Below are 43896 nucleotides of genomic sequence, written 5' to 3'. Positions count from 1 at the left end.
CCGGCTCCGTCTCGTACCGGGACAAGCAGATCCTCGTCGGTGGCAAGCCCGCGCTCGTACTCGCCGGAGAGATCCACTACTTCCGGCTGAAGAAGGCGGACTGGCAGTCCAGGCTCGACAGGGCCAAGGCGGCGGGCCTCAACACCATCGCCTCGTACATCCCCTGGATGTGGCACGAGCTGCCCGACGGCACGATCGACGTCACCGGCCGTACCCGCCCCGAACGCGACCTCGGCGCCTTCATCGACCTCTGCCACCGCAACGGCTTCCTCTTCATAGCCCGCCCCGGCCCCTTCACCATGGCCGAGCTGAAGGGCGAGGGCGTCCCCGAGCGGGTGCGGAAGGACCACCCCGAGATCGTCTCCACCGGCTGGAACGACGCTCCCGCCACCACGCCCACCGTCGACTACCTCGCGCCCGCGTTCCTCAAGGAGATGCGCCACTGGTACGCGGCGGTCATGCCGGTACTCGCGGAGCGGCTGCACGGCAGCGGCGGCCCCGTCGTCTCCGTACAGCTCGACAACGAGATCGGGATGCTGGCCTGGGTCAGCAACTCACCCGACCTCACCGATCACTTGACGGCCGACTTCGACGGCTGGCTGCGCGAGGAGTACGGGGACGCGCTCGCCGGACGCTACCCCTTCACGGGCGAGGACCTGGCCGGGCGGCGCAAGGCGATCCGTCACCCGAAGGACGCGTACGGCGCGGCCCTGATGCACGACCTGGGCCGCTTCATGCGGGGCCGCTTCGCGAGGTACGTCGCCGAACTCCGGTCGGCCGCAGAGGAGTACGGGATCACCGGCGTCCCGTTCGTGATCAACATCCACGGCACCTCCGACAGCCGCGCCGAGCCGTTCCCCATCGGCATCAGCCAACTGATGGAAACCTATGGGGGAGTCGAGGGGACGATTTCGGGTGCGGACTTCTACCTCGGCGATCTGACCCTGCGTAATGTCACCGACCTGTATCTCATCAATGCCTTCATGGACGCGGTCAACGACAAGGACCAGCCGGTCACGGCGCTTGAGTTCGACGCCGGGCACGCCGACTACGGGCAGAACATGGACAGCCAGACCAGCCCCTCGGGTGTCGATCTCAAGACCCGTCTGTGTGTCGCGCAGGGCGCGAAGATGCTCAACTACTACCTGTTCGCGGGCGGGTTCAATCCGAAACTCGACAAGCCCACGGGTGACGGGAACGACCGGATCGGCATCACCGGCGAGCGGCACGGCTTCGCCGCACCGGTCGATCCCGAGGGCCGGCCGGGAGTCAGCTACGCGTCGACGCGGCAGACGGTGCGCGCGATGGGCGGTCTCGCCGATGTCCTCGCGCCGATGCGTACGACCTACGACGACATGGCGCTCGGTTTCGTGCCCGACCACTATCTGACCGAGTACCACCCGCCGGAACTCGCCTCTGTACAGAGCGTGCTGGACGAAGCGGTGAACACGCGCGGTGCGGGCCCGCGCGGCTCCCTGGCCCGCGCGATGCTGCTCGGCGGCTTCCGCTACCGGGGTGTGAACCTCCAGGCGGGCGATCTGGACCCGAAGGCCGTACCCGTATTCGCGCTGGCCACGGGCGAGCACCTGGGGGCCGAACTCCAGCGGCGCCTGGTCCGCTACGTCGAGGCGGGCGGCAAACTGCTGCTGTCCGGGAGGCTGCCGGTCAAGGACATGGCCGACAAGCCCTGCACCGTGCTCGCCGACGCGCTGGGCCTCAAGGCCGGGAAGACGCTCACCGACGCGAACCGTTTCTGGCTGTCGGTGACCGCCCACGACTGGGCGGCGCCGCTTCCCGAAGTGCGGCTGTCACGCGCCCAGTTGTGCGAGCCCTCCCGGGGAAGGACGGTGCTGCGCGAACTGTCCACGGGCAAGGGCTGCGGCTTCGACATTCCCCTCGGGCGGGGGCGGGCCGTCGTGATCACCACCGACTACCAGTGCGACCTCACCTTCTGGGAACGCGCCTTCCGCGCCCTGGACGCCGCCCCCGCTCTCCGGCACAGCGCGACCGCACCGGGTGTCTTTCTCCTGACGACGGCGGACGGCGAGCGCGGACGGCTGCTGCACGCCTTCAACGTCTCCTCCGGCTACGACGAGGACTTCACGGTCACGGAGAACGGCAAGCCCCTCTTCGGCGGCGAGAAGCTGCACCTGCCCGGTCGTACGGCGGCGATCCTGCCGCTCGGGCTGGACGTCGGCGGCCTGCGCATCGCGTACGCGACGGCGGAACTCACCGGCGCCTCCGACGGCCGGGTGACGTTCCGCGCGCTCGGCGCTCCCGGCGGGGAATCGGTGGTCGCGGTGGAGGGCGCGGCGCGCTGCGAGGGCGCCCGTGTCTCCACCGAGGGCGGCCGGTCCGTACTGCGCGTACGCCGGGCCGAGTTCACCGTGCGCCGCGCCTGACGCACCGCGTGGCGTACGAGCCCGGTCACCGGCCCCGGACCGCGCCGTCGCCTGTCGTGGGAGGCTGTGACCGGCCCCCCCCGCAGGCGGCGGCCCGTCCCAGCACCCCGCCCCGACCGAAGGAAGCCCCCGTGGCCGAGCACTTCCTGGACTCCGAGCCCGGCACGGTGAGCAACGTCTTCTCGCGCGAGCTCCCTCCGGTGCTCACCGTCGACCCCGGGGACACCCTCACCGTCCACACGCTCGACTGCGCGGGCCACCTGGAGCGCCGGCGTACGGCGGACGAGAACGTACCGCGCATGTTCGGCGAGCGGCGCGGCCACTGTCTGGTGGGGCCGATCGCCGTACGCGGCGCCGAGCCGGGCATGGCACTGTCCGTGACGCTGGAGTCCCTGCGCCCCGACGACTGGGGCTTCACCGCGGCGGCGACGTCCGACACCCCGCTCGCCCGCCGGCTCGGCATGACCGACGAGGACGGCGAGTGGCTGCTGTGGGACCTCGACGCGGACAAGGGCACCGGGACCGACCAGTACGGTCACACGGTCTCCCTGGCGCCCTTCCTCGGCGTCATCGGCACACCTCCGGACGAACCGGGCGAGCACTCCACGACGCCGCCCCGCACCCTCGGCGGCGGCAACATCGACTGCCGCGAACTGGTCGCCGGATCCACCCTGTTCCTCCCCGTCACCGTGCCGGACGCGCTGCTCGGCATTGGTGACGGCCACGCCGCACAGGGCGACGGCGAGGTCTCCGGCACAGCGATCGAATGCGGCATGACGACCCGCCTCACCATCGGCCTCCAGCCGTCCCCGCCGCTCCCCACGCCGCACGCGCACACCCCGGCGGGCCGGATCACCTTCGGCTTCGACGCGGACCTCAACGAGGCGTCGGCGCAGGCGCTCGACGCGATGCTGACATGGATGACGTCGCTGTACGGAGTGAAGCGGGCGACGGCGCTCGCGCTGGCGAGCACGACGGTCGATCTGCGGGTGACCCAGGTGGCCAACCAGACGTGGGGAGTGCACGCGCTGCTGCCGCACGACGCGATCCGCTGAACCCCACGCGCCCGCGCCCCTGTCCGCACCGGGCGTGGGCGGCGACCATGCGGCCGGCCGCGGCCGCCGGTCTCCGCGCCGTCGCGCTCACGCCGCCGCGGCGAAATACTCTTCCAGCACCGGCGCCAGCACGTGCGGCGCCACCTCGTGCACCTGGCCCGTCAGGGTGCGGTGCCGCCCGCGCGGCAGCGCGTCGGCCACCGCCCGCGCCGCCACCCGCATCGGCGGCGGACTCGCGCCCCCGTCCACGACCATCACCCGCGCCGTGATCCGCGCGAGCCGTTCCGTGGGCACCGGACCCGGGCCCATCACGGCGTTGTCGTACGCGAGGGTGTGGGCCAGCGTCGTCATGCTCTGCCACATCGCCGCCCGGCGCATCTCCGCCAGCACGTCGGGGGGCACCCCGACCACCGACAGGAACAGTTCCACGGCCTTGTCCCGCTGTCCCCGCGACAGCAGGTCGTCGAGCCGTGCCGTGTAGGCCGCGTTCTCCGTGACATCGGCCGGACCGGCGTCGTACGGAGGCTCGTACACGGCGAGTTGGGTGATCGGCAGCCCCGTGGCAGCCGCCTCCAGCGCCAGGGCGGCGCCCGAGGACATGCCGTACAGGGAGGCGCTGCCGCCCACCTCCGTAAGGAGGGCGGCGATGTCCTCCACCTCGCGATCCACCGCGTACGGCGCCGTGTCGCCGCTGCGGCCGCGCCCCCGCCGGTCATAGGTGATCACGCTGAAGCGGGGTGCGAGGAGCGCCGCCAGCGGTGCTTCCGCCTCCGCCGTACTGAACGCCCCTCCCACCATGATCACCGGAGGCCCGTCGCCGCCCGTACGCCGGTACGCGATGAGGGTGCCGTCACCCGACTTCGCCCTGCCCACTTGTTCCATACGCTTATGGACCGGTGGGCTCACCGGAACTCATCGGCGGTGAGTGGTATTTGGAGGAGTTCTTTTTCCGGGCCGTCCGTGGCCCGTCCGACGGCCCGTCCGACCGCCCGTCCGACGGTCTCCTCCGGGCATCGCTCCGGGGCGGCCCGCTCAGCTCGCGACGAGCTCTGTCTCGTAGAAGCAGAAGTGGTCCTTGATCCCGGCGACTTCGTCCTTCGGCTCGGGATACGCCCAGACCAGGTCGGGCGCGTCGGGCAGCGACCAGTAGGAGGCGTCGCCCTTGAACGGGCAGTGGGTCGTGGTGTCCGACGGCTTCAACAGCTCCGTACGCACGTCCTCCGGCGGCAGGTAGTAACGGACGGGCAGCCCGGTCTCGCGCAGCAGAAGCGGCCGGCTGCTCTCCGCGACGACCTGTCCGCCGCGTACGACCCGTACGTGCTCCGTGCCCTGTTCGACAGTGATGGTGTGGCCCTTGGCCATGGCGATCGGCTCCTTCGGTGAACTCGGTCCCACTTCTTCCGCGGTCCCTTCTACCGTCAGCAACGGCCGACCACGCCCTCTTCCCGAAGAGGTCACCCGGATACCGTGGAGCCATGAACATCTGTGTCTTCCTCTCCGCCGCCGAGCTCGACGAGTGCTACACCCGCCCCGCCCGCGAGTTCGCCGAGCTCCTCGGCAAGGGTGGCCACACGCTCGTCTGGGGTGGTTCGGACGTCGGGCTGATGAAGGTCGTCGCCGACGGGGTGGAGGAGGCGGGCGGGCGTCTCGTGGGGGTCTCCGTCGGCTTCCTGGGCGCCACGGTGCGGGCGCGGGCCGACGAGATGGTGATCGCCGGGGACCTCGCCGAGCGCAAGGCGCTGCTGCTCGCCAAGTCCGACGCCGTCGTGATCATGGTCGGCGGTACGGGCACGCTGGACGAGGCGACCGAGATCCTCGAACTGAAGAAGCACGGACTGCACGACAAGCCCGTGGTGCTGCTCAACACGGCGGGCTTCTACGACGGCCTCAAGGAGCAGTTCAGCCGGATGGACAGGGAGGGCTTCCTCCCCCTGCCCCTCACCGACCTGGTCTTCTTCGCGGAGGACGCCGTGGGCGCCCTCGCCTATCTGGAGGAGTCCGCCGGGGTGCGCTGACCCGCCGCCGGTGACCCCGGCGGGACGGCGGCGGGACCGTACGGCCGTGCCACGGGGTGATGCGAACATGACCCCATGGCTACCCATCTGATCACCGGCGCGGGCTCCGGCATCGGCGCCGCTGTCGCGCGCCGACTGCACGAGCGCGGCGACGACCTGCTGCTCTTCGCCCGCGACGCCGGCCGCGGCAAGGAACTCGCCGCGGCCTACCCCGGCGCCCGTACGCTCGTCGGCGACCTCGCGACCCCCGACCGGCTCTCCTGGGCGCTGTCCCACCAGACGCTCCCCGACCGGCTGGACTCGCTCCTGCACATCGCGGGGATCGTCGACCTCGGCCCCGTCGGCGAGCTGACCCCCAAGGCGTGGACCGGCCAGCTGAACGTGAATCTCGTCGCGCCCGCGGAACTGACCCGCCTCTTCCTGCCCCAACTGCGCGCCGCACAAGGCCAGGTGATCTTCGTCAACTCGGGCGCCGGTCTGACCGCCCACGCCGAGTGGGGCGCGTACGCCGCCTCCAAGCACGGCCTGAAGGCGCTCGCCGACGCCCTCCGTCAGGAGGAGCGGCCGAACGGCCTGCGCGTCGCCTCGGTCTATCCGGGCCGTACGGCCACCCCCATGCAGATCAAGGTGCACGGGCAGGAGGGCAAGGAGTACGACGCCGCCCTCTGGATGGACCCCGAGTCGGTCGCGACGACGATCCTCACCGCCCTGGACCTGCCGCGCGACGCGGAGATCAACGACCTGACGGTACGGCCGGGACGATGACCGGGACCATGAGTGACAGCGGGACCGGCACCCCGGCGAAGCCCCTGTGGGGCGCCGCCACCGGCGTCGGGTCGATGCCGGGCGATGACGCGCGCGAGACGGCCAAGGGCGTCGCCGGCACCTTCGAGGACTTTCCGCACCTCCCCGAACTGCCCGCGCGCGGCCCCGGCGCCGACATGATCGGGCGGACCGCCGGGATGCTCGTCGAGGTCTTCGCCCGCGTGGAGCCCAGCGGCTGGCGGATCGGCGACCGCCCCGGCCGCGACACCCGGCGGTCCTGGTCCTGGCTGGGCGAGGACCTGGACGCCCTCGAAGAGTTCACCCAGGGGTACGAGGGCCCGCTCAAGATCCAGGTGACCGGCCCGTGGACGCTCGCAGCCGCGCTGGAGCTGCGCAACGGCGAGTCGGCGCTCAGCGACCCCGGAGCCTGCCGCGACCTGACCGGATCCCTGGTGGAGGGAGTGACGGCGCACCTCGCGGACGTACGGCGCAGGGTGCCCGGCGCCACGCCGGTGCTCCAGCTCGACGAACCGTCCCTCACCGCCGTACTGCGCGGGCAGATCAGGACGGCCAGCGGATACCGCACCCACCGGGCGGTGGACCGGCAGGTCGTCGAGGACGCGCTGCGCCAGGTGATGCGGGCGAACGACGGACCCGCGGTGGTCCACTCCTGCGCCCCGGACGTGCCGTTCGCGCTACTGCGCCGTGCGGAGGCGGCGGCCGTGTCGTTCGACTTCTCGCTGCTCACCGAGCGTGACGAGGACACGATCGGCGAGGCGGTGGAGGGCGGCGTGAAACTCTTCGCCGGGGTCGTGCCGGGCACGGACACCCCGTTGTCGGACCCGGGAGGTAGCGTCATGGGTATCAGAACGCTGTGGCGCAGGCTGGGGCTGGATCCGGGGATTCTGGCGGAGTCCGTGGTGATCACTCCGGCCTGCGGGCTCGCGGGTGCTTCGCCCGCGTATGCCCGTGCCGCGATGGCGCACTGTGTCAGGGCGGCGCGATCCCTCGCGGACAACCCTGAGTGACATCGAGAGATATGGGTCGCGCGGATCGCGGTGCTCGCGGTGACGCGGTGAAACGGGAGGACGAAACGGTGGCTGGCGAACAGCAGACGGCAGTGCCCGCGGAAGCGCGGGAGCGGCACGCGCACCTCGCCGAGCAGGTCGAGGAGCACCGGTTCCGCTATTACGTGAAGGACCAGCCGGTCGTCAGCGACGGCGAGTTCGACAAGCTGCTGCGTGCCCTGGAGGCGCTGGAGGAGCGGTATTCGGAGCTGCGCACGCCCGACTCGCCGACCCAGAAGGTCGCGGGGGCGTACGAGACGGAGTTCACCGCGGTCGAGCACCGCGAGCGCATGCTCTCCCTGGACAACGCGTTCGACGACGAGGAGCTGGCCGCCTGGTCGGAGCGGGTCGCCAGGGATGTGGGCGCCCCGGGTTTCCACTTCCTGTGCGAGCTGAAGGTGGACGGGCTCGCCGTCAATCTCACCTACGAGCAGGGCAGGCTGACGTGCGCCGCGACCCGTGGGGACGGTCATACGGGCGAGGACATCACGCCCAACGTCCGTACGATCGCGGAGATCCCGCACCGGCTGAAGGGCGACCGCGTTCCGGAGCTGGTCGAGATCCGCGGCGAGGTCTTCTTCCCCATGGAGGGCTTCCAGGAGCTCAACGCCCGGCTGGTCGAGGCCGGTGACAAACCGTTCGCCAATCCGCGCAACGCGGCGGCGGGTTCGCTGCGCCAGAAGGACCCCAAGATCACGGCATCGCGCCCGCTGCACATGGTGGTGCACGGCATCGGCGCGCGAGCGGGCTTCGACATCGACCGCCTCTCGCACGCCTACGAGCTGCTGGAGGAGTGGGGCCTGCCGACGGCCCAGCACAACAAGGTGGTCGAAGACCTCGCCGGCGTACGGGAGTTCATCACCTACTTCGGCGAGAACCGCCACTCGGTGCGGCACGAGATCGACGGCGTCGTGGTGAAGCTGGACGAGATCGCCCTCCAGGGGAGACTCGGCTCGACCTCCCGCGCCCCGCGCTGGGCGATCGCCTGGAAGTACGCGCCGGAGGAGGTCAACACCAAGCTGATCGACATCCGGGTCGGTGTCGGACGCACCGGCCGGGTCACTCCGTACGCGGTGGTCGACCCGGTCCGGGTCGCCGGCTCCGAGGTCGAGTTCGCCACCCTCCACAACCAGGACGTGGTGAAGGCCAAGGGTGTCCTCATCGGTGACACGGTCGTGCTGCGCAAGGCGGGCGACGTCATCCCGGAGATCCTCGGCCCGGTCGCCGACCTGCGGGACGGCAGTGAGCGCGAGTTCGAGATGCCGGCCGTCTGCCCCGACTGCGGCACCGAACTCCAGGCCATGAAGGAGGGCGACATCGACCTCCGCTGCCCCAACGCCCGCTCCTGCCCGGCCCAGTTGCGCGAGCGGCTGTTCTATCTCGGCGGCCGCAAGTGCCTCGACATCGAGAACTTCGGATATGTGGCCGCCGCCGCGCTCACCAACCCGCTGGAGCCACCGACACCCCCGCTGCTCAACGAGGGCGACCTCTTCAGCCTCACCATCGATCAACTGCTGCCCATCAAGGCGTATGTGCTCGACTCGGACACCGGCCTGCCCAAGCGCGACCCGGAGACCGGCGAGGAGAAGATCGCCACCGTCTTCGCCAACCAGGAGGGCCAGCCGAGGAAGAACGCGCTGGCGATGCTGGAGCACATCGCGGCGGCCAAGCAGCGCCCCCTCGCCCGCTTCATCGCGGCGCTCTCCATCCGGCACGTGGGGCCGGTCGCCTCGGTCGCGCTGGCCAGGGAGTTCCGGTCCATCGACCGGATCGAGCAGGCCACCGAGGAGGAGCTGGCGGCCGTCGAGGGCGTCGGTCCGACCATCGCCGCCTCGCTCAAGCAGTGGTTCGAGGTGGACTGGCACCGCGAGATCCTGCGTAAGTGGCGGGAGGCCGGGGTCCGGATGGAGGACGAGGGCGCGGACGAGGACCAGGGACCGCGCCCGCTGGCGGGCCTCACCGTGGTCGTAACGGGCACTCTTGAGAATCACACCAGGGATGGCGCGAAAGAGGCGCTCCAGACGCTCGGAGCGAAGGTGACCGGCGCGGTGTCGAAGAAGACCGCCTTCGTGGTGGTCGGTGACAACCCGGGCTCCAAGTTCGACAAGGCGATGCAGCTGAAGGTGCCGGTGCTCGACGAGGCCGGGTTCGCCGTGCTGCTCGCGGAGGGTCCCGAAGCGGCGCGAGAGGCCGCTGTACAGGCGCCGGAGGCGGCTGAGGAGGAGGCGGGGGAACCGGCCAAGGACGTCCCGAAAATGGCTGACGGAGCGTCTGGAGAGAGCGCGACGGAGTGACCGAACGGGCACAACGAGCCCTCATAGGTCACCCGTTCGGCGCATACCAGATGGATAAGGAAGGGCGGGTTGCATTCGGGCAACAGCGGTAGAGCGCTGCCCGCCGACGCCGTTCGCGGCCTACTGTTGAGGGGTACGCCTGTCGTGCACGGCTGCGTGTGGGAAATCAGTCGTGGTGGCATGACAACGTGCCATCGCGTGATAACGGCACTGCCGGCTGTGAGAGGGACGGGAATGAAACCGACCGAGAGCGCCGCCCCGGTCTCACGCCCGCGCGGATTCGCGGGACTTGGAGGCATGTCGGCCCAAGTGCCCCTCGTCGTGGTGGGCGTCGCCGCCGTCGTGCTGGCACTGGGCATCTTCCAGGAAGTGCGGGGCGCCCGGGCGCTCTTCCCGGACGGCACCACGGGCTGGTCGCTCGCCGTGCTCACCGGCATCGTCGTGGGCCATCTCGTCGCGCTCGGCCGCGACCGCTGGTGGGGCGGCACGGGCTCCGGCGCCGCCCTCACCCTCGCGGTGCTGCTCCTGTACGGCTGGGTCGCCGCCGGACTGGTCAGCCTCGCCGTCGTGGTGCTCGTCGGCATCGCCCGCAGACACCGCTGGCGCCAGGGCGCGCTGCACGGCGCCGTGGACATCCTCGGCATCGGGGCGGCGGCGCTGGTCCTGCTCGCCTTCGGCGACGTACCGACGGTCGCCAAGCCCTCACAGGCCCTCCACTGGGGGATCGGCACCGTCCCCGAGATCGTGCTGGCCGCCGGGGCGTATCTGTTGGTGACCCGGCTGCTCCTGTGGTATTCACAGGCCGCACAGGGCGGCGGTCTGCCGACCGTCGCCCGCACGGCGCTGCTGCGGCAGTGCCTGCTGGCCGTCGCACTGCTCGGTATCACCCCCCTGATCTGCGTCGTCGCCGTGTCCCGGCCGGTGGTGCTGCCCCTGTTCGCCGTCCCGCTGATCGCCCTCGACTCCACACTCTGGATCGCCAGGGCACGGGCCGAGGAGCAGCTGCGCGACCCCCTGACGGGGCTGCCCAACCGGCAGTGGCTCCTTGAGCGGACGTGGACGGCGCTGGAGGAGGCCAAGACCCTCGGCGCGCGCTCCGCCCTGGTCCTGATCGACCTCGACCGGTTCCGCTCCGTCAACGACACACTCGGCCATCTCGCGGGCGACAGACTGCTGTTGCAGATCGCGGAGCGGCTCAAGCTGGCCCTGCCGCGCGGGGCGGAGGCCGCGCGGCTCGGTGGCGACGAGTTCGCCGTACTGCTGCCGCTCGTCGACTCCATCACCAGCGCGCAGCGCGTGGCCCGCCATCTCGCGGCCGAGCTGTCCTCGCCGCTCGATCTGGACGGCCTGACGCTCGTCCTGGAGGCGAGCGCCGGTGTGGCGGTCCATCCCGAGCACGCGGTGGACGCGGAAGGGCTGCTCCAGCGTGCCGACGTCGCGATGTACCAGGCCAAGCGGGACCGTACGGGCGTGGAGGTGTACGAGTCCAAGCGGGACTCCAACACCCCCGACCGGCTCGGTCTGTTGGGCGATCTGCGGCGCGCGCTCGACGCGGGCGACGTGGAGCTGCACTACCAGCCCAAGGTCCGCTTCGACGGCCAGGTCGTCGGCCTGGAGGCGCTCGTACGGTGGGTGCATCCGGACCGGGGAAGAGTGCCCCCGGACGAGTTCATCGCGATCGCCGAGTCCTCGGGCCTGATGCCGCATCTCACCGAGTACGTACTGGAATCGGCGCTCGGCCAGGTCGCCCGCTGGCGGGCCCAGGGCCTGTTCGTGCCGGTCGCCGTCAATGTCTCGCCGCGTGACGTCCACACCCCCGGGTTCGCCGGCGCGGTCGCCGCGCGGCTCGCCCGGCACGGTGTCCCGGCCGGCGCGCTCCAACTGGAGATAACCGAGCACGTCCTGCTGGAGGACCCGCAGCGCGCCGCCGACACCCTGGCCGGTCTGACGGGACACGGCGTGAAAATGTCCCTCGACGACTTCGGCACGGGCTACTCGTCGCTGGTCCATCTGCGCCGCCTGCCGGTGAGTGAACTGAAGATCGACCGTTCGTTCGTGGCCCGCCTCGCCATCGACAACGAGGACGCGGAGATCGTCCGCTGCACGATCGACCTGGCGCACTCGCTGGGGCTGGTGGTCGTCGCCGAGGGCGTCGAGGACGACGAGACGTGGGAGCGCCTGCGCGACCTGGGCTGCGACGCCGTCCAGGGCTGGCTCGTCGCCGCCGCGATGCCCCCGCACGAGGCGACGTCCTGGCTGCTCGCCCGCGGCAAGACGGGCTGGCACCGCCCGCCGCGCACACCGGCCCTGGAGCCGCCGCGCACCGACGCGTCGGGCCCACCCAGCCGCGTGGTCCAGTAGCCGGCGCCGGCACCCCTGCCGGGGCCGGGATCGGGACCCGGGCCGGGGCCGGATCATGGACGCGGGAAACCGTTTCGTTGGCACGGTGCCGCGCCCCATAGGATTGGGTCAAAATCCCGACACCCACCCAGAGGATCGCTGCATGCCTGGCATCACGCGCGAGGAGGTCGCCCACCTCGCACGGCTGGCGCGTCTGGAGCTGAAGGGCGAAGAGCTCGATCACTTCGCCGGTCAGCTCGACGACATCATCGGCGCGGTCGCCCGCGTATCCGAGGTCGCCGACCAAGACGTTCCGCCGACCTCCCACCCGCTGCCGCTGACCAACGTCATGCGCGCGGACGAGGTACGCCCGTCGCTCACCCCCGAGCAGGCGCTCTCCGGCGCCCCGGCCCAGGAGCAGCAGCGTTTCAAGGTGCCGCAGATCCTGGGGGAGGACTAACAGCCATGACGGACATCAAGACCGACATCATCCGGCTCACCGCCGCCGAGATCGCCGAGAAGATCGCCTCCGGCGAGCTGACGGCCGTCGAGGTCACCGAGGCCCACCTCGCCCGTATCGAGGCCGTCGACGAGAAGGTCCACGCCTTCCTGCACGTCGACCGTGAGGGCGCCCTCGCGCAGGCCCGCGCCGTCGACGAGCAGAAGGCCCGGGGCGAGAAGCTCGGCCCGCTCGCCGGCGTCCCCCTCGCGCTGAAGGACATCTTCACCACCGAGGGCATCCCCACCACCGTCGGCTCCAAGATCCTCGAAGGCTGGATCCCGCCGTACGACGCGACGGTCACCCGGCGCCTCAAGGCGGCCGGCGTGATCATCCTCGGCAAGACCAACATGGACGAGTTCGCCATGGGGTCGTCGACGGAGAACAGCGCGTACGGCCCCACGGGCAACCCCTGGGACCTCACCCGCATCCCCGGCGGCTCCGGCGGCGGCTCGTCGGCCTCCCTCGCGGCGTACGAGGCGCCGCTCGCCATCGGTACGGACACCGGCGGTTCCATCCGCCAGCCCGCGTCCGTCACCGGCACGGTCGGCGTCAAGCCCACCTACGGCGGCGTCTCCCGCTACGGCATGGTCGCCTTCTCGTCCTCGCTCGACCAGGGCGGCCCGTGCGCCCGTACGGTCCTGGACGCGGCCCTCCTCCACGAGGTCATCGGCGGGCACGACCCGCTCGACTCGACCTCCATCGACGCCCCCGTCCCGCCGGTGGTCGAGGCCGCGCGCAACGGCACCGTCGCCGGTATGCGCGTCGGCGTCGTCCGGCAGTTCTCCGGCGAGCACTACCAGGCCGGCGTCATGCAGCGGTTCGCCGAATCCGTCGACCTCCTCAAGGAGCTCGGCGCGGAAGTGGTCGAGCTGGACTGCCCGTCCTTCGACCTCGGCCTCTCGGCGTACTACCTGATTGCCCCCTCCGAGTGCTCCTCCAACCTCGCGCGCTTCGACGCCATGCGCTACGGCATGCGGGTGGGCGACGACGGCACCCGTTCGGCCGAGGACGTCACCGCCCTCACCCGTGAGGCGGGCTTCGGCGACGAGGTCAAGCGGCGCATCATGCTCGGTACGTACGCGCTCAGCTCCGGCTACTACGACGCGTACTACGGCTCCGCGCAGAAGGTCCGCACGCTCATCGTGCGGGACTTCGAGAAGGCCTTCGAGCAGGTGGACGTGATCGTCTCGCCCACCACGCCCACCACCGCCTTCCCGATCGGTGAACGCGCCGACGACCCGATGGCGATGTACCTTTCCGATCTGTGCACCATCCCGACCAACCTGGCCGGAAACGCCGCCATGTCGCTGCCCTGCGGCCTGGCGCCGGAGGACGGTCTGCCGGTCGGACTGCAGATCATCGCCCCCGCGATGAAGGACGACCGTCTCTACCGGGTAGGCGCAGCGGTCGAGGCGGCCTTCGTGGAACGCTGGGGTCACCCGCTGTTGGAGGAGGCACCGTCGCTATGAGCGCAATGACCAAGAAGGCCAAGGGCTTCAAGAAGTCGAAGTCCGGCATGTACCTGTCGATCGGCACGACCGCTTTCGGAGCGGTCAGCGTCATCAAGCAGGCCAGGATGGCCCGCGAGGACAACGACACGCTGCGGCTGATCGACGCCGCCGTCTCCGCCGCCGCCATCGTCACCGGCATCGCCCTGCTCTACCGCGAGCTGAGGCGGCTGGGCGACGACGACGTCCTGCTGGGCTGAGCCCGCAGAGAGGGAAAGTTTCACCGTGACCGTCACTGAACACGTGTCGCTCGTCCCGTACGAGGACGCACTCGCGACGTACGACCCCGTCATGGGCCTGGAGGTCCATGTCGAACTCGGCACCAGAACGAAGATGTTCTGCGGCTGCTCCACCGAGCTGGGCGCCGACCCCAACTCGCAGACCTGTCCCACCTGTCTCGGCATGCCGGGGGCGCTTCCGGTCGTCAACGCGATCGGCGTCGAGTCCGCCGTCAAGATCGGTCTCGCGCTGAACTGCGAGATCGCGCAGTGGTGCCGGTTCGCCCGGAAGAACTACTTCTACCCGGACATGCCGAAGAACTTCCAGACCTCCCAGTACGACGAGCCGATCGCCTTCAACGGCTATCTGGACGTCCAGCTGGAGGACGGCGAGATCTTCCGGGTGGAGATCGAGCGCGCCCACATGGAGGAGGACACCGGCAAGTCGCTGCACGTCGGCGGCGCCACCGGCCGTATCCACGGCGCGTCCCACTCCCTGCTGGACTACAACCGTGCCGGCATCCCGCTCATCGAGATCGTCACCAAGCCGATCGAGGGCGCCGGGGCGCGTGCGCCGGAGGTCGCGAAGGCGTACGTCGCGGAGCTGCGCGAGCTGATCAAGGCGCTGGACGTCTCCGAGGCCCGCATGGAGCAGGGTCAGCTGCGCTGCGACGTCAACCTGTCGCTGCGCCCGCACGGCCGGAGCAAGTTCGGCACCCGCTCGGAGACGAAGAACGTCAACTCCCTGCGCAGCGTGGAGCGGGCGGCACGCTACGAGATCCAGCGGCACGCCGCTGTCCTCAACGGCGGCGGCACGATCATCCAGGAGACCCGCCACTTCCACGAGGAGGACGGTTCCACGACGTCCGGCCGCGTGAAGGAGGAGGCGGAGGACTACCGGTACTTCCCCGAGCCCGACCTCGTCCCGATCGCGCCCGCGCGCGCGTGGGTGGAGGAACTGCGCGGCGGACTGCCGGAGCTGCCCCGGCTGCGCCGTAAGCGGCTGCGCGAGGAGTGGGGCGTCTCGGAGCACGACATGCAGTCGATGCTCAACGCGGGCGCGGTCGAACTGATCACCGCCACGATCGACGCGGGCGCCCCCGCCGACCAGGCACGCAAGTGGTGGATGGGCGAGCTGGCGCGCAGCGCGAACGAGACGTCCACGGACCTCGCGGCGCTCCCGATCACCCCGGCGCAGGTAGCCAGGGTGGCCGAGCTGGTCGCCGCCGGCGAGCTCAACGACAAGCTGGCCCGCCAGGTCCTGGAGGGCGTCCTCGCGGGCGAGGGCGACCCGGACACCGTCGTCGAGAAGCGCGGCCTGAAGGTCGTCTCCGACGAGGGCGCGCTGGGTACGGCGGTGGACGAGGCGATCGCCGCGAACCCGGCGATCGCGGACAAGATCCGCGCGGGCAAGGTCGCGGCGGCGGGCGCGCTGGTGGGAGCGGTCATGAAGGCCACCCGCGGGCAGGCGGACGCGGCACGCGTACGGGAACTGATCCTGGAACGCCTGGGCGCGGAGGGCTGAGACGGGGCCGGTGGGGCCGAGCCACGATCCCGTGGCCGGTGCCCACCGGCTGTGTCCTCGATCGCCGGACGGCCGCACCCGCGGCCCGTCCGGCGACAGGGGACGGGCGCGGCCCACGAGCCGCGCCCGCGGCGCCGGGGCCCCTGACCGGCCCGGCGGGGGCGTTGCGGGCCGGAGCCACACGCGGGCCGTAGGTTGGGCGGGCGTCGCGCCCGGTGCGCGACAGGTGTGAATGTCCCGTCCGCCCACCAGCACTCAGGCGCCGCCCGTGAACAGCCTCGTCGCCGAGATCGTGTCCGTCGGGTTGCTCCTCGGCGTACTCGCCTTCGCCGTCGCGCGGCCGAGAGGTCTGCCCGAAGCCGTCGCCGCCCTTCCCGCCGCCGGGCTCGTCGTCGTACTCGGCGCGGTGTCGCCCGCCGACGCGTGGGAGCAGACGCACACACTCCTGCCCGTCGTCGGGTTCCTCGCCGCGATCCTGGTGCTCGCCCAACTCTGCGACGACGACGGCCTGTTCGACGCCGCCGGCGACCTCGTCGCCCGTTTCTGCGGCGGGCACCCGCGCCGCCTGCTCGGCGGCGTGTTCGGCGTCGCGGCCGTCACCACCGCCGTACTCAGCCTCGACGCCACCGTCGTCCTCCTGACGCCCGTCGTCTTCGTGACCGCGAGCCGCGTCGGAGCCCACCCCCGCCCGCATGTCTACGCCTGCACCCACCTCGCGAACTCGGCGTCGTTGCTGCTCCCCGTCTCCAACCTCACCAACCTCCTCGCGTTCACCGCGAGTGGCCTGTCCTTCACCCGGTTCGCGGTGCTCATGGCGCTCCCGTGGCTGGCCGCGATCGCCGTCGAGTACGTCGTGCTGCGCCGCTTCTTCGCCGCCGACCTGGCCGTCGGGGCGCACCCTCCCAAAGAGGCCGAGCCGCGCACCGTACCGACGTTCACGCTCGTCGTCCTCGGCCTGACACTCGTCGGGTTCGCCGCCACCTCCCTGATCGGCGTCGAACCGCTCTGGGCGGCCTTCGTCGGTACGGCCGTCCTCGCCGCCCGCGCGCTGCGGCGGCGACGCACCACGCTTCCCGCGCTCTTCCGCGCCGCGTCCCCGCTCTTCTGCCTCTTCGTGCTCGCGCTGGGCATCGTCGTCAAGGCCGTCGTCGACAACGGCCTCGACACCGGGATCAGCCGGATCCTGCCGGGCGGCGAATCCCTCACCACCCTGCTCGCGATCGCCGCCGTCGCCGCACTCCTGGCCAATCTGATCAACAACCTGCCCGCGATCCTCGCGCTGCTGCCCGTCGTCGCGCCGGCGGGTCCGGGCCCCGTACTCGCCGCGCTCATCGGGGTGAATCTGGGGCCCAACCTCACCTACGTCGGTTCGCTCGCCACCCTCCTCTGGCGCCGTGTCCTGCACGAACACGACTCCGCGCCTTCGCTCGGGCAGTTCACCCGGCTCGGTCTGCTCACCGTGCCCGCGACGCTGATCGCTTCGACCGTTGCCCTGTGGGGCACGCTCCAGTTGTGAGTGACGTGAAGACAACCGCCCTCGTGTGGATCAGCCCGTCAACCTGGCCCGCCTGCGTCGACGCGGCGCGTGACAGGGCCCCCGACGACCATGTCGTCCTGCTGCACGTCGGCGACGACCGGATCGCCGCCGAGGCGCACCGCGCCTACGCGGGGCTCCTCGGTCGTGGCCACGGACCCGAACGCGACCCGGGCAGCAGGCTGGAGGCGCTGTCCGGCGCGGCGGGCGCCGACCTCCTGGAGAAGGCGGCACACCGGCTCGGCCGGCCCTGCGAACTGCTCGACCGGCACGGCCGTCCTCAGGAAGAGGTCATCCGCGCGGCGGCCGACGTGGACCTGCTGATCTGCGCGCGCGACGGCGACCCCGACAGACCGGGCCCGCACAGCCTCGGCCCGGAGTCCCGCTTCGTGGTCGACCACGCGCCGTGCCCGGTCCTGCTGGTGTGGCCGCACCGGGGCTGAGCGGCGGAATCGAGCGGCGGCGCCGAGCGCGCCGGTGCGACAATCCCCGCATGAACGCAGGGAGCAGGGACGAGCTTCTGGCCGAAGCCGTCGAACTGCGCACACACGGCGAAGCGGAACAGGCCCGGGAACGGCTGGTGGCCCTCGCCGACCGCTGCCCCGAAGACGCCGTGGTCGCCTATCAGACCGCCTGGACCCACGACGCCCTCGGGCTGGAGGCGGAGGCCGTCGCCTACTACGAAAGCGCGTTGGCCGGAACGGGCCTCTCGGCGGAGGACCGGCTCGGCGCACTGGTCGGTCTCGGCAGTACGTTCCGGATCCTCGGCCGGTACGAGCAGGCCGTCGAGACGCTGCGGGGCGGGCTGGTGGAGTTTCCGGACGACGGCGCCCTGCGGACCTTCCTCGCGATGGCGCTGTTCAACACCGAGCAGCACGACGACGCGATGCGGATCCTGCTGGAGCTGCTGGCCACGACCAGCGAGGACCCGCGGGTCCGGTCCTACCGGCGCGCGATCGGCCACTACGCCAAGGACCTGCGCGAGGTCGTGGGACAGCGGCCCTGAGTGCGCACCGCTGCGGGGCGCCCCCGACCCGGGCGGCGCGGCGCCTCCGGCTCCACTGCCGTCGCCCCCTTCGCCCCTTCGCACACCGCCTCCGTACGGACGACGCCCGACCTGGAGCGCCCGCGGCGTGCCGGGGACATCCCGTCGGAGACCGTCCGCGAGGAACTGCTGGGGCTCGGCCACCGGCCGGACGACCTCAAGGTCCGGCCGATGTACGCGCGGGGATCGGGCCCCGGCTACGGGTACAGGTCCCGGCCGTACGTCGCGGGGTCGTCCAGCGCCTCCAGGACGAGGTCGGCGAGGTCCCCGTAGGTCGTACGGGGCGCGAGGCCCCGGTGCGGCGTGAAGGAGCGGGGACGGTTACCGCGTGCGGGCCCGTGGTGCAGGACCCCGGACCGTACGACCGTCCACTCCAGGCCACTGGTGAGGACGACCGCGTCCTGGGCCTCCCGCTCCCGCAGGAGGGGGCGGGCCGTCGCGCGGTAGAGGGCGGCGACGGTACGGCCCGAGAGACCGCGTACGTGGGAGCCGTATCCGGCCTCCGAGACGACGATCAGCCGCCGTACGGCCAGCTTCCGCATCGCGTCCACGACGAGTTCGGTGCCGCGTGAGTACAGAGGCGTCGTCCGGTTGCCCTTGAGGCCGAAGGCGATCACCGCCGCGTCGGCGCCGGTGAGGGCGTCGGCCACGGCGCTCTCGTCGAAGGGGCTGCCGGTCACCACCCGGTCGACGGGGGCGTCGCCCAGCCGGGCCGGCTCCCGCACCTGTGCGGTGGTGCGGTGCCCGGCGCGCGCGGCGGAGGCGAGGAAGGCTTGTCCGGTACGCCCGGTGGCGCCGAACACGGTGACATTCATGGGCAGGCTGTCCCTGTCGTATTCACGGGTTCATAGGTTCACGGGCTCACGGGTCTCACCATCGGTGGCGCCCGCGCGGAGCCCGCGAGGCAGACAGGGCCCAGCTTGCGCCACGCGGCGTCCGACCGCCACGGATCCGCCCGGACTCGCGGGTCCGGCACGCGCGCGTGGGCGGCCCGGACAGGGGCGACTCTCGGACGTTCATCGCCGGGCCGCCCCTGGGTCTTCCCGCCGCCACCTACGGTGACTAACTTCCGGGCCGTACCACTTGACTTGGGAGGATCTCTTGGCCACCGACATTTCACGGCGACGGCTCTTCGCGCTCGGCGGTGGCGCCGTGGGCGCCGCCGCGGCGGGCTCCGTACTGCCGCCGTCCCTGCGGGCCGCCATCGCCGCCGAGGCGCCGGCCGGGGGACTGGACGCCGTCAGGCATGTCGTGGTGCTCATGCAGGAGAACCGGTCGTTCGACCACTACTTCGGCACGCTGCGCGGCGTACGGGGCTTCGGGGACCGCAACGCGGTCGAACTGCCCACCGGCCGCCCCGTGTTCGAACAGCCGCGCCCCGTCGGCGGCGGCACCGTCCTGCCGTTCCCCGTACGCGAGGCCGCCGAGGCGCAGAACAAGGACCTTCAGTACATAGGCGACCTCGACCACTCCTGGAGCGGCGGCGCCAAAGCGTGGAACAACGGCTGGATGGACGGCTGGGTCTCCGCCAAGACCGCCGCCACCATGGCGTACTACGACCGCGCCGACATCCCGCTGCACTACGAGCTGGCCGACACCTTCACCGTCTGCGACGCCTACCACTCGTCCATCCACACCTCGACCAGCCCCAACCGCAACCACCTGTGGAGCGGCTGGACCGGCTACGAGGCGGACGGGCGGCGCGCCGTCGGGAACGACGCGTACGCCGAGGGCACCCATCCCGGCTACGCGTGGCCGACGTACGCCGAGCGGCTGGAGAAGGCCGGGCGGAGCTGGAAGACGTACACGGAGTGGGAGAACTTCACCGACAACAACATCGAGTTCTTCACCTCCTTCAAGAAGATCGCGCACAAGGCGCTCGCTACGGCGCGAGGACTCGAAGGCGCCGGCGACTTCACGTACATGGAGGCCTTCTACGCCGCGGTGCGCGAGACCGACGACACCGCCGTACGGGACCGGCTCCTCGCCGCGCTGGAGGAGGGCGTCGCGACCCTCACCGCCCGCGAGAGGTCGCTCTTCGAGCGCGGCCTGCGGCGCGTCGAGTCCGGCACGCTCGCCGCGTCGTTCCGCGCCGACGTGGCGGCGGGCACGCTGCCCGAGGTGTCGTACCTGGTGCCGTCCGCCGCCGACTCCGAGCACCCCGGCGCGTCCTCGCCGGTCGCCAGCGCCGGCCTCGTCTACCAGGTGCTCGACGCGCTGGGCGCGCACCCGGACGTCTGGCGGCACACGGTCGTACTGATCAACTACGACGAGAACGACGGGTTCTTCGACCACGTCCCGCCCCCTGTGCCGCCCGTGGACGACCCCGACGAGCGCTGGGAGGGCCGCCCCACGGGGCTCGGCATCCGCGTGCCGCTGCTCGTCGTCTCGCCCTGGACCGTCGGTGGCTATGTCTGCTCGCAGGTCTTCGACCACACCTCGGTCGTCCGCTTCCTGGAGAAGTGGACCGGCGTGAAGGAGCCCAACATCACGCCGTGGCGGCGTGCCGTCAGCGGCGATCTGACGTCCGCCTTCGACTTCGGCCGGGGCCGGCCGAGCCCGGACGTCGAGCAGCCGGGGCCCGTCCCGTCGTTCACGGGGCGCTGGCGGCCGGTACCGCCGACCGTGCAGCGGATGCCGGTGCAGGAACCCGGTGCGCGGCCCGCCCGCCCGCTGCCGTACCAGCCGGACGCCTACGGCCGCCTCGTGGCCGGCCGCGCCGGGGCGCGCGCTCTCCGGCTCGAACTGCGCAACACAGGGCGGTCGAGTGCCCACTTCGCGCTCTATCCGTACGCCGGTGAGTTCGACGTCCCGCAGCACCGGGACGTAAGAGGCACCTCGCAATGGACGGTGCCGCTCACCGGCGACGCGTACCGCTTCACGATCACCGGACCCAACGGCTTCCGCCGCGAGTTCGCCGGCCCCGTCTCGGGCCGGGGCGCCGAGGTCACCTCGTCCGTCGACCACCACGACCGCGATCTGCATCTCACCCTCCGTAATGAGGGTGATCTGCCCGTCACCTTCACGGTGCGCTCGCTCGGGTACGCCGACGAGGCCGATCTCGGCGACTGGAAGCGCGAGTTCACGGTCAAGCCGGGGCGCAGCCGCCATGTCGTGCACTCGGCCGCCGACGCGCACGGGTGGTACGACATCGAGGTGACGGCGGGCCGGGGCTTCCGGCGGCGGCTGATGGGCCACATCGAGAACGGCAAGCCGAGCGTCTCCGGCTGAACCGGAACGCGTCGTTCCCATCGGATCGAACGCCAGGTCAACACTGTGTGAGGAACCCCACCAAACGGGCAAACGATCACGATTCGATGTCAGAGTTGGCTCTCCGGGACCACGCAGGGGAGCAGACCGTTGGCAGCAGTCGCGCGGTGGTGCGTCAGGCACCGGCTCCTGGTCGTCCTCCTGTGGCTGCTGGCCCTCGGTTCCACCGGCACCGCCGCCGTCGTCGCCGGGACGTCGTACTCCAACGACTACGAGGCTCCCGGCACCGAGTCCGGCCGCGCCGTCGACCTCCTGAGGAGCGGCTTCCCCGAACGCGGCGGCGACAGCGACACGGTGGTCTGGCACACCGAACGCGGCTCCGTCCGCGCGGACGACATCGAACTGCGCATGGGCGTCACGCTCGGTGAGATCGCCAAGCTGCCCGGAGTGGCCGGCGTGATGAGCCCCTACGTCATCACCGACGGTGCGAAGGCGCCTCCCCACCCGTCCGGCCCCGACGACGGCGAGAGCGCCCGCCAGATCAGCGAGGACGGCCGCACCGCGTTCGCCGTCGTGACCTTCGAGCAGCAGGTCGACGACATCCCCGCAGCCCAGGCCCAGGCCGTCGTCGACACGGCGAAGAAGGCGGCCACCGGCGATCTCCAGGTGGAGCTCGGCGGCAGCGCCGTCGCCCTCACCGAAGGCACCACGGCGCACACGGCGGAGATCGTGGGCGTCGCCATCGCCGCCGTGGTCCTCTTCCTCGCCTTCGGCTCGCTCGCGGCCAGCCTGCTGCCCATCGCCACCGCGCTCGTGTCCGTCGGGACGGCGTACGCGGGCATCGCGCTCCTCGGCCACGTCATGACCGTGGCCGATTTCGCGCCCATGCTCGGTCTGCTCGTCGGGCTCGGCGTCGGCATCGACTACGCGCTGTTCATCGTCACCAGACACCGCAAGGGCCTCAAACAGGGCCTGACGGTCACCGAGGCCGCCACCGAGGCCGTCACCACCACGGGGCGCGCCGTCGTCTTCGCCGGCGCCACCGTCTGCATCGCGCTGCTCGGCATGCTGGTCCTGCGGCTGAGCTTCCTCAACGGCGTCGCGATCGCCGCCTCGCTCACCGTCGCGCTGACGGTCGCCGCGTCCGTGACGCTGCTGCCGGCCCTGCTGTCGTACACCGGCGGGCGCGCGCTGAGCCGCCGCGAGCGCGCCAGGCTCGCCGAACACGGCCCGCGGCCCGAGCTGCCCACCGGCTTCGCCGCCCGCTGGTCCGCCTTCGTGGAACGCCACCCCCGGCTGCTCGGCGCCGCGGCCGTGGTCGTGATGCTGGTGCTCGCCCTGCCCACGTTCTCGCTCCATCTGGGCACCTCCGACCAGGGCAACAACGCGGCGTCCAGCACCACCCGGCAGGCGTACGACCGGCTCGCCGAGGGCTTCGGCCCCGGCGTCAACGGCCCGCTGACCCTCGTCGCCGAGTTGGACGGCGCCGACGACCGGCTCGCGATGGACCAACTGCCGGACATGTTGCGCGAGTCGCAGGGCGTGGCCTCCGTCGGGCCGATCGTCTTCAGCGGCAGCGGCGACCGGGCCCTGCTCACCGTGGTCCCCAGGTCGGAGCCCCAGTCGAAGGACACCAGCGATCTCGTGGACCGCCTCCGTACCGAGGTGCTGCCCCGCGCGCAGGACGGCACCTCCCTGGAGGTCTCGGTCGGCGGAATCACCGCCGGCTACGACGACTTCGCCGAGATCGTCGTCGGCAAACTGCCGCTGTTCGTCGGTGTCGTCGTCGCCCTCGGCTGTCTGCTGCTCCTGCTCGCCTTCCGCTCCGTCGGCATCCCACTGAAGGCCGCGGTGATGAACATCGCCGCCGTCGCCTCGTCCTTCGGGATCGTCGTCGCGATCTTCCAGTGGGGATGGGGGAGCGAACTCCTCGGCCTCGGCAGTGCGGGCCCGATCGAGCCGTTCCTGCCCGTGATCATGGTCTCGGTCCTCTTCGGCCTCTCCATGGACTACCAGGTCTTCCTGGTCAGCCGGATGTACGAGGAGTGGCTGGCGACCGGCGACAACAAGCGGGCCGTGCGGGTCGGCCTCGCCGAGACCGGCCGCGTGATCAACTCGGCCGCCGTGATCATGATCTCGGTCTTCCTCGCCTTCGTCCTCAGCGGGGACCGCGTCATCGCGATGTTCGGCATCGGGCTGGCCGCCGCGGTCGCGCTGGACGCCTTCGTCCTCCGTACGCTCCTCGTGCCCGCCCTGATGCACCTGCTGGGCGGCGCCAACTGGTGGCTGCCGAAGGGGCTGGACCGCTGGCTGCCCCGCATCAGCGTCGAGGCGCCCGCCGACCGCCGTCCTACGTCTGGGAAGATCCCCGCGCGGCGCGACGAGCACGCGGGGCGTGTGGAGCGCGTACCGCGGTGAGTGGGCCGTACCTGAGCCGACCGGACCGAAGGAGTGCGATGTTCGCGATATCACTGGGTGACGACGGGGCGGAACTGAGACCGCTGGAGCCGTGGCAGGCCGATGAGTTCCTCGCCCACATGGACCGCGCGCGGGAACTGGTCGACCAGCACGTCGGGCTCGCCCGGGTCGTGGCCGACCTCGACTCGGCGCGGACGTTCCTCTCCAGATACGCCGAGAAGCAGGCCGCCGACGCCGGACGGATCTGCGGGATCTGGCTCGACGGCACCCTCGTCGGCGGCGTGATGTTCCGGCTCTTCGACGCGGCGGAGGGCACCTGCGAGGTCGGCTGCTGGCTCGAACCGGCGGCGACGGGGCGCGGCTTGGTGACCCGCGCGGTACGGGTGCTCATCGACTGGGCGGTGGACCGGCGCGGCATCCACCGCGTGGAGTGGGTGGTGTCCTCGGCCAACCTCCCGAGCGTCAGGACCGCCGAACGGCTCGGTCTGCGGCGCGACGGGGTGCTGCGGGGAGCCGGCTTCCACCACGGGCTTCGGCAGGACAACGAGATCTGGTCCGTACTCGCTCCCGAGTGGCGTGACCAGCGACGCGACACCGTTTGAGAAAACTCTCATGGATCTCTCATACGGGCCGCCTACCGTGCGGCGCATGAACCCCACGACCAAGCCAGAACAGCCCGCTGACGACAGCGGCGACAACGAGGCGGAGCGCGCCGTTCCGGCTGCTGCCGAGAAGAACGACGCGCCGGGCCCGAGCCTGGCCAAAGAGCCTGGGGACAGCCCCGAGGCGGGCGTCACCGAGGGCGTGAGCAAGGACGGCACGACCGGTGACGAGGGTGCCCACCGCGCCGACGGTGACGGCGCCGCCGCGGACGACGGGGACGACGGGGACCTGCTGGACGACGAACTGGACGGCGGATACACCCCGCCGCCCTCCAGCGGACTCGCCTCGGCCTCCGCGGCGCTCATCTCCGTGCTGCTCTCGCTCGTCGCGCTCATCGGCACCTGGTCCGGCAAGGTGATCTCCGAGCGCGAGACGCTCGTGGGCCAGATCGACCTCGGCCAGACCGGCACGGCGGAGCAGCAGATCTCCGAGATCTACGGCGACGCCTGGCACGCCATCGCGCTGACCAACGGCGTCTTCGCCGTGCTGGCGCTCGTCGCCGGCCTGGTGGCGTTCGGCCTGCCGCAGCGCAAGAGCTGGGTGCGTCCGTTCGCCGTGGCAGGTCTCGTGCTCGCCGGGCTCGGCCTGCTGATCTCCGTCGGCATGTACTTCGACGTCTTCGTGTCCCTGCCGGAGCCGCCCCCGGCCCAGGCGCCGCCCGTCGGCTGAGGCCGGCCGAGCACGACCTGGGCACCTGAAGACAGGGGGCCGGGCAGGGCCTTAGGCCCCTGCCCGGCCCCTGTCCGTCCGCCTAAGGCGCCCGCGCCGCGAAGATGCGGCACTCGCCCGATGCGGGCGCACCCCCTGGGCGACGAATGTCGAGGCATCGCAGGACGCCGACACACTTCGTGACAGGGGAACCGAGATGTTCGAGTACGAGACGCACCGGATGCGGGCGGCCGAGCTGATCCGTGAGGCCGACAACCGGCGGCTGATCCGCGAGGTCCGCAAGGCCCGCAAGGAGGCCGCCCGCAACGCCCGCGAGGGGCGGGTGAAATCGCTCCGCGGCCGGTTCGTGAGCGCGGCGTGACGGGCGTACAGAGATGGCCGCCCGCCCCGACCTCCTGAAGAGGTCGGATCCGCGGTCGCCGCATGTGCCATCGGTGCGTGCGGCGCCCGCGACAACGAGTGCCGCACTGTCGTACCCCTGTGCGATGCTCGGAGTTGTGGAGACCAAGTCAGTCAGTCCGGTGTTCGTCGGTCGCGACGGCGAGCTGACCGTACTGACCGACGCGCTCGCCCGCGCCGCCGCGGGCGAGCCACAGGCGCTGCTCGTCGGCGGTGAGGCGGGGGTCGGCAAGACCCGGCTCATCGAGGAGCTGATCTCGGTGGCCTGCCGCGACAGCGCGGTCGTCGCGGTCGGCGGCTGCGTGGAGATCGGCGGCGACGGACTGCCCTTCGCTCCCTTCTCCGCGGCCCTGCGCGGCCTGCGTCGGCTCCTGCCCGAGGAGATCGCCGCGGCCGCCGAGGGCCAGGAGGGCGAACTGGCCAGGATCCTGCCCGAGTTGGGCCCCTCGACGAGCGGCGCCCTCGGTGAGCACGGCACGGCCAGCCTCTTCGAGCTCACCGTCCGGCTGCTGGAGCGCGTCGCCGCCGACCGCACGGTCGTGCTCATCCTGGAGGACCTGCACTGGGCGGACGCCTCCACCCGCCACCTGCTCGCCTATCTGTTCCGTACGCTGCGCCGCGGCCGGCTCCTCGTCGTCGCCAGCTACCGCGCCGACGACATTCACCGCCGTCACCCGCTGCGCCCGCTCCTGGCGGAGCTGGACCGGCTGCGTACGGTCAGCAGGGTCGAGCTCTCCCGTTTCAGCCGCGCCGAGGTCCGGGGGCAACTGCGCGGCATCTTCGGGGACGAGCCGGCGCCGCAGCTCGTCGACGAGATCTTCGGGCGCTCCGACGGCAACGCGTTCTTCGTGGAGGAGCTGGCCGTCGCCGTCGAGTCCGGCTGCCGTTCGGGACTCACCGACTCGCTGCGCGATCTGCTCCTCGTCCGCGTCGAGACGCTGCCGGAGAACGCCCAGCGGGTGGTCCGGATCGTCGCCGAGGGCGGCGCCTCCGTGGAGTTCCCCCTGCTGCTGGCCGTCGCGCAGCTCTCCGAGGACGACCTGATCGAGGCGCTGCGCGCCGCCGTCGGCGCGAACATCCTCCTCACCACGGCGGACGGCGACGGCTACCGCTTCAGACACTCCCTCGTCCGCGAGGCCATCAGCGACGACCTGCTCCCCGGCGAACGCTCCCGGCTCAACCGCCGCCTCGCCGAAGCCCTGGAGGCCGACCCCTCTCTCGTACGGGGCGACGAGCGCACCACCCGTCTCGCCAGCTATTGGTACTACGCGCACGACGCGGCGAAAGCCCTGCCCGTCGTCCTGCTCGCCTCCGTCGAGGCCCGCCGGCGGTACGCCCACGCCGAGCAGCTGCGGCTGCTGGAGCGCGCCATGGAGCTGTGGGACGCCGCGCCCGAGGACGTACGGGCCTGCCTCAGGCCCCCGGACGACACCGAGGTCTACCCCCTCACCGCCGAAGGCGCGAGCGGCCCGCTGCGCTATCTCGACCTGCTGGCAGAGGCGACCGTCGCGGCGCGTTCCGGCGGCGACCGCGAGCGGGCCCTGGCGCTGTCCAAGAAGGCCATGCGGGTGCTGGAGAAGGCGGACGACCCGCTGCGCGCCGCCTGGTTCTGGACCCAGCGCTCACGGCTGGTGCAGGAGCTCACGCGCGGCGACGGCTGGGACGAACTGGCCACCGCGCAGGACCTGGTGCTCGGCCTGCCGCCCTCCGCCGTGCACGCCTCGGTCCTCTCCGACGTCGCGAGCTGGGGCGCCCTGCACCGGCCGGGGCCGAACAGCCTCGCCGCCGCCGACCGCGCCGTGGAGTACGCGCGCCTCGTCGGCGCGGAGAACATCGAACTGAACGCCAGACACACCCGCGGCTGGCTCACCACCGAGTCGGGATCCATCGAGGAGGGTCTCGCCGAGATGTACGCGGTCCGGGACCGGGTCCTGGAACTCGGCGGCGACGGCACGCTCGGCATGCTGGGCCGTATCAGCATCAACCTGCCGTCCACTCTGGAGAGCGTGGGCCGCTCCGAGGAGGCGGTGACCGCCGCCGAACTCGGCATCACCCTCTGCCATCAGCGGGGTATGTCCGACAAGGAGGCCTGGGTCCGGGTCAACCTCAGCGAATCCCTCTTCTCGCTCGGCCGCTGGACCGAGGCGCGGTCGGCCATCGACGAGGCCGCCCAGATCGCGTACGCCCCCAAGGCACGCGCCCTGGTGGCCGTACGGCGCGCGACGCTCGCCCTCGCGTGCGGGGACGCCGCGGAGGCCGAGAGCCAGGTGACGCTGGCCCGCGCGGTCTTCGGCCCGCACGACCCGCAGCCGCAGCACGTCATCGCGCCGGCCAGGCTGGCGATGGTCAGCGCCGCGCGGCAGGGGCGACTCGCCGAGGCCCGCGCCGAGTTCGAACAGGTCACCGCGCAGGGCTTCCCGCCGGGCATGCAGCGGTACGCGCTGCCGCTGCTCTGTTCGGCCGCCGGGATGGAGGCGGACGCGCGCGGACTGCCGGAGGCCGACGCGGGCCGGGAGGAGATCCTGGCGACCGTCCGCGACCACGCGAAGCGACTGCCCGCGATCGTCCCGATCTGGCAGGCGTACGACCTGCTGCTCGAAGCTGAACTCGCCCGCGCCGACGGGATCGTCGCCCCGAAGCTGTGGGCCCGCGCCGTGTCGGCCTTCGAGGCGTTGGGGCGGCCGTACGAACTCGCCGACACACGCCACCGCTGGGCGGCGGACCTCCTCGCGGCCTCCGCCGACCGGGAACAGGCCGCGGCGCTCCTGCTCCAGGCCCACACCACGGCGAAGAGGCTCGGCGCACGGCTTCTGGTGGAGCAGACCGAACTCCTCGCCGGCCGGGCGCGGATCAGCCTCGCCACGACCCCGCGGCTCGCCCCGGCGCCCGCCTCCGAGGCCGACGCCCTCGGTTCACTGGGCCTCACGCCCCGCGAACAGGACGTCCTGCGCCGGGTCGCCGAGGGCCGCAGCAACCGCCAGATCGCCGAGGAGCTGTACATCTCGCCCAAGACGGCGAGCGTGCACGTCTCCAACATCCTGGCCAAGCTCGGCGTCTCGGGCCGTACGGAGGCGGCGGCGATGACGCACCGCCTGCACCTCTTCAACGACCTGGAACCTTCACACTCCTAGCCGACCAGCGAACACCCGGGCCTCTGACGGGGCGCCGCGGGGCGCCAGGCGGCACCCCGGCGGCGAGGAGCGCGAGAAGCCGAGCCGCTCGCACGAGTCCGGGCCCCGGCCCGGCCTGGTACGTCCCGAGCCCCTGGCCGGACCCGCCCGCCGGGGCGAATCTCGCGTAGTGCGGATCGAGATCGCCGACCGGCGGATGCGGTTCCGTGAACAGGGCGCGCCCGGTGCCCACCGGCCGGCAGCCCGGCGTCCTCGGGACCGACCGTCCGCGCCGGTGCGCGGGCCGTCGCCCAGGGGGCTTCCCGATCCCATGCCTCCGCGGCAGGCACGGGTGAGGGACCCGTCCTGTCCTTGCCGCTACCAGGCCCCCGGGGAGAGGGAGGGGCGAGAGACGAGAGCCGCTACCCCCCCGGGGGCCTGGTGGCGGCACCTCACCTTCGCTATGTCACATCCACCCGAAGGATCTTGTCGTCTCCCGGCTTCGGGGTGCCCCGGCCGTCCGTGTTGCTCGTCATCAGCCAGAGCGCCCCGTCCCCGGTCGCCAGCACCGTACGCAGACGGCCGTACTCACCCTGGAAGAAGGCCTCGGCGGCGGCCGACGGTTTCACGCCGGCCAGGGGGATCCGCCAGAGCCGCTCGCCGCGCAGCGCGGCCATCCAGATCGACCCCTTGGCGAAGGCGATACCGCTCGGCGACGCGTCGCTCGTCCTCCACTCCTCCACCGGATCGACGAAGCCCGGCTTCCCGGCCTTGCCCTCGGCCTCCGGCCAGCCGTAGTTCTTCCCCGGCTCGATCAGATTGAGCTCGTCCCAGGTGTTCTGGCCGAACTCCGACGCCCACAGCCGCTTCTCGGCGTCCCAGGCGAGGCCCTGCACATTGCGGTGCCCGTACGTGTACACCACCGAATCGGCTTCCGGATTGCCGTGCACCGGCTGGCCGTCCGGGGTCATCCGCAGAATCTTCCCGCCCAGGGACTTCTTGTCCTGCGCGAGGCCCGTCTCACCCGTCTCGCCCGTGCCCGCGTAGAGCATCTTGTCCGGGCCGAAGGCGATCCGGCCGCCGTTGTGGATGTTGCCCTTCGGGATGCCCCGCAGCACCGTGTCGGGCGCGCCCAACTGCTGGCCCACCGGCCGCTTCGGGTCGTACAGCATGCGGGCGATGCGATTGTCCGAGTCCGTCGTGAAGTAGGCGTACACATACGTGTCCGAGGCGAACGACGGGGAGATCGCGAGGCCCAGCAGACCACCCTCGCCGCCGGGGGAGACCCCCGGCACCTGGCCCACCTCGGTCTTCTTGCCATTCTCCGAGTCGACCCGCGTGATCGTCCCCTCGTCGCGCGAGGAGACCAGCAGATCCCCCTCGGGCAGCGCCGCCATGCCCCACGGCGACTTGAGGCCCTCGGTCAGTGTGGACACCACCTTCGCCGAGCCCTTCGCGGGCGGCGCCGACGGCTTCGCCTCGTCGTCCGGAGGCGTCGAACCACCGGACACCGACGCGGACGGGGAACCCGCCGGGCCCTCGGACTTCGCCGTGCCGTCGGAGGACGAGCACGCGGTCACCACGAATAGCGCCGCTGCGGCCAACACGGCCGTCACTGGAGCACGTTGCACGGTCTTGATCCCTTCGACGGCTGAGTCTCTACGTTTCATACACCGCAGCCTCCGTCCAGGTTCCCATCGACCCGGTGTCAGTGCCACGACTCCCACGCCGCGGGCAGCGCGGCGATTTCCGCCAGATCCGCCGCCGACAGCGTCAGCCCGGCCGCCCGCGCGTTCTCCACCGCCCACCGCTCCCGCTTCGCCCCCGGAACGGGCACGACCTGGGGGCCGCGCGCCAGCACCCACGCCAGCGCCACCTGCGCCGGCGTCGCCCCGCGCCGCTCGGCGACCCGCCGCAGCCCCGCCACCACCGGCTGGTTCGACGCCATGATCTCCGCGGTGAAGCGGGGATGCCTGGCCCGTACGTCTTCCGGCTCGAACCCCTGCCCGGGAGTGAGCGTGCCGGTCAGATAGCCGCTCCCCAGCGGCATCGCCGCCAGGAACCCGACGCCCCGCGCCGCGCACCACGGCAGCAGCCGCTCCGTCGCCTCCCGCGACCACACCGACAGCTCCGCCTCCACCGCGCTCACCGGAAACACCTGCTGCATCCGCTCCAGCAGCCGGATCGTCGCCGCGTACCGATCCGTGCCGGTACGGCGCGACGCGCGGGCGTCCACCGCGCACATCCCCAGGGCCCGCACCTTCCCCGCCGCCACCAGTTCCGCCATGGCGCCCCAGGTCTCCTCGACCGGCACCTCCGGATCGGCCCGGTGCAACTGGTAGAGGTCGATCACATCCGTCCGCAGCCGCCGCAGCGACGCGTCGCACGCCCGGCGCACATAGCCGGGACGGCCGTTGGCGACGAGGTGCTGATCGCCCACCAGCAGACCGCACTTGGTGGACACGAAGGCGTCACCGCGCCGCTCCCGAAGCACCCGCCCCAGCAGCAACTCGTTGGTGAACGGGCCGTACATGTCGGCCGTGTCGAGCAGCGTCGTACCGGCGTCGAGCGCCGCGTGCACGGTGCGCGACGAACGGTCGCCCCGCTGCTCGGAGGCGCTGTAGGCCCAACTCATCGGCATACAGCCGAGACCCACGGCGCCCACCGTGAGTGCCGTCGCACCGATCGCCCTGCGCTCCAACTGCCCCGCCCTCCCGCTTCCTTCCACATCCGCTCCCGGACGAACCGCCCCCGGACACACTCCAGCTAACCTCATGGGCTCCTCGGCGCCGCTACGCCCCGACACCGGGCCGTTCCGGTCCTCGGGACGCCCCTTCAGCACCCCCATGGGCGTCGCATAGCCTCCTGGCCATGACTTCAGACGTGTGGCTGCCGATCCCCGCCGACGAGATCGAAGGGCTCCCGGAGGGCCTGGACTACCGCCACTGGGACGGGGCCGCGGACTACCCCGCCGATCCGGCCGACTGCGCCTTCTACGTAGTCCCGTACATGAAGGGCATGGACGTCGCGCTCCGGCCGCTCGCCGCGATGACCTCCGTACGCGTCGTACAGACCCTCTCGGCCGGCATAGACCACGTCGCCCCCGGCCTCGGCTCACTGCCCTCCGGCGTACGCCTCTGCAACGCCAAGGGCGTCCACGAGGCCAGCACCGCCGAACTCACCGTCGGACTTGTCCTCGCGTCCCTGCGCGGCATTCCCGGCTTCGTCCGGGGCCAGGACGCCGAGGAGTGGCGGTCGGGCTTCTACCCGGCGCTGGCCGACAAGTCCGTACTGATCGTCGGATACGGCTCGATCGGCGCCGCCATCGAGGACCGGCTCGCGCCCTTCGAGTGCGCGCGGGTGGCGCGCGTGGCGCGCTCCGCCCGTGCCACCGAGCGCGGCCCCGTGCACGCACTCACCGATCTGCCGGACCTGCTCCCCGAGGCCGACATCGTGATCGTGTCGACGCCGCTCACCGAGGAGACCAAGGGCCTGGTGGGCGCCGGGTTCCTGGCCCGTATGAAGGACGGCGCGCTGTTTGTGAACGTCGCGCGCGGCCAGGTCGCCGACACCAAGGCGCTTCTCGCCGAGCTGGAAAGCGGAAGGATCAAGGCGGCTCTGGACGTCACCGATCCGGAACCCCTCCCGCCGGGGCATCCTCTCTGGCATGCTCCGGGTGTCCTCATCAGCCCGCACGTGGGCGGATCCACCTCGGCCTTCATGCCGCGCGCCAAGCGCCTGCTCGCCGACCAACTCACCCGCTACGCGGCGGGAGAAGCCCTGCGCAACGAGGTGCTCACCACCGGCTGAGCCCCCGTCGGTCCGCACTCGGGAACGACAACTTCCTGCTCGTCACGGAGAGTAGAAGAACTATGTCCCTGAGTGACGAGTCTGGTGTATCGTCCCGATCTGGGGGCCGCGTCGTGCGAGGGACGGCGTGGCGGAGCGATCAGAATCCGAGGGGGGCGACGGGCGATGTACTGCCGATGGACGAACGATCCGACGCGGAAGGGCCGCCCACGGCGGCATTCGGACCTGCCGGCGCGCGGCCGGGCGACGACGCCCCGCGCCTCGGAGCCGCCCCGCGACACGACGAAGACCCACGCCTGGGCGACGCGCCTCTCGGAGACGCGCACCTCACCGACGCGTGTCCCGCCGGTGCAGGGGTGTGTCCACGAAGGAACGCCGACCGCACGCCGGGCGGGACTTCGCGGAGAAGCCCAAGGACCCGGCGCGTCGGCGGTGACGGCGACACCCCCCGAGGTGACGTCATGACCGCCCCCGGAGCGCTCCTCGGCCGCCGCACGACCCCGGGCGGCGGGACCGGCGGTGGCCCCGACGACGGCGGGGGCGGCACCGGCCTCATGGCGCAGCTCCTCCTCGCCCTCATCTGCGGCGGTTACGCCACCGGCGCGGCCCTGGGCTGGGGCTCCCGCGAAGTGGCGCTGTTCATGGGGGACTTCGGTCTCAGCATCGCCGCCCTGATCGCCTCGGTCTCCTGCTTCCTCTACGCCCGCGGCAACGACAGCCGCTTCCGGCCCGCCTGGCTGCTCTTCTCGCTCTCCTCCGCCATGGCCGCCGGGGGGAACGCGGTCTGGGGCTGGTACGAGGTCGTGCTCGACCGCCCCGTACCGAGCCCCTCCCTCGCCGACCTGTTCTTCCTCTGCTTCGCGCCGCCCGCCATCGTCGGCCTGCTCGTCCTCGCCAAACGCCCCGTCAGCAAGGCCGGCTGGGTCTGTCTCGGCCTCGACGCCTGGCTGATCGGCGGCTCGCTCCTCACGCTCTCCTGGAGCCTGGCCCTCGCGCACACCACGCACTTCGACGGCGAGACCGTCGCCCACGCGGCGCTCTCCCTCGCCTATCCGCTGCTGGACATCGTGCTCGTCAGCATGGTGCTCGCCCTGCACTTCCGGCGCTCGACCGGCAGCCGTACGGCGATCAACTCCGCCATCGCCGCCCTCGCCCTCACGGTCCTGTGCGACGCCCTGTTCACCTCCCCGCTGCTCCGGGAGACCTACCGCTCGGGCCAACTGCTCGACGCGGGCTGGTTCGCCGGGTCCCTGCTGCTCGCGTACGCGCCCTGGGGCGTCCGCACGGCCGCCGAGAGCCCGCCCGCGCAGCCGCGGGATCCCCGCCCGCCCAGGCATTCCAGCAGGCCGATCGCGGGCTCCCTGGCCGCCCTCACGCCCTATCTCGCCGCCGCCGTGTGCACCCTTGGGATCCTGTACAACGTCATCGAGGGCCGCCGCGTCGACCGCGTGGTGGTCCTCACCGGCTGCACGGTCGTCCTCGCCCTGGTCGTACGGCAGGGCATCATGCTCGTCGACAACATCGCGCTCACCCATGAACTGGCCCAGAAGGAGAACCACTTCCGCTCCCTGGTCCAGGGATCGAGCGACGTCATCATGATCGCCGGGCCCGAGGGCACCCTCGACTACGTCAGCCCCGCGGCGGTCGGCGTCTACGGACGCGAGGCGGACGGTCTCGTCGGCGCCGCACTGGAATCGATCATCCACCCGGACGACCGCGGCCGGGTCAAACGCGAGGTGCGCCGCTTCCTCGCCGCTCCTCCTTCGGAAGAGCCCACCACCCGCATCGAATGCCGCTTCAAATCGGGCTCCGGCGACTGGCTGAACGTGGAGTCCACGGTCAACCGGCACCAGGGCGGCCTGATCCTCAACAGCCGCGACGTCACCGAACGCGTGAGGCTCCAGGCCCAGTTGCAGCACAACGCCGAGCACGACCCGCTCACCGACCTGCCCAACCGCGCCCTGTTCACCGAGAGGGTCCGCCAGTCCCTCTCCGGACGCCGCGCGGGCGACCCCGGCACGGCGGTCCTCTTCATCGACCTCGACGGCTTCAAGGGCGTCAACGACCGCCTCGGCCACCAGGTCGGCGACGAACTGCTGATCCACGCGGCCCGCCGCCTCCAGGAATCGGTACGGGCCGGGGACACCGCCGCCCGACTCGGCGGGGACGAGTTCGCCGCCCTCATCCTCGGCGACGGCACCGACGACCGGACCGCCCGGGAGTACCAGGTCCACGAGATCGCCGACCGGCTGCGCCTCAGGCTCTCGCAGCCGTACCGCATCGAAGGCAACGATGTCCGCGTCGCCGCCTCCATCGGAGTCGCCTTCGCCGAACCGGGCATCACCCCCACGGACCTCATGCGCAACGCCGACCTCGCCATGTACCGCGCCAAGGCCGGCGGCAAGGACCGCGTCGAGCTGTACGCGCCCCAGATGCAGGCCGACGTGGTCCGCAGGACCGAGCTGGCCATCAGGCTCCGGACAGCCCTGCGCGACGGTGAGTTCGCCCTGCTGCACCAGCCCGTGGTCGACCTGTCCAACGGACGGATCTCCGCCGTCGCCGCCCAGGCCCGCTGGCGCTCCGCCCAGGGCATCCTCTTCACACCCGCCGAGTTCTTACGGGTCGCCGACGACAACGACCGCACCGCCGAGTTAGGACGCTGGCTGCTCGAAGAAGCCGTCGAGCAGGCCGCCGAGCGCGGCCGGACGGGCCACCTGGTGCCGGTCACCGTCCGCCTCTCCGCCCGCAGGCTGCTCGACCGGTCCATGCCGCTCGGCTCCATCGAAGCCCTCCTGACCCGCCACGGGCTCCCCTCGGGCGCCCTGCTGATCGAGCTGGCCGACAGCGACCCCCGTACGTCCCTGGACGAGCTGGAGCACCGCCTGGTCGCGCTGCGCCGCCTCGGCGTACGGATCGCGCTGGACGGCTTCGGCAGCGGTTACGCGGCGATCAACGCCCTGCGCAGGCTCCCCGTCGACGTACTGAAACTGGACCGCGGGCTGGTCGAGGGCGTCGTCGAGTCCGCCAGGCTGCACAAGATCACGGCGGGGCTGCTCCGGATCGCCGGCGATCTTGGCATGGTCTCGGTGGCCGACGGCGTCGACGTACCGGAACAGGTGCTCGCGCTCCGCGCCATGGGCTGCACCCACGGCCAGGGCATGGCCTTCTCGGGCCCCCTCGACGAGTACCGGCTGCGCCGCGCGCTGATCCGCGGCGACTTTCCGCTCCCCGGCGCCGCCCCGCTGCCGGTGCTGACGGGTGGCTCCCTGCCCGTGCGCCGTACGCGCGCGGCCACCCCGGACATGATTCCCCGGCCAAGCACCCGACCGTCCCTCCGCTCAAATGTTGAGACGCCAGTCCCACCCACTTGACAGTGGTGGCGCGTCAGAGGGAGGGTCAATGCCATGCGCACCCGAATTCTCGTACTTGGACAGCGCGTCGGCTGAAGCAGTGCCCACCACCGGCCCTGCAGACCGCACCCGACGCGCTCCCCTCGCCTGCCTCCCGGCACGAGGGGTTTTTTGTTGCACCGGAACAGCCCAAACCCCCGCAAAAACCTCAGCTTCGAGAAGAGAATGACGATGACCGAGCAGGCCACCGGGGCCCACCCGACGCCGCGCGCCCGTAACGGCGGACCCTCGTCCGCCACCGTTGAGCACGTCACGGGCGCGCAGTCCCTCATCCGCTCTCTTGAGGAGGTCGGGGCCGAGACGGTATTCGGCATCCCCGGCGGCGCCATCCTTCCCGCCTACGACCCGATGATGGACTCCACCCGGGTCCGTCACATCCTGGTCCGCCACGAGCAGGGCGCCGGCCACGCGGCGACCGGCTACGCGCAGGCCACCGGCAAGGTCGGCGTCTGCATGGCCACCTCGGGCCCCGGCGCCACCAACCTGGTCACCCCGATCGCCGACGCGCACATGGACTCCGTGCCGCTCGTCGCGATCACCGGCCAGGTCGCGAGCAAGGCGATCGGCACGGACGCCTTCCAGGAGGCGGACATCTGCGGCATCACGATGCCGATCACCAAGCACAACTTCCTGGTCACCAAGGCCGAGGACATCCCGCGCACCATCGCCGAGGCGTTCCACATCGCCTCGACGGGCCGCCCGGGACCCGTGCTGGTGGACATCGCCAAGGACGCCCTTCAGGCGAAGACCACCTTCAGCTGGCCGCCCACCCAGGAACTGCCCGGCTACCGCCCCGTCACCAAACCGCACGCCAAGCAGATCCGCGAGGCCGCCAAGCTGCTCACGCAGGCCAAGCGGCCGGTGCTGTACGTCGGCGGCGGCGTCATCAAGGCCGGCGCCACCGCCGAACTGCGCGTTCTCGCCGAACTCACCAACGCCCCCGTCACCACCACCCTGATGGCGCTGGGCGCGTTCCCCGACAGCCACCCGCTGCACGTGGGAATGCCGGGCATGCACGGTGCGGTCACCGCCGTCACCGCGCTGCAGAAGGCCGACCTGATCGTCGCCCTCGGAGCCCGCTTCGACGACCGCGTCACCGGCAAGCTGGACAGCTTCGCCCCGTACGCGAAGATCGTCCACGCCGACGTCGACCCGGCCGAGATCGGCAAGAACCGCGCCGCCGACGTGCCGATCGTCGGCGACGCCCGCGAGGTCCTCGCCGACCTCGTCCAGGCGGTCCAGGCCGAACACACCGAGGGCAACGTCGGTGACTACAGCGCCTGGTGGCGCGACCTCAGCCGCTGGCGCGAGACGTACCCGCTCGGCTTCGACCAGCCGGCGGACGGCAGCCTCTCCCCGCAGCACGTCATCCAGCGCATCGGCCAACTCGCCCCGGACGACACGATCTACGCGGCGGGCGTCGGCCAGCACCAGATGTGGGCCGCCCACTTCATCGACTACGAGCTGCCCGCCACCTGGCTCAACTCCGGCGGCGCGGGCACCATGGGCTACGCGGTCCCGGCCGCGATGGGTGCCAAGGCCGGCCAGCCGGACCGCACCGTCTGGGCGATCGACGGCGACGGCTGCTTCCAGATGACCAATCAGGAACTGGTCACCTGCGCCCTCAACAACATCCCCATCAAGGTCGCGATCATCAACAACGGCGCGCTGGGCATGGTCCGCCAGTGGCAGACCCTCTTCTACAACCAGCGATACTCCAACACCGTCCTGCACAGCGGTCCCGACGTGGCCGCCGGCGGCTCCTTCGAGGGATCGGGCCGCGCGGACGACGCGAAGCCCAACGGCGGCACCCGTATCCCGGACTTCGTGAAGCTGTCCGAGGCGATGGGCTGCGTCGCGATGCGCTGCGAGTCCCCGGACGAGCTGGACGCCGTGATCGCCAAGGCCAACTCCATCAACGACCGCCCCGTGGTGGTCGACTTCATCGTCCACGAGGACGCCCAGGTCTGGCCGATGGTCGCCGCGGGCACCTCCAACGACGAGGTCCTGGCCGCCCGGGGTGTGCGCCCCGACTTCGGCGACAGCCTGGACGACTGAGCCGGATGCCGAGAGCGAGAGAAAGAACGACGAAAATGTCCTCCAAGCACACCCTCTCCGTCCTGGTGGAGAACACCCCCGGCATCCTGGCCAGGATCGCCGCGCTGTTCTCCCGGCGCGGCTTCAACATCGACTCACTGGCGGTGGGTGTCACCGAGCACCCCGACATCTCCCGCATCACCATCGTGGTCAATGTCGAGGACCTGCCGCTCGAACAGGTGACCAAGCAGCTCAACAAGCTGATCAACGTCCTGAAGATCGTCGAACTCGAGCCCGGCGCCGCGATCCAGCGCGAGCTCGTCCTGGTGAAGGTCCGCGCCGACAACGAGACCCGCTCCCAGATCGTCGAGATCGTGCAGCTCTTCCGCGCCAAGACCGTGGACGTCTCACCCGACGCCGTCACCATCGAGGCCACCGGATCGAGTGACAAGCTCGACGCGATGCTGAAGATGCTGGAGCAGTTCGGCATCAAGGAGCTCGTGCAGTCCGGCACGATCGCCATAGGGCGCGGCGCGCGGTCCATCACGGACCGCAGCCTGCGGGCGCTCGACCGCAGCGCGTAGCCCGCGCCGCCGGAGCCGTACGGGAGCGGGACCGGTTCGCATGCCGAGACCGTGAGACGGCCTTTACCCGCCCCGCCGTACGGTGGGGCGCACACAGCGACACCTCAGTTTGCACACCAAGGAGAAGACCCAGTGGCCGAGCTGTTCTACGACGACGATGCCGACCTGTCCATCATCCAGAGCCGCAAGGTCGCGGTCATCGGCTACGGCAGCCAGGGCCACGCCCACGCGCTGTCGCTCCGTGACTCGGGTGTCGATGTCCGGGTCGGCCTGCACGAGGGTTCCAAGTCCAAGGCGAAGGCCGAGGAGCAGGGCCTGCGCGTGGTGACGCCCGCCGAGGCGTCCACCTGGGCCGACGTCATCATGATCCTGGTGCCGGACCCGATCCAGGCGCAGGTCTACGAGGAGTCCATCAAGGACAACCTGAAGGACGGCGACGCGCTGTTCTTCGGCCACGGCCTGAACATCCGCTTCGGCTTCATCAAGCCGCCCGCGGGCGTCGACGTCGCGATGGTCGCCCCGAAGGGTCCCGGCCACCTGGTCCGCCGTCAGTACGAGGAGGGCCGCGGCGTGCCGTGTATCGCGGCCGTCGAGCAGGACGCCACCGGCAAGGGCTTCGAGCTGGCGCTGAGCTACGCGAAGGGCATCGGCGGCACCCGCGCCGGCGTCATCAAGACGACCTTCAGCGAAGAGGCCGAGACCGACCTCTTCGGTGAGCAGGTCGTCCTCTGCGGCGGTACGTCCGCGCTGGTCAAGGCCGGCTTCGAGACGCTGGTCGAGGCCGGTTACCAGCCGGAGATCGCGTACTTCGAGTGCCTCCACGAGCTGAAGCTGATCGTGGACCTGATGTACGAGGGCGGCCTGGACAAGATGCGCTGGTCGGTCTCCGAGACCGCCGAGTGGGGCGACTACGTCACCGGCCCGCGGATCATCACGGACCAGACCAAGGCCGAGATGAAGAAGATCCTCGCCGAGATCCAGGACGGCACGTTCGCCCAGAACTGGATGGACGAGTACCACGGCGGTCTGAAGAAGTACAACGAGTACAAGAAGGCCGACAGCGACTCGCTGCTGGAGAGCACGGGCCGTGAGCTGCGCAAGCTCATGAGCTGGGTCGACAACGACGACGCCTGACGCGTTCCCGGTGCCGGGCCCGCGCTTCGGGCCCGGCACCGGACCGGTCGTCGAGTCGGTGGTCGAATCGGTTCGTCGGACGGGTGTCGGACCGCCCGTCGTACCGGTCGTTGAACCGGCCCTCGAATCGGCCCTCGAATCGGCCGCGTTGTCGCTCGCCCCAAGGGCGTTTCGCGGTCGTCGGTAAGCGCTTGTGGCGGGTCCGACCACGTACGGGTGATCTGCCCGGCGAGACGGGAAACCCCCGCCGCCCGCACCACTACACTGCTGGATACATCCGCGTCAGGCCCACAATGTCGTGCGTCTTCCACGCGATCAGGCCCGGACCAGGGCCTGACACCCTCCGCCGCCTGCGGCCGTCGGGACGGCCGTCCGCAATGGACTTGTGAGGACCCACGTGAGCTCGCGTTCCAATCAAAAGCCGGTTGTACTCATCGCCGAAGAGCTGTCGCCCGCCACTGTCGACGCGCTCGGTCCGGACTTCGAGATCCGTCACTGCAACGGCGCCGACCGCGCCGAGCTGCTGCCCGCCATCGCCGACGTGGACGCGATCCTCGTCCGCTCCGCGACCAAGGTCGACGCCGAGGCCGTTGCCGCGGCGAAGAAGCTGAGGGTCGTCGCCCGCGCCGGTGTCGGCCTCGACAACGTCGACGTCTCCGCCGCCACCAAGGCCGGCGTGATGGTCGTCAACGCGCCCACCTCGAACATCGTGACCGCGGCCGAGCTGGCCTGCGGCCTGCTGGTCGCCACGGCGCGCAACATCCCGCAGGCCAACACCGCCCTGAAGAACGGCGAGTGGAAGCGCAGCAAGTACACGGGCGTCGAGCTGAGCGAGAAGACGCTCGGCGTCGTCGGCCTCGGCCGTATCGGTGTCCTGGTGGCGCAGCGCATGTCGGCGTTCGGGATGAAGATCGTCGCGTACGACCCGTACGTACAGCCCGCGCGGGCCGCGCAGATGGGCGTCAAGCTGCTCTCGCTGGACGAGCTGCTCGACGTGTCGGACTTCATCACCGTGCACCTGCCGAAGACCCCCGAGACGCTGGGGCTGATCGGCGACGAGGCGCTGCACAAGGTCAAGCCGACCGTGCGGATCGTCAACGCCGCGCGCGGCGGGATCGTGGATGAGGAGGCGCTGGCCTCCGCGCTCAAGGAGGGCCGCGTCGCGGGCGCCGGTCTGGACGTGTACACGAAGGAGCCCTGCACGGACTCCCCGCTCTTCCAGTTCGACCAGGTCGTCTGCACCCCGCACCTCGGCGCGTCGACGGACGAGGCGCAGGAGAAGGCGGGCGTGTCGGTGGCCAGGTCGGTGCGCCTCGCGCTCGCCGGTGAGCTGGTGCCCGACGCGGTCAACGTCCAGGGCGGCGTCATCGCCGAGGACGTACGGCCGGGCCTGCCGCTCGCCGAGAAGCTGGGCCGGATCTTCACGGCGCTGGCGGGCGAGGTCGCCGTACGCCTCGATGTCGAGGTCTACGGCGAGATCACGCAGCACGACGTGAAGGTGCTCGAACTGTCCGCGCTCAAGGGCGTGTTCGAGGACGTCGTCGACGAGACCGTGTCGTATGTGAACGCCCCGCTGTTCGCGCAGGAGCGCGGCGTCGAGGTGCGTCTCACGACGTCGAGCGAGTCCCCCGACCACCGCAACGTGGTCACCGTGCGGGGCACGCTCTCGGGCGGCGAGGAGGTGTCGGTCTCCGGCACGCTCGCGGGTCCCAAGCACCTGCAGAAGATCGTGGCGATCGGTGAGTACGACGTCGACGTGTCCCTGGCCGACCACATGGTCGTCCTGCGGTACGAGGACCGTCCGGGTGTCGTCGGCACCGTCGGCCGGATTCTCGGCGAGGCGGGGCTGAACATCGCGGGGATGCAGGTCTCGCGCGCGGAGGAGGGCGGCGAGGCGCTGGTCGTTCTCTCCGTCGACGACAACGTGCCGCCGGCCGTGCTGGTCGAGATCTCGGACGAGATCGGCGCGAACTCGGCGCGTTCGGTGGATCTGACCGACTGATCGCTCTGTTTCGACGGCGAGGGGCCCGGGATCTTTTCCCGGGCCTCTCGCCTTTTCGCGCCGCTGAGTACCGGCGCCGGGCCCCGAGTCCCGGCCCCGCGTGGCGGTGTCGCGGCCGGAACGGCGGCGAGCCGCATGCCGTGGACGAACGCCACGCGGGCTACGTCGGGCACCGATTCGCCAAGACGGTGCGGGAGTTGACCGGCGACGACGGTCGCGCCGCCGATCTCCTGCCGTTTCCCGGGCCAACACCGCCACCATCACTTACCTATGACAAGCGTATGGGACGATTGTATGCATTTGCGTTAGGCTTCCTCGCATGGGACATCGCGAAGATCTGCTCGAAGGTGCCAAGCGCTGCCTGCTGGAGAAGGGGTACGCCCGGACCACGGCGCGCGACATCGTCGCCGCGTCGGGGGCCAACCTGGCGTCCATCGGCTACCACTACGGCTCGAAGGAGGCACTGCTCAACGAGGCGTTCATCGCCGTGACGATGCAGTGGGGCGACCGGGTGACCGAGCCGGACGAGGTGCCTGGGGCAACTGACGCGGAGGCGGCGACGACGCCCGCGCGCGACGGTGCGTCACCCGCGTCGCTCGACCACTTCCGCGACGTCTGGGCGAAGGTCGTCGCCTCGCACGAGGAGAGCCGCCCCGTCTGGCAGCTCCAGTTGGAGGTCGCCTCCCGGGCCGGGATCGATCCCGCGCTCCAGAAGGCCCTGGCCGAGAAGCAGTTGGAGGGCCGTGAGGGCCTCGCGGCGGCCCTGTTCGGCGTCGACGCGAAGGACGACCCGGAGAAGGCCCGCGTGGTCGGCCTCCTCACGCAGGCGCTGCTCGCCGGCGTGATGGTGCAGTGGATGGTCGACCCGGAGACCGCGCCGTCGGCGCAGGACCTGACGGACGGTCTGCGCGCGATCATCGGCGACGACCTGGTCTGAGGCTCCTGCCCCGGACACGGCGCGGCGCCCGCGAGGCCCGTGGTGCCCGGGAGGCCCGTGGCGCTCAGGCGGCCGTGGCGTTCAGGTGGTACGTCGTGTCGACCCAGAAACCGGCGGCGGACGCCGCCTTGATCTCCAGGACGTACTGCCCCGCGATCAGCGGTGTCATGGCTGCCCAGACGCCCCACGCGTTACGCCGGAACGGCCCCGCCTGGAACGTCGGCGAGGTGAACTCCCGCAGGGGGAGCGGCGCACCGTTGAGGGCGGCCTCGGCGCGCGCGACGGGCATGGCGAGCGGCTGCTTCACGTACACGACGGGGCGCTGGACGTTCAGGATCGGGAAGAACACCGGTCGCCCGGCGGGCAGGTCGCACCGGCGCACGACGCGACCCCCGTAGGTCCCCGCCAGGAACCAGAGGTCGTGCGGCTGGTTCCAGCCGGCGTGCTCGCCCGTGTCGTCCAGGACCGGGCTGCGGTCGTCGGGCGCCGACAGCGCCCACTGCCACCACCGGGCCGCCAGTGCCCCGCCCTCTTGGTCGGTCAGCTCCCAGGAACCGCCCTTGGCCATCTCGTTGCCCGCCGTCGCGTCGCTCACGTGCGTCCCCTCCCCGGAATCCACGAATGGCCCCAACTATCCCCGACGCGCGGACGGTGCGCCGAGGCGGCCGGACTCAGGACCAGAGCCGCGCCGACTTCAGCGCCATGTGCAGCAGCAGCCGGTCCTCGCCGTCGGCCAGGTCGAGGCCCGTGAGCTGTTCGATGCGGGAGAGCCGGTAGTAGAGCGTCTGGCGGTGGATGCCCAGCTCCGACGCCGTACGGCCCGCCTGGCCCGCGCGGTCGAGATACACCTCCGCCGTGTGCGTCAGGTCCGCGTGCGCGGGCGTCAGCAGCGGGCGCACCGCCGGGTCGGCGCCGGTCACGGGAGCCAAGGACGTCAGCAGCCGGTACGGGCCGATCTCCGACCACTGGGCGACGGGGCCGAAACGTGGCTGCACCGCCGCGGCGCGGGCCGCCGCGACCGCCTCGTGCCAGGCTGCCGGGAGGTCGGCCAGGCCACGGCGCGGCGTGGCCGCCCCGGCGGTCGCTCCCGGGCCCGCGACGGCCCGCAGCCGGGACGTCGCGTCGAGCGTGGGCGCCAGCGCGTCGGCCGAACGGAGCCGTACGAGCACCGCCAGCGCCCTCGGGACCTCCAGGGCCTCCCCGGTGCCCCCCGCACGCGCCCCGTCCTGTCTCTTATACACAT

Annotated in this window: 34 protein-coding genes; 27 read left to right on the top strand and 7 right to left on the bottom strand. The window is 71.4% G+C overall.

Annotated elements, in window-relative coordinates; genetic code table 11:
- Both P3L51_RS14505 and P3L51_RS14500 read left to right on the top strand, forming a co-directional pair.
- On the top strand, positions 1-2402 hold a 2402-nt coding region (locus P3L51_RS14505; protein WP_354605603.1), incomplete at its 5' end, for a beta-galactosidase.
- Between the two features lie 131 nt (positions 2403-2533).
- Entirely contained in the window at positions 2534-3457 is a 924-nt protein-coding gene (locus P3L51_RS14500) for an acetamidase/formamidase family protein (RefSeq protein ID WP_354605602.1), read from the top strand.
- A gap of 87 nt (positions 3458-3544) precedes the next feature.
- On the opposite strand, the gene P3L51_RS14495 is transcribed toward P3L51_RS14500, so the two are convergent.
- Positions 3545-4330, bottom strand: a complete 786-nt coding sequence (locus P3L51_RS14495; protein WP_354605606.1) for an alpha/beta fold hydrolase — start codon at positions 4328-4330, stop codon at positions 3545-3547.
- A gap of 159 nt (positions 4331-4489) precedes the next feature.
- Positions 4490-4819, bottom strand: coding sequence for a DUF427 domain-containing protein (locus tag P3L51_RS14490; RefSeq protein ID WP_354605601.1), 330 nt, complete (start codon positions 4817-4819; stop codon positions 4490-4492).
- Between the two features lie 113 nt (positions 4820-4932).
- On the opposite strand from P3L51_RS14490, the gene P3L51_RS14485 reads away from it, so the two are divergent.
- The 12 genes from P3L51_RS14485 to P3L51_RS14430 all read left to right on the top strand — a co-directional run bounded on the left by P3L51_RS14485 (position 4933) and on the right by P3L51_RS14430 (position 18231).
- Positions 4933-5472: an LOG family protein gene (locus P3L51_RS14485; RefSeq protein ID WP_354605600.1), complete on the top strand. Its 540-nt coding sequence runs from the start codon at positions 4933-4935 to the stop codon at positions 5470-5472.
- A 75-nt stretch (positions 5473-5547) separates the two neighbouring features.
- Positions 5548-6237, top strand: a complete 690-nt coding sequence (locus P3L51_RS14480) for an SDR family oxidoreductase (RefSeq protein WP_354605599.1) — start codon at positions 5548-5550, stop codon at positions 6235-6237.
- Between the two features lie 8 nt (positions 6238-6245).
- Positions 6246-7265, top strand: coding sequence for a methionine synthase (locus P3L51_RS14475; protein ID WP_354605598.1), 1020 nt, complete (start codon positions 6246-6248; stop codon positions 7263-7265).
- Positions 7266-7333: 68 nt separating this feature from the next.
- Positions 7334-9598: an NAD-dependent DNA ligase LigA gene (gene ligA / locus P3L51_RS14470; RefSeq protein WP_354605597.1), complete on the top strand. Its 2265-nt coding sequence runs from the start codon at positions 7334-7336 to the stop codon at positions 9596-9598.
- Between the two features lie 234 nt (positions 9599-9832).
- Entirely contained in the window at positions 9833-11959 is a 2127-nt protein-coding gene (locus tag P3L51_RS14465; protein WP_354605596.1) for a putative bifunctional diguanylate cyclase/phosphodiesterase, read from the top strand.
- Positions 11960-12101: 142 nt separating this feature from the next.
- Positions 12102-12398 carry an Asp-tRNA(Asn)/Glu-tRNA(Gln) amidotransferase subunit GatC gene (gene gatC / locus P3L51_RS14460; RefSeq protein WP_015036350.1) on the top strand — a complete coding sequence of 99 codons (297 nt, stop codon included), beginning with the start codon at positions 12102-12104 and terminating at the stop codon, positions 12396-12398.
- A 5-nt stretch (positions 12399-12403) separates the two neighbouring features.
- Complete coding sequence (gene gatA / locus P3L51_RS14455) at positions 12404-13909, top strand: Asp-tRNA(Asn)/Glu-tRNA(Gln) amidotransferase subunit GatA (RefSeq protein ID WP_354605595.1); 1506 nt, start codon at positions 12404-12406, stop codon at positions 13907-13909.
- Entirely contained in the window at positions 13906-14148 is a 243-nt protein-coding gene (locus tag P3L51_RS14450; protein ID WP_354605594.1) for a hypothetical protein, read from the top strand. The genes gatA and P3L51_RS14450 overlap by 4 nt, the downstream gene beginning before the upstream one ends.
- Positions 14149-14173: 25 nt before the next feature.
- Positions 14174-15691 carry an Asp-tRNA(Asn)/Glu-tRNA(Gln) amidotransferase subunit GatB gene (gene gatB, locus P3L51_RS14445; protein ID WP_354605593.1) on the top strand — a complete coding sequence of 506 codons (1518 nt, stop codon included), beginning with the start codon at positions 14174-14176 and terminating at the stop codon, positions 15689-15691.
- A 232-nt stretch (positions 15692-15923) separates the two neighbouring features.
- Positions 15924-17207 carry an arsenic transporter gene (locus P3L51_RS14440; RefSeq protein WP_354605592.1) on the top strand — a complete coding sequence of 428 codons (1284 nt, stop codon included), beginning with the start codon at positions 15924-15926 and terminating at the stop codon, positions 17205-17207.
- The gene (locus tag P3L51_RS14435) at positions 17204-17668 is read left to right on the top strand and encodes a universal stress protein (protein WP_354605591.1); all 465 of its coding nucleotides are present in this window, start codon (positions 17204-17206) and stop codon (positions 17666-17668) included. The genes P3L51_RS14440 and P3L51_RS14435 overlap by 4 nt, the downstream gene beginning before the upstream one ends.
- Before the next feature lie 50 nt (positions 17669-17718).
- On the top strand, positions 17719-18231 hold the full coding sequence (locus P3L51_RS14430) for a tetratricopeptide repeat protein (protein ID WP_354605590.1): 513 nt from the start codon (positions 17719-17721) through the stop codon (positions 18229-18231).
- 236 nt (positions 18232-18467) lie between these two features.
- On the opposite strand, the gene P3L51_RS14425 is transcribed toward P3L51_RS14430, so the two are convergent.
- Positions 18468-19085 carry an NAD(P)-dependent oxidoreductase gene (locus tag P3L51_RS14425; RefSeq protein ID WP_354605589.1) on the bottom strand — a complete coding sequence of 206 codons (618 nt, stop codon included), beginning with the start codon at positions 19083-19085 and terminating at the stop codon, positions 18468-18470.
- A gap of 286 nt (positions 19086-19371) precedes the next feature.
- Here P3L51_RS14425 and P3L51_RS14420 point away from each other — a divergent pair, with 286 nt between their 5' ends.
- From P3L51_RS14420 to P3L51_RS14395, 6 genes are all read left to right on the top strand, one after another.
- The gene (locus tag P3L51_RS14420; protein ID WP_354605588.1) at positions 19372-21501 is read left to right on the top strand and encodes a phosphocholine-specific phospholipase C; all 2130 of its coding nucleotides are present in this window, start codon (positions 19372-19374) and stop codon (positions 21499-21501) included.
- 129 nt (positions 21502-21630) lie between these two features.
- A complete protein-coding gene (locus P3L51_RS14415; RefSeq protein WP_354605587.1) occupies positions 21631-23898 on the top strand; it encodes an MMPL family transporter in 2268 nt (755 codons plus the stop codon).
- Between the two features lie 38 nt (positions 23899-23936).
- Entirely contained in the window at positions 23937-24500 is a 564-nt protein-coding gene (locus P3L51_RS14410; RefSeq protein ID WP_354605586.1) for a GNAT family N-acetyltransferase, read from the top strand.
- 46 nt (positions 24501-24546) lie between these two features.
- Entirely contained in the window at positions 24547-25230 is a 684-nt protein-coding gene (locus P3L51_RS14405) for a hypothetical protein (RefSeq protein WP_354605585.1), read from the top strand.
- Between the two features lie 196 nt (positions 25231-25426).
- Positions 25427-25591: a hypothetical protein gene (locus tag P3L51_RS14400; RefSeq protein WP_354605584.1), complete on the top strand. Its 165-nt coding sequence runs from the start codon at positions 25427-25429 to the stop codon at positions 25589-25591.
- Positions 25592-25715: 124 nt separating this feature from the next.
- Positions 25716-28760 carry a helix-turn-helix transcriptional regulator gene (locus P3L51_RS14395; protein WP_354605583.1) on the top strand — a complete coding sequence of 1015 codons (3045 nt, stop codon included), beginning with the start codon at positions 25716-25718 and terminating at the stop codon, positions 28758-28760.
- Between the two features lie 440 nt (positions 28761-29200).
- On the opposite strand, the gene P3L51_RS14390 is transcribed toward P3L51_RS14395, so the two are convergent.
- Together P3L51_RS14390 and P3L51_RS14385 are read right to left on the bottom strand one after the other, a co-directional pair.
- A complete protein-coding gene (locus tag P3L51_RS14390; RefSeq protein ID WP_435594446.1) occupies positions 29201-30409 on the bottom strand; it encodes a PQQ-dependent sugar dehydrogenase in 1209 nt (402 codons plus the stop codon).
- 38 nt (positions 30410-30447) lie between these two features.
- Positions 30448-31440, bottom strand: coding sequence for an aldo/keto reductase (locus P3L51_RS14385; protein ID WP_354605605.1), 993 nt, complete (start codon positions 31438-31440; stop codon positions 30448-30450).
- A 170-nt stretch (positions 31441-31610) separates the two neighbouring features.
- On the opposite strand from P3L51_RS14385, the gene P3L51_RS14380 reads away from it, so the two are divergent.
- The 7 genes from P3L51_RS14380 to P3L51_RS14350 all read left to right on the top strand — a co-directional run bounded on the left by P3L51_RS14380 (position 31611) and on the right by P3L51_RS14350 (position 42653).
- A complete protein-coding gene (locus P3L51_RS14380) occupies positions 31611-32549 on the top strand; it encodes a 2-hydroxyacid dehydrogenase (protein WP_354605581.1) in 939 nt (312 codons plus the stop codon).
- Between the two features lie 461 nt (positions 32550-33010).
- Positions 33011-35920 carry a putative bifunctional diguanylate cyclase/phosphodiesterase gene (locus P3L51_RS14375; protein ID WP_435594445.1) on the top strand — a complete coding sequence of 970 codons (2910 nt, stop codon included), beginning with the start codon at positions 33011-33013 and terminating at the stop codon, positions 35918-35920.
- A 210-nt stretch (positions 35921-36130) separates the two neighbouring features.
- Positions 36131-38017 carry an acetolactate synthase large subunit gene (locus P3L51_RS14370; protein ID WP_354605580.1) on the top strand — a complete coding sequence of 629 codons (1887 nt, stop codon included), beginning with the start codon at positions 36131-36133 and terminating at the stop codon, positions 38015-38017.
- Between the two features lie 35 nt (positions 38018-38052).
- On the top strand, positions 38053-38580 hold the full coding sequence (ilvN, locus tag P3L51_RS14365) for an acetolactate synthase small subunit (protein ID WP_023538455.1): 528 nt from the start codon (positions 38053-38055) through the stop codon (positions 38578-38580).
- 132 nt (positions 38581-38712) lie between these two features.
- On the top strand, positions 38713-39714 hold the full coding sequence (gene ilvC, locus P3L51_RS14360) for a ketol-acid reductoisomerase (protein WP_354605579.1): 1002 nt from the start codon (positions 38713-38715) through the stop codon (positions 39712-39714).
- 397 nt (positions 39715-40111) lie between these two features.
- Complete coding sequence (serA, locus tag P3L51_RS14355; protein WP_354605578.1) at positions 40112-41716, top strand: phosphoglycerate dehydrogenase; 1605 nt, start codon at positions 40112-40114, stop codon at positions 41714-41716.
- A gap of 319 nt (positions 41717-42035) precedes the next feature.
- Positions 42036-42653, top strand: coding sequence for a TetR/AcrR family transcriptional regulator (locus P3L51_RS14350; protein ID WP_354605577.1), 618 nt, complete (start codon positions 42036-42038; stop codon positions 42651-42653).
- Between the two features lie 64 nt (positions 42654-42717).
- Here the strand turns inward: P3L51_RS14350 and P3L51_RS14345 are convergent, their stop codons facing one another.
- Entirely contained in the window at positions 42718-43248 is a 531-nt protein-coding gene (locus tag P3L51_RS14345) for a hypothetical protein (protein WP_354605576.1), read from the bottom strand.
- 76 nt (positions 43249-43324) lie between these two features.
- Positions 43325-43896, bottom strand: a 572-nt coding sequence (locus tag P3L51_RS14340; protein ID WP_354605575.1) for a PucR family transcriptional regulator, incomplete at its 5' end; no start/stop codon positions are given.

Source organism: Streptomyces panacea, from assembly GCF_040560175.1.
GTDB classification, from domain to species: domain Bacteria; phylum Actinomycetota; class Actinomycetes; order Streptomycetales; family Streptomycetaceae; genus Streptomyces; species Streptomyces panacea.
The sequence above is the reverse complement of the archived record's forward strand: the minus strand, read 5'-3'. Positions and strand labels throughout refer to the sequence as shown.

Coding starts and splice junctions, on each gene's coding strand:
- P3L51_RS14490 (WP_354605601.1), bottom strand. CDS start 4,819: ATGGCCAAGGGCCACACCATCACTGTCGAACAGGGCACGGAGCACGTA.
- P3L51_RS14485 (WP_354605600.1), top strand. CDS start 4,933: ATGAACATCTGTGTCTTCCTCTCCGCCGCCGAGCTCGACGAGTGCTAC.
- P3L51_RS14480 (WP_354605599.1), top strand. CDS start 5,548: ATGGCTACCCATCTGATCACCGGCGCGGGCTCCGGCATCGGCGCCGCT.
- P3L51_RS14475 (WP_354605598.1), top strand. CDS start 6,246: ATGAGTGACAGCGGGACCGGCACCCCGGCGAAGCCCCTGTGGGGCGCC.
- P3L51_RS14465 (WP_354605596.1), top strand. CDS start 9,833: ATGAAACCGACCGAGAGCGCCGCCCCGGTCTCACGCCCGCGCGGATTC.
- gatC (WP_015036350.1), top strand. CDS start 12,102: ATGCCTGGCATCACGCGCGAGGAGGTCGCCCACCTCGCACGGCTGGCG.
- gatA (WP_354605595.1), top strand. CDS start 12,404: ATGACGGACATCAAGACCGACATCATCCGGCTCACCGCCGCCGAGATC.
- P3L51_RS14450 (WP_354605594.1), top strand. CDS start 13,906: ATGAGCGCAATGACCAAGAAGGCCAAGGGCTTCAAGAAGTCGAAGTCC.
- P3L51_RS14440 (WP_354605592.1), top strand. CDS start 15,924: ATGTCCCGTCCGCCCACCAGCACTCAGGCGCCGCCCGTGAACAGCCTC.
- P3L51_RS14430 (WP_354605590.1), top strand. CDS start 17,719: ATGAACGCAGGGAGCAGGGACGAGCTTCTGGCCGAAGCCGTCGAACTG.
- P3L51_RS14425 (WP_354605589.1), bottom strand. CDS start 19,085: ATGAATGTCACCGTGTTCGGCGCCACCGGGCGTACCGGACAAGCCTTC.
- P3L51_RS14410 (WP_354605586.1), top strand. CDS start 23,937: ATGTTCGCGATATCACTGGGTGACGACGGGGCGGAACTGAGACCGCTG.
- P3L51_RS14405 (WP_354605585.1), top strand. CDS start 24,547: ATGAACCCCACGACCAAGCCAGAACAGCCCGCTGACGACAGCGGCGAC.
- P3L51_RS14400 (WP_354605584.1), top strand. CDS start 25,427: ATGTTCGAGTACGAGACGCACCGGATGCGGGCGGCCGAGCTGATCCGT.
- P3L51_RS14395 (WP_354605583.1), top strand. CDS start 25,716: ATGCTCGGAGTTGTGGAGACCAAGTCAGTCAGTCCGGTGTTCGTCGGT.
- P3L51_RS14390 (WP_435594446.1), bottom strand. CDS start 30,409: ATGAAACGTAGAGACTCAGCCGTCGAAGGGATCAAGACCGTGCAACGT.
- P3L51_RS14380 (WP_354605581.1), top strand. CDS start 31,611: ATGACTTCAGACGTGTGGCTGCCGATCCCCGCCGACGAGATCGAAGGG.
- P3L51_RS14375 (WP_435594445.1), top strand. CDS start 33,011: ATGACCGCCCCCGGAGCGCTCCTCGGCCGCCGCACGACCCCGGGCGGC.
- P3L51_RS14370 (WP_354605580.1), top strand. CDS start 36,131: ATGACCGAGCAGGCCACCGGGGCCCACCCGACGCCGCGCGCCCGTAAC.
- ilvN (WP_023538455.1), top strand. CDS start 38,053: ATGTCCTCCAAGCACACCCTCTCCGTCCTGGTGGAGAACACCCCCGGC.
- P3L51_RS14350 (WP_354605577.1), top strand. CDS start 42,036: ATGGGACATCGCGAAGATCTGCTCGAAGGTGCCAAGCGCTGCCTGCTG.